The sequence below is a fragment of the Shimia sp. genome, from assembly GCF_022448905.1.
Taxonomy (GTDB): domain Bacteria; phylum Pseudomonadota; class Alphaproteobacteria; order Rhodobacterales; family Rhodobacteraceae; genus Shimia.
The window spans coordinates 54,855-109,819 of record NZ_JAKVCW010000015.1; the positions used below are offsets into that span (position 1 = coordinate 54,855).

General features: G+C 58.6%; 58 protein-coding genes (2 of these 58 cut by a window edge). 40 read left to right on the plus strand and 18 right to left on the minus strand.

Annotated elements, in window-relative coordinates:
• The 3 genes from MK208_RS17010 to MK208_RS17020 all read left to right on the plus strand — a co-directional run.
• Positions 1–239: the 3' portion of a hypothetical protein gene (locus MK208_RS17010; protein WP_294118597.1), read on the plus strand. 100 nt of this gene lie to the left of the window's left edge; 239 of the gene's 339 nt are visible here — the last part of the coding sequence; its start codon lies off the left edge, out of view; the stop codon is at positions 237–239.
• Positions 240–788: 549 nt separating this feature from the next.
• Entirely contained in the window at positions 789–1,700 is a 912-nt protein-coding gene (locus tag MK208_RS17015; RefSeq protein WP_294118598.1) for a transferrin-binding protein-like solute binding protein, read from the plus strand.
• Positions 1,701–1,785: 85 nt separating this feature from the next.
• Complete coding sequence (locus MK208_RS17020) at positions 1,786–3,072, plus strand: tetratricopeptide repeat protein (RefSeq protein ID WP_294118600.1); 1,287 nt, start codon at positions 1,786–1,788, stop codon at positions 3,070–3,072.
• Here the strand turns inward: MK208_RS17020 and MK208_RS17025 are convergent.
• Positions 3,023–3,898, minus strand: coding sequence for a DMT family transporter (locus MK208_RS17025; protein WP_294118601.1), 876 nt, complete (start codon positions 3,896–3,898; stop codon positions 3,023–3,025). The genes MK208_RS17020 and MK208_RS17025 overlap by 50 nt on opposite strands.
• A gap of 121 nt (positions 3,899–4,019) precedes the next feature.
• Here MK208_RS17025 and dacB point away from each other — a divergent pair, with 121 nt between their 5' ends.
• From dacB to MK208_RS17045, 4 genes are all read left to right on the plus strand, one after another.
• Positions 4,020–5,516, plus strand: coding sequence for a D-alanyl-D-alanine carboxypeptidase/D-alanyl-D-alanine-endopeptidase (gene dacB / locus MK208_RS17030; protein WP_294118603.1), 1,497 nt, complete (start codon positions 4,020–4,022; stop codon positions 5,514–5,516).
• A gap of 311 nt (positions 5,517–5,827) precedes the next feature.
• Complete coding sequence (locus tag MK208_RS17035) at positions 5,828–7,384, plus strand: ATP-binding protein (protein WP_294118605.1); 1,557 nt, start codon at positions 5,828–5,830, stop codon at positions 7,382–7,384.
• A gap of 239 nt (positions 7,385–7,623) precedes the next feature.
• Positions 7,624–9,237 (plus strand): ATP-binding protein, encoded by a 1,614-nt coding sequence (locus MK208_RS17040; protein WP_294118606.1) that lies wholly within the window; start codon positions 7,624–7,626, stop codon positions 9,235–9,237.
• 232 nt (positions 9,238–9,469) lie between these two features.
• Positions 9,470–11,116, plus strand: a complete 1,647-nt coding sequence (locus MK208_RS17045; RefSeq protein ID WP_294118607.1) for an ATP-binding protein — start codon at positions 9,470–9,472, stop codon at positions 11,114–11,116.
• A gap of 16 nt (positions 11,117–11,132) precedes the next feature.
• Here MK208_RS17045 and MK208_RS17050 read toward each other — a convergent pair whose 3' ends face one another.
• Positions 11,133–11,555 carry a tellurite resistance TerB family protein gene (locus MK208_RS17050; protein ID WP_294118608.1) on the minus strand — a complete coding sequence of 141 codons (423 nt, stop codon included), beginning with the start codon at positions 11,553–11,555 and terminating at the stop codon, positions 11,133–11,135.
• 143 nt (positions 11,556–11,698) lie between these two features.
• Between MK208_RS17050 and MK208_RS17055 the strand changes: the two genes are divergently transcribed.
• Complete coding sequence (locus tag MK208_RS17055; protein ID WP_294118609.1) at positions 11,699–13,351, plus strand: lysine--tRNA ligase; 1,653 nt, start codon at positions 11,699–11,701, stop codon at positions 13,349–13,351.
• A gap of 131 nt (positions 13,352–13,482) precedes the next feature.
• The gene (locus MK208_RS17060) at positions 13,483–13,902 is read left to right on the plus strand and encodes a DUF4864 domain-containing protein (RefSeq protein ID WP_294118610.1); all 420 of its coding nucleotides are present in this window, start codon (positions 13,483–13,485) and stop codon (positions 13,900–13,902) included.
• Here the strand turns inward: MK208_RS17060 and MK208_RS17065 are convergent.
• On the minus strand, positions 13,899–14,783 hold the full coding sequence (locus MK208_RS17065) for a DMT family transporter (RefSeq protein ID WP_294118611.1): 885 nt from the start codon (positions 14,781–14,783) through the stop codon (positions 13,899–13,901). The two genes, MK208_RS17060 and MK208_RS17065, sit on opposite strands and share 4 nt — an antisense overlap.
• Before the next feature lie 325 nt (positions 14,784–15,108).
• On the opposite strand from MK208_RS17065, the gene MK208_RS17070 reads away from it, so the two are divergent.
• The 3 genes from MK208_RS17070 (at position 15,109) to MK208_RS17080 (ending at position 18,403) form a co-directional block, all read left to right on the plus strand.
• Positions 15,109–16,290, plus strand: coding sequence for an aspartate aminotransferase family protein (locus tag MK208_RS17070; RefSeq protein ID WP_294118613.1), 1,182 nt, complete (start codon positions 15,109–15,111; stop codon positions 16,288–16,290).
• An 11-nt stretch (positions 16,291–16,301) separates the two neighbouring features.
• Positions 16,302–17,228, plus strand: coding sequence for an ornithine carbamoyltransferase (gene argF / locus MK208_RS17075; RefSeq protein WP_294118614.1), 927 nt, complete (start codon positions 16,302–16,304; stop codon positions 17,226–17,228).
• Positions 17,229–17,341: 113 nt separating this feature from the next.
• On the plus strand, positions 17,342–18,403 hold the full coding sequence (locus MK208_RS17080; RefSeq protein ID WP_294118615.1) for a 2-dehydropantoate 2-reductase: 1,062 nt from the start codon (positions 17,342–17,344) through the stop codon (positions 18,401–18,403).
• On the opposite strand, the gene MK208_RS17085 is transcribed toward MK208_RS17080, so the two are convergent.
• From MK208_RS17085 to MK208_RS17100, 4 genes are all read right to left on the minus strand, one after another.
• Positions 18,400–19,881 carry an inorganic phosphate transporter gene (locus MK208_RS17085; protein ID WP_294118616.1) on the minus strand — a complete coding sequence of 494 codons (1,482 nt, stop codon included), beginning with the start codon at positions 19,879–19,881 and terminating at the stop codon, positions 18,400–18,402. The two genes, MK208_RS17080 and MK208_RS17085, sit on opposite strands and share 4 nt — an antisense overlap.
• Before the next feature lie 91 nt (positions 19,882–19,972).
• On the minus strand, positions 19,973–20,431 hold the full coding sequence (locus MK208_RS17090) for an NUDIX hydrolase (RefSeq protein WP_294118617.1): 459 nt from the start codon (positions 20,429–20,431) through the stop codon (positions 19,973–19,975).
• A 106-nt stretch (positions 20,432–20,537) separates the two neighbouring features.
• Positions 20,538–22,982, minus strand: a complete 2,445-nt coding sequence (gene hrpB, locus MK208_RS17095) for an ATP-dependent helicase HrpB (protein ID WP_294118618.1) — start codon at positions 22,980–22,982, stop codon at positions 20,538–20,540.
• A 49-nt stretch (positions 22,983–23,031) separates the two neighbouring features.
• Positions 23,032–23,775 carry a DUF3108 domain-containing protein gene (locus MK208_RS17100; RefSeq protein WP_294118619.1) on the minus strand — a complete coding sequence of 248 codons (744 nt, stop codon included), beginning with the start codon at positions 23,773–23,775 and terminating at the stop codon, positions 23,032–23,034.
• A gap of 34 nt (positions 23,776–23,809) precedes the next feature.
• On the opposite strand from MK208_RS17100, the gene meaB reads away from it, so the two are divergent.
• The 6 genes from meaB to MK208_RS17130 all read left to right on the plus strand — a co-directional run bounded on the left by meaB (position 23,810) and on the right by MK208_RS17130 (position 27,832).
• A complete protein-coding gene (meaB, locus tag MK208_RS17105; RefSeq protein ID WP_294118620.1) occupies positions 23,810–24,781 on the plus strand; it encodes a methylmalonyl Co-A mutase-associated GTPase MeaB in 972 nt (323 codons plus the stop codon).
• Positions 24,782–24,868: 87 nt separating this feature from the next.
• Positions 24,869–25,540, plus strand: coding sequence for a hypothetical protein (locus MK208_RS17110; RefSeq protein WP_294118621.1), 672 nt, complete (start codon positions 24,869–24,871; stop codon positions 25,538–25,540).
• Positions 25,541–25,679: 139 nt separating this feature from the next.
• The gene (locus MK208_RS17115) at positions 25,680–26,378 is read left to right on the plus strand and encodes a hypothetical protein (protein ID WP_294118622.1); all 699 of its coding nucleotides are present in this window, start codon (positions 25,680–25,682) and stop codon (positions 26,376–26,378) included.
• Between the two features lie 155 nt (positions 26,379–26,533).
• Positions 26,534–26,824 (plus strand): 50S ribosomal protein L28, encoded by a 291-nt coding sequence (rpmB, locus tag MK208_RS17120; RefSeq protein ID WP_168591376.1) that lies wholly within the window; start codon positions 26,534–26,536, stop codon positions 26,822–26,824.
• Between the two features lie 100 nt (positions 26,825–26,924).
• On the plus strand, positions 26,925–27,278 hold the full coding sequence (locus MK208_RS17125; RefSeq protein WP_294118623.1) for a hypothetical protein: 354 nt from the start codon (positions 26,925–26,927) through the stop codon (positions 27,276–27,278).
• A 47-nt stretch (positions 27,279–27,325) separates the two neighbouring features.
• Positions 27,326–27,832, plus strand: coding sequence for a copper chaperone PCu(A)C (locus MK208_RS17130; protein ID WP_294118624.1), 507 nt, complete (start codon positions 27,326–27,328; stop codon positions 27,830–27,832).
• 56 nt (positions 27,833–27,888) lie between these two features.
• Here the strand turns inward: MK208_RS17130 and MK208_RS17135 are convergent, their stop codons facing one another.
• On the minus strand, positions 27,889–28,590 hold the full coding sequence (locus MK208_RS17135; protein WP_294118625.1) for an NAD-dependent deacylase: 702 nt from the start codon (positions 28,588–28,590) through the stop codon (positions 27,889–27,891).
• 113 nt (positions 28,591–28,703) lie between these two features.
• On the opposite strand from MK208_RS17135, the gene MK208_RS17140 reads away from it, so the two are divergent.
• On the plus strand, positions 28,704–29,144 hold the full coding sequence (locus MK208_RS17140; RefSeq protein WP_294118626.1) for a low molecular weight protein-tyrosine-phosphatase: 441 nt from the start codon (positions 28,704–28,706) through the stop codon (positions 29,142–29,144).
• A gap of 24 nt (positions 29,145–29,168) precedes the next feature.
• Here MK208_RS17140 and MK208_RS17145 read toward each other — a convergent pair whose 3' ends face one another.
• Positions 29,169–30,140, minus strand: coding sequence for a LysR family transcriptional regulator (locus MK208_RS17145; RefSeq protein WP_294118627.1), 972 nt, complete (start codon positions 30,138–30,140; stop codon positions 29,169–29,171).
• A 75-nt stretch (positions 30,141–30,215) separates the two neighbouring features.
• Positions 30,216–30,536, minus strand: coding sequence for a hypothetical protein (locus MK208_RS17150; RefSeq protein WP_294118628.1), 321 nt, complete (start codon positions 30,534–30,536; stop codon positions 30,216–30,218).
• 217 nt (positions 30,537–30,753) lie between these two features.
• On the opposite strand from MK208_RS17150, the gene MK208_RS17155 reads away from it, so the two are divergent.
• From MK208_RS17155 to MK208_RS17165, 3 genes are read left to right on the plus strand one after another with little or no spacing between them, the layout of a single operon-like run.
• Entirely contained in the window at positions 30,754–31,074 is a 321-nt protein-coding gene (locus tag MK208_RS17155) for an antibiotic biosynthesis monooxygenase family protein (protein ID WP_294118630.1), read from the plus strand.
• A 47-nt stretch (positions 31,075–31,121) separates the two neighbouring features.
• Positions 31,122–31,529, plus strand: coding sequence for a universal stress protein (locus tag MK208_RS17160; protein WP_294118631.1), 408 nt, complete (start codon positions 31,122–31,124; stop codon positions 31,527–31,529).
• Positions 31,530–31,550: 21 nt separating this feature from the next.
• Positions 31,551–32,051 carry a hypothetical protein gene (locus MK208_RS17165; RefSeq protein ID WP_294118632.1) on the plus strand — a complete coding sequence of 167 codons (501 nt, stop codon included), beginning with the start codon at positions 31,551–31,553 and terminating at the stop codon, positions 32,049–32,051.
• Between the two features lie 111 nt (positions 32,052–32,162).
• Here the strand turns inward: MK208_RS17165 and MK208_RS17170 are convergent, their stop codons facing one another.
• Positions 32,163–32,567 (minus strand): glyoxalase, encoded by a 405-nt coding sequence (locus MK208_RS17170; RefSeq protein WP_294118633.1) that lies wholly within the window; start codon positions 32,565–32,567, stop codon positions 32,163–32,165.
• A 32-nt stretch (positions 32,568–32,599) separates the two neighbouring features.
• On the minus strand, positions 32,600–33,103 hold the full coding sequence (locus tag MK208_RS17175; RefSeq protein WP_294118634.1) for a pyridoxamine 5'-phosphate oxidase family protein: 504 nt from the start codon (positions 33,101–33,103) through the stop codon (positions 32,600–32,602).
• A gap of 506 nt (positions 33,104–33,609) precedes the next feature.
• On the opposite strand from MK208_RS17175, the gene MK208_RS17180 reads away from it, so the two are divergent.
• Positions 33,610–33,909 (plus strand): zf-TFIIB domain-containing protein, encoded by a 300-nt coding sequence (locus MK208_RS17180; RefSeq protein WP_294118635.1) that lies wholly within the window; start codon positions 33,610–33,612, stop codon positions 33,907–33,909.
• A 22-nt stretch (positions 33,910–33,931) separates the two neighbouring features.
• Here MK208_RS17180 and MK208_RS17185 read toward each other — a convergent pair whose 3' ends face one another.
• Positions 33,932–34,318 (minus strand): hypothetical protein, encoded by a 387-nt coding sequence (locus MK208_RS17185; RefSeq protein WP_294118636.1) that lies wholly within the window; start codon positions 34,316–34,318, stop codon positions 33,932–33,934.
• Between the two features lie 194 nt (positions 34,319–34,512).
• On the opposite strand from MK208_RS17185, the gene MK208_RS17190 reads away from it, so the two are divergent.
• The 7 genes from MK208_RS17190 (at position 34,513) to MK208_RS17220 (ending at position 42,542) form a co-directional block, all read left to right on the plus strand.
• Positions 34,513–35,112: an XRE family transcriptional regulator gene (locus tag MK208_RS17190; RefSeq protein ID WP_294118637.1), complete on the plus strand. Its 600-nt coding sequence runs from the start codon at positions 34,513–34,515 to the stop codon at positions 35,110–35,112.
• A gap of 175 nt (positions 35,113–35,287) precedes the next feature.
• Complete coding sequence (locus MK208_RS17195; protein WP_294118638.1) at positions 35,288–36,874, plus strand: ABC transporter substrate-binding protein; 1,587 nt, start codon at positions 35,288–35,290, stop codon at positions 36,872–36,874.
• Between the two features lie 57 nt (positions 36,875–36,931).
• Positions 36,932–37,873: an ABC transporter permease gene (locus MK208_RS17200; RefSeq protein ID WP_294118639.1), complete on the plus strand. Its 942-nt coding sequence runs from the start codon at positions 36,932–36,934 to the stop codon at positions 37,871–37,873.
• Positions 37,870–38,736: an ABC transporter permease gene (locus MK208_RS17205; RefSeq protein ID WP_294118641.1), complete on the plus strand. Its 867-nt coding sequence runs from the start codon at positions 37,870–37,872 to the stop codon at positions 38,734–38,736. Before MK208_RS17200 ends, MK208_RS17205 begins: the two co-directional genes overlap by 4 nt.
• 11 nt (positions 38,737–38,747) lie before the next feature.
• The gene (locus MK208_RS17210) at positions 38,748–39,737 is read left to right on the plus strand and encodes an ABC transporter ATP-binding protein (protein ID WP_294118642.1); all 990 of its coding nucleotides are present in this window, start codon (positions 38,748–38,750) and stop codon (positions 39,735–39,737) included.
• Positions 39,734–40,732 carry an oligopeptide/dipeptide ABC transporter ATP-binding protein gene (locus tag MK208_RS17215; protein ID WP_294118644.1) on the plus strand — a complete coding sequence of 333 codons (999 nt, stop codon included), beginning with the start codon at positions 39,734–39,736 and terminating at the stop codon, positions 40,730–40,732. The genes MK208_RS17210 and MK208_RS17215 overlap by 4 nt, the downstream gene beginning before the upstream one ends.
• Entirely contained in the window at positions 40,725–42,542 is a 1,818-nt protein-coding gene (locus tag MK208_RS17220; protein WP_294118646.1) for an aminopeptidase P family protein, read from the plus strand. The genes MK208_RS17215 and MK208_RS17220 overlap by 8 nt, the downstream gene beginning before the upstream one ends.
• 24 nt (positions 42,543–42,566) lie before the next feature.
• Here the strand turns inward: MK208_RS17220 and MK208_RS17225 are convergent, their stop codons facing one another.
• Positions 42,567–43,019, minus strand: coding sequence for an Lrp/AsnC family transcriptional regulator (locus tag MK208_RS17225; protein ID WP_294118647.1), 453 nt, complete (start codon positions 43,017–43,019; stop codon positions 42,567–42,569).
• Positions 43,020–43,222: 203 nt separating this feature from the next.
• On the opposite strand from MK208_RS17225, the gene dctP reads away from it, so the two are divergent.
• From dctP to MK208_RS17245, 4 genes are all read left to right on the plus strand, one after another.
• Positions 43,223–44,218 (plus strand): TRAP transporter substrate-binding protein DctP, encoded by a 996-nt coding sequence (gene dctP / locus MK208_RS17230; RefSeq protein ID WP_294118648.1) that lies wholly within the window; start codon positions 43,223–43,225, stop codon positions 44,216–44,218.
• A 77-nt stretch (positions 44,219–44,295) separates the two neighbouring features.
• Positions 44,296–44,805, plus strand: coding sequence for a TRAP transporter small permease (locus tag MK208_RS17235; RefSeq protein WP_294118649.1), 510 nt, complete (start codon positions 44,296–44,298; stop codon positions 44,803–44,805).
• Positions 44,805–46,082, plus strand: a complete 1,278-nt coding sequence (locus tag MK208_RS17240; RefSeq protein WP_294118650.1) for a TRAP transporter large permease — start codon at positions 44,805–44,807, stop codon at positions 46,080–46,082. Before MK208_RS17235 ends, MK208_RS17240 begins: the two co-directional genes overlap by 1 nt.
• A gap of 17 nt (positions 46,083–46,099) precedes the next feature.
• Complete coding sequence (locus tag MK208_RS17245) at positions 46,100–46,993, plus strand: isocitrate lyase/PEP mutase family protein (protein WP_294118651.1); 894 nt, start codon at positions 46,100–46,102, stop codon at positions 46,991–46,993.
• A 47-nt stretch (positions 46,994–47,040) separates the two neighbouring features.
• Here the strand turns inward: MK208_RS17245 and MK208_RS17250 are convergent, their stop codons facing one another.
• Together MK208_RS17250 and MK208_RS17255 are read right to left on the minus strand one after the other, a co-directional pair.
• Positions 47,041–47,556 (minus strand): hypothetical protein, encoded by a 516-nt coding sequence (locus MK208_RS17250; RefSeq protein ID WP_294118652.1) that lies wholly within the window; start codon positions 47,554–47,556, stop codon positions 47,041–47,043.
• 96 nt (positions 47,557–47,652) lie between these two features.
• The gene (locus tag MK208_RS17255) at positions 47,653–48,081 is read right to left on the minus strand and encodes a hypothetical protein (RefSeq protein ID WP_294118653.1); all 429 of its coding nucleotides are present in this window, start codon (positions 48,079–48,081) and stop codon (positions 47,653–47,655) included.
• Between the two features lie 275 nt (positions 48,082–48,356).
• On the opposite strand from MK208_RS17255, the gene MK208_RS17260 reads away from it, so the two are divergent.
• Positions 48,357–48,785 (plus strand): hypothetical protein, encoded by a 429-nt coding sequence (locus MK208_RS17260; RefSeq protein WP_294118654.1) that lies wholly within the window; start codon positions 48,357–48,359, stop codon positions 48,783–48,785.
• 298 nt (positions 48,786–49,083) lie between these two features.
• On the opposite strand, the gene uvrB is transcribed toward MK208_RS17260, so the two are convergent.
• Positions 49,084–51,270: an excinuclease ABC subunit UvrB gene (uvrB, locus tag MK208_RS17265; protein WP_294118656.1), complete on the minus strand. Its 2,187-nt coding sequence runs from the start codon at positions 51,268–51,270 to the stop codon at positions 49,084–49,086.
• Between the two features lie 535 nt (positions 51,271–51,805).
• Between uvrB and MK208_RS17270 the strand changes: the two genes are divergently transcribed.
• Complete coding sequence (locus tag MK208_RS17270; RefSeq protein WP_294118657.1) at positions 51,806–52,117, plus strand: ETC complex I subunit; 312 nt, start codon at positions 51,806–51,808, stop codon at positions 52,115–52,117.
• Between the two features lie 65 nt (positions 52,118–52,182).
• Positions 52,183–52,824 (plus strand): alpha/beta family hydrolase, encoded by a 642-nt coding sequence (locus tag MK208_RS17275; protein WP_294118658.1) that lies wholly within the window; start codon positions 52,183–52,185, stop codon positions 52,822–52,824.
• Positions 52,825–52,873: 49 nt separating this feature from the next.
• Here the strand turns inward: MK208_RS17275 and MK208_RS17280 are convergent, their stop codons facing one another.
• Positions 52,874–53,773: an AraC family transcriptional regulator gene (locus tag MK208_RS17280; protein WP_294118659.1), complete on the minus strand. Its 900-nt coding sequence runs from the start codon at positions 53,771–53,773 to the stop codon at positions 52,874–52,876.
• Between the two features lie 159 nt (positions 53,774–53,932).
• Here MK208_RS17280 and MK208_RS17285 point away from each other — a divergent pair, with 159 nt between their 5' ends.
• The 3 genes from MK208_RS17285 to MK208_RS17295 form a co-directional block, all read left to right on the plus strand.
• The gene (locus tag MK208_RS17285) at positions 53,933–54,058 is read left to right on the plus strand and encodes an SDR family NAD(P)-dependent oxidoreductase (protein ID WP_294118660.1); all 126 of its coding nucleotides are present in this window, start codon (positions 53,933–53,935) and stop codon (positions 54,056–54,058) included.
• The gene (locus tag MK208_RS17290; RefSeq protein ID WP_294118661.1) at positions 54,055–54,753 is read left to right on the plus strand and encodes an SDR family NAD(P)-dependent oxidoreductase; all 699 of its coding nucleotides are present in this window, start codon (positions 54,055–54,057) and stop codon (positions 54,751–54,753) included. The genes MK208_RS17285 and MK208_RS17290 overlap by 4 nt, the downstream gene beginning before the upstream one ends.
• 187 nt (positions 54,754–54,940) lie before the next feature.
• Positions 54,941–54,965 carry the 5' end (the start) of a (2Fe-2S)-binding protein gene (locus tag MK208_RS17295; RefSeq protein WP_294118662.1) on the plus strand. 440 nt of this gene lie beyond the right edge of the window, so only the first 25 of its 465 coding nucleotides appear in the window; its start codon is at positions 54,941–54,943; its stop codon lies off the right edge, out of view.

Below are 54,965 nucleotides of genomic sequence, written 5' to 3' on the forward strand. Positions count from 1 at the left end.
TTGATCGGGATGCCACCTGGTATCTGGCCAAAATGACCGAAGAGTTGGGCGAATTGCAGTCAGCCTATCTGGCGACGCAGGGGGCACAGCGCGGCGCTTTACCTCAAGCAGACGCGCGCCAGAACCTGATCGATGAAACGGCGGACCTGTTTGGCTTCCTCATGGTCTTTGCGGACTGGCAGGGCATCGACCTGGCCGAAGCTTTTGCAGCCAAATGGGGGCGGTACCTTCCTGAATAGGTGGGTGAGGCGGGTTTTCCTTAGTGCAAATCGGGTAAGTCTTCAGCATCACCGGCCTCTTTATCGGGTGATTCCTTGGTTGGCATAGGGGCAATCACGGGGTCGGGCGCGGAAAATCCGTGTCCAGAATGTGCCGTTTCCGCTCAATTTTACTTTTCTGGGATTGGCTAAAATTCAAGCTATCAAGGCAAGTGTTGGCAAAGTCTAAACACGCGCGGCTTGAGCGGGTTTTTAGGCAAATTCTCTCGCCTACGGTTTTGCCGAAGGAACTCTTTGAAAATCCGTACCTTGATAGGATTTGTCGGAGAGACTGACGCGTTTAGGTCAAAGAAACGGATGTGACCTCTGTCTCGCATTTTGTCCACATTTAAGTCGGATAACGCTCAATTTTTATGGGCTTTGGGGCGGTTAATTCCCTGTAAGGAAAGCCGAAACCGCCCATTAAGGAAAACAGTTTTGGTTGAGGCTCAAGAGCGAGCCGGTGGGAACCAAATCTGAATCAGCGCTCATCTCTGACCAACGAACTGAACTTCATACGGGTAACAGAAAATGCTGAACACATCTATCAAAGCCATGATGGCAGTTGGCGCCTTGGTGTCTATTGCGGGCTGCAAAAGCACCATTGAATCTTATGTGGAAGACGAGGTGGGTGACCGCCTGAATGAAATGGCGGGTGATCGCCTTTACCTTGCGCATGGCGACACCACACTGAACGGCCGGGTCCGTACCGCGTCTATGTCTACAGATGGCGAAGGTAACGTAACCGGCGGCCGTCTTGGTGCCGCGCGCAACGGGTCCATCGAGGTTGGCACCAACATTGGTGAGCTGGAGACGTTGGAGATGACCAACGGTAGCACCACCACGCGTTTTGGCGCAGGCGGCGACCGCATTGATGACGGCATGGATTCCCTGTTGATCACCGCGCGCAATTCCAACGGGAAGAAGCGCAGCTGGATGGGCAACGCGGATGCGCTGGATTATGATCACCAAACCTTTGGCATGTGGGCGACGGGCGTCGGCACGTCCAATGGCAGTGTGAGCGTGGGCAGCTTCGGTCGCCGAACTGCCTCAGCTGATGTACCAACCAGTGGGTCCGCCACTTATTCCGGCCGCTCCGTCGGTATGGTTGTCACCACAGATGGTCGCGCGCTTGTGTCCGAATCCCAAGTTGGCGTGACCACTTCCGACTTCTCCAATGTGAGCGTTGCCAGCACCAACACCTATGTGCGCAACCTGTCCGGCGGCAACGCCTGGCGTGGTCAGCATCTGGATTTTGCAGGCACCGGCACCATTAGCGGTAATGAATTCACTGCGAACATCAACGGAGTGATACCGTTCAGCGCTGGCGACAGCGGCACGTTAAATGGGGCCTTTTATGGTGACAACGCGGAAGAAGTTGGTGGCACCTTTGAGATGAATGGTGCGATTGGTAACTATTCCGGCGCGTTTGGTGGCAATTAACACTGTCCTATAACGCGTATACAAAATTGTTCTCCGCTTTGGCGGGGAACTGCTCTGAAACGAGCAGTTTATTAGGGTAACCAGAATGGCCAAGGTAGTGACATCCAAACTGAAAATCGGTCTCGTGGCGATTGCCGTCTTTTGCGGGGCTTTGACAGCAGCGACAGGATTTGCCGAGGCCAACACCCCATCTCCTTCAGCATTGGAGATTGAGCGGTCTTTTGACACGGCGATGGCGGCCCTTGATGCTGGGCAACCCGAAGCAGCCATTCCGATCCTCCAAGGTATTCTGGCAACCGATCCCAAGCTTATTCGTGTGCGCCTTGAATTGGCCCGGGCCTATTTCATGGCGCAACAATGGGCACGGTCCCGGGAAGAGTTTTTTCGGGTGCTGTCTGGCGACCTGCCGGAACCAGTGCGTAAGACAGTTCTGTCTTTCATTCGTCAAATCGATGCGCGCCGCGGTTTTGATTGGGATCTGTCGATCGGTCTGACCACGGCCGGCAACAACCGGAACTATGACGCTGAACACCCGTTTCCTTTTGGTCTGGGGCCAGATGGTGAGGTGATTTATGTGTATTCCTCTCGTCCTGTGAAGCAGGTTCCGGCGCTGCGCGCCGAGGGATCGGCAAACTTTCGGTACAAACTCGAGGCCCTAAGCGGCCCCAAGAGCACTGTTCTTGGCTACGCCAGTCTCAGCGCGAGCATCCTGGAGGCGGAGGGTCGCGACTACGATGACCAATTGTTGCGCCTGCGTTTGGGGTTGCGGCATCTTTCCCAGAACACCACGCTGTCTTTTGGGCCGTTTGTGTCTGGGCGTCGGGTGCGCGGCGAACACTATGAGGATCAGTATGGTTTGGACGCAGCCTTTGAGCGCCGCGGCCTGATGGGGGGATCGGTGTATGGACGCTTGTCTTACGCCCATGTGGACAGCCAGTTCAGCAGTTCGTTGGATGGGTCTTTGGCAACGGCTTTTGTTGGCTTCCGGAGGTCTGTCGGCGGGTCAACTATTGTAGGTGGTGAGTTGAACTATGAGCGTCGTCGCCAGGACGGCTTAAACGGGTTTGGTGAAGGAGGGTATGAAACCCTTCAGCTTTCGGCCTATTCCAGTTTTGACATTCGTAATGGGTGGACAATAGAGCCGCGGGTGTTTGTGAAGCACCGACGCTTTCTGGAGGTCAACCCGTTGTACGGTGAAGCGCCGAGTTCAGTGTCACTGGGAGGGGCGCTGCGGGTGGAAAAATCTGACATGTTCTTGCCAGGGGGCTATACGCCATACTTCATGATCGATGCGGAGCGGGCCAGAAGCGACATTGCGGCCTTCAGTTTCCGCTCGGTTGGGGTGCAGATTGGCGTGGAGCGTCGGTTCTGATCCGCGACAGCAAAGCCGAAGCAATACCGGCGCCGATGATGAGGCTGAGGCCGATCCAGGTGTAGGTATCAGGCAGGTCTTCAAAGACCAGCCAGCCAAGGGCGACCGCGCTGACCAGTTGTAAATAGACAAACGGCGCAAGCACGGCGGCTTCAGCGCGGGCATAGGCAAACAGCAGTAGGAAATTTCCGCCCATCGACAGGATGGCGCTGGCGGTTGTGAGCCCAGCCAGCGTGGGTGTCATGGGAGGGATCTGGGTGAGACAGAAGGGTGTCATCATCACCGCTGCCAGAAACAGTTGGGTGAAGAGCAGGCTGGTGGGGCGCGCGATTGGCGCGAGCCAGCGCGACGCTGTGAGGAAAGCGCCGTAGAACAGGCCTGCACCCAGGGCCCAGAGCAGGCCGGCGGACATGTCAAAGCTGGGGCGGACCACAAGCATCACGCCCAGGAAGCCAAGCCCCATAAGCGCGCTGCGGGCGCGGGTGACTGTTTCGCCAAGCAGCAGCACGGACAGCAGGTAGGAAAACAGCGGGCCAATGAAGAAGGCGGCGAAAACGTCGGCCAGCGGTGCGGTTTGCAGGGCGGTCTGGATGCAGGTGATGCCCCCGGTGAGCAGGGCGGCGCGCAGCCAGATGCGCCAGTTGGTGAGCAGGCGCAGCGTGTCCGGGCGCAGCAGGGGTAGGGCGAGGAGGCTGCCGAGTACAAAGCGCGACCAGGCGACAAACAGCGGGCTGGTGCCAAAGCCCTGGGTCATGAGTTTGCCGGCGGTGTCCCCGGCGGGGATCATCGACATGGCGACAAACATCAGGACAAAGGTTTTCCACATGCAAGCGGCGTAACATGTTTGTTCTGGGACAAAAAGTCTGTGTATTGGTGCGCGATTGCAAACAGAGAATTGCGCATCGGCGGGTTGAACCGGCGGGGGGCAAAAGGGTAAAGTTTTACACATGACGAAGGTATTTTCCCGCCGTGCGTTTTTGAGTTTGAGTGCTGCGTCGCTTGGTACGTCTGTTTTGGCAGATGCACCAACCCGGTCGTTGCGGCCTGTGTTGCGGCCGTCGTCGGCGAGAGCCTTGCCCAAGACTGCACCGGCAGCGGACGCTTTGATCCGTGACAGCGGGCTGACAGGCAAGGTCAGCTTTGCCGTGGCGCGAATGGGGGATGGCGCCGTTTTGGAAGGGCATCAGGCCAGCAGTGGTTTGCCGCCGGCCAGTGTCACAAAAATCCTGACCGCGCTTTATGCCTTGGCCTACCTCGGTCCTAACCATCGGTTCCAGACCACTTTGGTGGCGGTCGGAAATATCTCCAACGGGGTGCTGCGCGGTGATCTGGTGTTGCGCGGGGGCGGTGATCCAACGCTCGACACCAATGGATTGGCGGATCTTGCCCGGACGCTGAAAGCGGCGGGCGTGCGGGAAGTCAGGGGGCAGTTTCTTGTCTGGGGCGGGGCCTTGCCTTCGGTCAAACGGATCGACAACAAACAGCCGGATCACGCGGGCTATAACCCTGCGGTGTCAGGCATCTCGTTGAATTACAATCGCGTGCATTTTGAATGGAAGCGCGGGGCCAACGGCTATTCCGTCGCCATGGATGGGCGCAGCGACAAATACCGCCCAGAGGTGGATGTGGCGCGTATGAAGATCGTGAAACGCAGTGTGCCGGTCTATACCTATAAGTCGCAAGGCGGGCGGGATCATTGGACCGTGGCCAGCGGGGCGCTGGGCAAGGGCGGGGCACGGTGGTTGCCGGTGCGCGAGCCGGAGATCTATGCGGGCGAGGTGTTTCGGACTTTGGCGCGGGCGCATGGGATTGCCCTAAAGGCACCAAAGAAAACGCAAAACCCACCACGCGGCGCGGTGCTGGCGCGAAAAAACAGCCCGGCACTGAAAGATATTCTGAAGGGCATGTTGAAGTATTCCACCAATCTCACCGCAGAGATGGTGGGGATGGCGGCAAGCCAGGCCCGCGGTGCGCAGCCTGGTTCGGTGAAGGCGTCTGCGGCGGCGATGAACGCTTGGGCCTCTCAAAGTCTGGGCATGGGCAGCGCGGCCCTAGTGGATCATTCGGGGCTTGGCGAGAAATCGCGGTTGCGGGCGGATGAGACGGCCCTGATGCTGGCACAGGCCGGGCAGCACGCGGTCCTACAGCCCATTTTGAAAACCATCGCGCTGCGGGATTCCAACGGCAAGGTCAACAAGGGCCATCCGTTAAAGGTGCTGGCCAAGACTGGCACGCTGCATTTTGTCAGTGCCTTAGCGGGTTATGTGACCACGCCGGAAGGACGAGACCTGGCGTTTGCGATTTTTGGCGCGGACCTTGGTGCGCGGGATCGGCTGATCGGGCCAGATCGCGAGCGGCCCCAAGGGGCGCGGACCTACAACGGCCGCTCAAAGAAGTTGCAGCAGAAGCTAATTGAGCGATGGGGCACGGTATACGGGGCTTGATATAATTTGGCGCGCGTTATGCGTGCAATTTTCCCACCCAATCCCTTCTCCTTCTTCAAATTTCTTGACGTGTCCCGATCTGGGCGTTGATAATTTTTTCAATGGGTTCGCGGATGTCTCACCTGAGGCATTGCGGGCTGAGAGACACTGTACTGCGCCCTGACCGGCGGGCTGCAAGGTTTCGGTAATAAGTTCGAATTAATTTAAATGTGAGTTTAATGGCCCAGTGCCAAATGGGCTGACAGGTTGCGGGAAGAGACGTGCGGAAACGCGATAGGCTAGATGAGTTTGCTTTCTTGGAAGAGGTCCAGATGGGCATCTTTGTGCTGGAAGTGGCCGAAGACGGTCTGCCGCGCTATTTGATGATGAACCGTCTTGCGCGTGAAACTGCGCAACTGGAGCCGGAGTTTGTTGTTGGCAAAACTGCCGCAGAGATTTTTGGCGGGATCACTGGTGAGAGGGCATTGGCAAAACATCTCAGCGTGGTCAAAAGCGGCGAGCCGGCGACCTATGAGATCACCTTTCCCTTTGCCAAAAACGTTATGGAAATTCGCACCACGTTGACGCCAATCTATTATGAAGACGGTTCGCTGTCCCACGTGTTGGGCTGCTCGGCGGATATAACGTCAGAGAAGCAGCGGGATGCGGCGCTGGCGCTGACCAAGATTGCCAAGGACAAGGCGGAGCAGGCCAATAAGGCCAAGGAGCAATTTCTGGCCAATATGAGCCACGAGATTCGCACCCCGATGAACGGCATTATTGGCATGTGCGAGTTGTTGCATGAGACGGTGCTGAACAACCGGCAGAAGCTTTACTCCGACACGATCTCCAGCTCGGCCAATGCGCTGTTGGACATCATCAATGATGTGCTGGATTTCTCCAAAATCCAGGCCGGCAAGCTGTCGATCCATGACGCGCCGTTTTCGCTTCGCGATTTGGTCGAAGAAATCGCCACGTTGCTGAGTATCCGAGCCGAAGCCAAGGAACTGAAAATTCACGTGTGTTATCCGGATGAGGCCCCGTCGAATTTTCTAGGAGATGCGACCCGTGTTCGCCAAGTGCTTTTGAACCTGATTGGCAATGCTATCAAGTTTACCGAAGTGGGGCAGGTAGATGTGGTTGTGTTCTATGACCCGGGCGCCACACGTTGGCCCCTTAAGCTGTCCGTCCGCGACACCGGGCCTGGGATCCCTGAAGCCGAGAAGGATGTGATTTTCTCAGCCTTTGAGCAGATCGACAATTTGGCGACGCGGCGGGAGGACGGCACTGGGCTGGGACTGACCATTTCACAGGCGCTGGTAGAGCGTATGCACGGCAAGATCGAGGTCGAGAGTGTGGTTGGCAAAGGCGCCACGTTTACGGTCTCTTTGGCGTTGCCTGTCACCGAAGAGGTCGTCGAGGTGCAGGAGGTGGAGGAACTGCTGATTGCGTCTTATCCGCCGATGGAGGTCCAAGCCGGGCGGTTGGAAGAGACACCACAACCGCCGCCGGGGGCGCAGCTGAAGGGTATGAAAATCCTGGTGGCGGAAGACAACCGCGTGAACCAGTTGGTGATCAGCAAGATGTTGGGCCCCACTGGGGCGGAGTTGCAGTTTGTGCCGGACGGCCAGCAGGCGGTGGATGCCTATATGGCCGGCGAATGTGATCTGATCCTGATGGATCTGTCGATGCCGGTCCTAGGCGGGCTGGAAGCCACGAGACAGATCCGGGCATATGAAAAAGACGCGGCACGACCAGCTTGCAAAATCATTGCGGTGACGGCCAATGCGCAGCCCAGTGATGCGGAAGCCTGTATGAAGGCTGGCATGGATGATTTCCTGAGTAAGCCTTTCCGCAAAGGGGAGCTGATCTCCATCATTGAGTGGTGATGTGGGAGGTTTCCGTTCTACCCTTCGGGTTGAGGGAGATATGTTCAAAACAACCCATTATGGATAGTGAGGGTCTTTCTGGAGTTTACGTGAGATTTTAGCTGCACAAATTGCCAAGTTCATGGCGTGCAAATTGTCGAGTTCGCCGCTATTGAAACAGTTTGGTAACACTTCTTTAGCTAAGAATCGTAGGACGCCCCCTTCCACCACAGGGTGGCGATGACGTGGCAGGACTAGGCGTGACGCAATTGGATTTCCCGGACTATCTCGCGCTTTTGGATGCGATGCCAACCCCGATTTTTGTCTTGAAAGTCGGTGAAGATGGGTTGCCGCGGTATGTCATGATGAACGCAACCTGTTGCAAAATGGTTGAGCGACGCCTTGAGGATATTGTTGGGAAGACGGCTTTCGAGATTTATGGCGGCTCCATGGGCGAGCGCGCGCTGGCACAGCAGCTTTCAGTCATGGAGGCCGCGGAGCCGACCACTTATTCAGTGTGTATTCCCTTTCCGCACCGGGTGCTTGATCTGCGGACAACCTTGACGCCGATTTTTGATGCCGCCGGTGCCATGACGTATTTGATTGGATTCTGCATTGACGTGACCTCGGAGAGGGAGCGTGACGAAGCGTTGGAATTGACCAAAATTGCCAAAGAAAAGGCCGAGGAGGCCAGTTCTGCAAAAGAGCGGTTTTTGGCCAACATGAGCCATGAAATCAGAACACCGATGAATGGTATTCTCGGGATGTCTGAGATGATGCTTGAGACAGGTCTTTCGCAGCAACAGAAGCTTTATGCGGATACCATTCACACCTCAGCAAATGCGCTTTTGGATATTGTGAATGATGTTTTGGACTTCTCCAAAATTCAGGCAGAGAAGATCTCTTTGGCGCGGGAGCCCTTTTCCCTGTTGCAGGTGATTATGGAGGTGACCACACTTTTGAGCACGCGGTCGGAGGCAAAGGGATTAGACCTGCAACTGGACTATGGTCCGATGGTGCCACACGGATTCATAGGAGACGCCAAGCGCATTCGGCAAATACTGCTGAACCTGATTGGCAATGCGATCAAGTTTACAGACGCGGGACATATCAACGTATCTGTGACCCATGACGCACGCGAGGGTGTGTATCCGCTAACCCTGACGGTTACAGATACTGGCGTAGGGATTCCGCAAGCAGCGCAGAAGGACATCTTTGCAGCCTTTGAGCAGGTGGAGAATCCTGCGGCGTATCGCGAAGACGGCACTGGCTTGGGGTTGGCCATTACGCAAGCTTTGGTGGAACGCATGGGCGGTGCCATTTCAGTGCAGAGCGTCGAGGGAGAGGGGGCGACTTTTACAGTTCGTTTGGGGTTGGCTGAAGCCAAAGGAGATGATCTGAGTACAGCGGACGGTTCAGGTTCTGCCAGGCAGGCAAAACAGTTTGCGGCGGATTTCCAAGTTGAGGCCGTGACGTCAGTGCCAGTTCCACTTGAGATGCCGTCTTTGGCGGGACGAAAGATCTTGATTGCAGAAGACAACCGCACCAACCAGTTGGTGGTACGCAAGATGCTGGACCCAACGGGCGCCGAGTTGCACTTTGTGCCGGATGGGCAGCAGGCGGTGGAGGCCTATAAAGCGGCTGGGTGTGACCTGATCCTTATGGACTTGTCCATGCCGGTGCTGGGCGGGTTGGAGGCCACGCGGCAAATCCGGGCGTTTGAGAAAGATGCCGCGCGTCCGGCGTGCAAGATCATCGCTTTGACCGCCAATGCGCAGCCCAGCGATGCAGAGGCCTGTATGGCTGCCGGGATGGACGATTTTTTAAGCAAGCCATTCCGAAAAGGCGAGTTGCTTTCCGCTGTCGCAAGTTAGGGATGTTGTTCTGTTTTTGGAGTTAAAACCGGCTTCAAGAAATTGGCCAAACGGTTACAACCAAAGTCGTAAATGCGCAGGTTTTCCTGCGCTTGATCCAATTCTGATTTCAGAATTTATTAACCAAACGCTGTGAATTTATGGCGGATTTTAAAGACGCCGCGCATACGGTTTGGTCCATCGCGATATGCCGGTTTGGGTGGAGGTGCGCGGAGGCACCAAGGGGATAGCTTTGAAAGACAGTGAACAGATCAATCCGTTTGCCTTATTGGACTCGATTGCGTTTGCTGTTTTTGTACTGGAAATTGGACAAGACGGTATGCCGCGTTATGTGGCAGCCAATGCGCCGGCGCTGGAGCATACGGAGTTTACTTGGCAAGAAATTGTCGGAAAGACCGCGCTTGAGGTGTTTGGCGGCGTTGTTGGGCAACGCGGGCTGGCGCATCATCTGAGCGTTGTGGCGCAGGCCGAAGAGGTGACCTATGAGGTGCCTTTTCCTCAGGGCAACCGTGTAGCCCTGATGCGCACAACCTTGAGTCCGTTGTTCGATCGGGCGGGCAAGCTGACCCATCTTGTGGGCTCGTCCATGGATGTGTCTGCCCATAAAGAACGGGACGACGCGCTGGAACTCACCCGGATCGCCAAAGACAAAGCTGAGCAGGCGGTGCGCGCCAAGGAGCGTTTTTTGGCCAATGTAAGCCATGAAATTCGCACGCCGATGAATGGCATCATGGGCATGTGCGAGCTGTTGCGAGACACTGTACTGGACGATCAGCAGCGGCTGTATTCCGAGACGATTTACAATTCTGCAAATGCGCTTCTGGAAATTGTGAACGACGTGTTGGATTTCTCAAAAATCCAATCCGAAAAGATTTCATTGCACGTCGAGGCGTTTTCCTTGCGAGACCTTATTTCGGAAACGGTGACCTTGTTGGGCCCGCGGGCGTTGAACAAAGGGCTCGCGCTGGTGGAGGACTACGCACAAGACGCGCCAGACGCTTTTGTGGGTGATGGCACCCGGGTGCGGCAGGTGGTGCTCCACCTGGTGGGCAATGCGATCAAGTTCACCGAAACCGGTCAGATCCGCGTGGGGGTCACCTACGAGGAAGGCGCGGTGCTGCCTTTGCGGATCGCGGTGTCAGATACCGGTGTTGGCATTGCGCCGGAAGATCAGGAGATGGTGTTTTCGGCGTTTGAACAGGTCGATCGGCCGGAAATGCAGAGAGAAGAAGGCACCGGCTTGGGGTTGGCGATCACCCGGGCGGTGGTGGAGCGCATGGGGGGGAAAGTGTCGGTGCAGAGCACCAGAGGTGAGGGCTCGACCTTTAAGGTCTGTTTGAACTTCCCGACCGCCACCTCGGCAGACGTGCGGGCGGCGCGGGATCGGGCAGAGGCGCTGGGCGACACCGATCACCCGCCGCGGCTGGACTTTGAATTTGTGTCCTCGCCAGAACGTGCGCCAGCGGACGCAAGTGCTCTGCCCAACCTTAAGGGGCTGAGAGTGCTTGTGGCGGAAGACAATAAGACCAACCAGTTGGTGGTGAAAAAGATGCTGGCGCCAACCGAGGCGGAGTTGACCTTTGTCGAAGACGGGCAAGAGGCTGTGGCGGCCTTTGAGGCGGGCGATTGGGATGTGGTTCTTATGGACCTGCTGATGCCGGTCATGGGAGGGCTGGAAGCCACGCGCCAAATTCGCGCGCTTGAGGCTGAGAGACATCTGAAGCCGTGTAAAATCATTGCGCTGACAGCCAACACGCAGACCAGTGATGTTGACGCCAGTCTGGAAGCGGGAATGGATGACTTTCTGAGCAAGCCATTCCGCAAGCGCGAGCTGCTGTCGATGGTTGCAAGCGCGGCGCGGTCATCAGGCGAGACCTGATAACCGCAGGTTTATGTCAGACCATGTGACGGGCGCGGGCGCCGCGCTCGATGCCGGCGGCGTGCAGGCGGTCGATTTCCAGCTCGTAGCGGATTTCTTCGAGGATGCGCAGTTCGGTTTCCGCCAGCGTGCCATCGGCGGCGGCGACATCGCAGGCCAGCGCATAGGCGGTTTCAAACAGGTGCGCAGGCAGGTCGTGACGCACCAGACCAAACAGCGCGGCGAGACCGTCCTCTTGCTCAAACAGTTCAAACACCAGTTGGCTGACGTGCTGCATGCGGTCGATGTCATATTCGGCAAAGACCGGCAGGTTGTTCACGGCGACCTGGATTTTGACCAGCTCTGCGGTGCGGATGTTTTCGTCAGAGGCCGACACGGCAATCATCACGGCGACAAGGCAGTCTTGTGGCGTGAGGGTGGTTGGGGTCTTATCCGGCACTGGGAATTCCTTTGAAATAGCCTTGTTGCGGTGCAGAATATTGACTGACCCCGCAAGGAGCAATAGGAAGCGGCGGATTGTCAGGTGCAATGAGGCGCTTGGCAGGAATTTGCTGAAACCAATCCCGACATCGGAGATGGACAATGTCTGACCTGCGCGACGCAGCCCTCGTATCCAAAGCCTGGCCCTTTGAAGAAGCGCGCAAGCTTCTCAAACGCTACGCAAAGGGTGCGCCGGAGAAGGGATACGTGCTGTTTGAGACAGGCTACGGTCCCTCCGGCCTGCCACATATCGGCACCTTTGGCGAAGTGGCGCGGACCACGATGATCAAGACCGCCTTTGAGGCGATCAGCGACATTCCCACCAAGTTGATCTGTTTCTCGGACGATCTGGACGGGATGCGCAAAGTGCCATCCAATGTGCCGAACCCAGAAATTCTGGAGCAGCATTTGCAGCGGCCGCTGACCTCGGTGCCGGATCCATTTGGCACACATGACAGCTTTGGGGAGCACAACAACGCCATGCTGCGGCGGTTCTTGGACACCTTTGGCTTTGAGTATGAGTTCTACTCCGCCAAAGAGTTTTATGAATCCGGTCAGTTTGACGAGATTCTGAAGCGTGCCGTGGAGCGCTATGACGAGGTTATGGCGATCATGCTGAAGTCCCTGCGTGAGGAGCGCGCGGCGACCTATTCGATCTTCTTGCCGCTGCACCCGGAAAGCGGTCGCGTCATGTATGTGCCGATGAAAAAGGTCTGTGCAGAGACCTATACGGTGACCTTTGACGATGAGACCGGCAAAGAGTGGACCGTGCCGGTGACCGGTGGCAACGTTAAGCTGCAGTGGAAGCCAGACTTTGGCGCGCGCTGGGCGGCGCTGGGGGTGGACTTTGAGATGTATGGCAAAGAGCACGCCACCAACGAGAAAATCTATGATGCGATCTGTCGTGTGTTGGGGGGGCGGGCGCCGAACCACTTCTCGTATGAGCTATTCCTTGATGAAAACGGCCAGAAGATTTCCAAGTCGTCTGGCAACGGTGTGTCGATTGACGAGTGGCTGACCTATGCCTCCACAGAAAGCCTCGCGTACTTCATGTACCAGAAGCCAAAGACCGCCAAACGCATGCATTTTGATGTGATTCCGAAGGCGGTAGACGAATATCACCAACAGCTGCGGGCGTATCATACGCAGGACATCAAGGCACAGCTGAACAACCCGGTGTGGCATATTCACGGTGGCGACGTGCCACAGTCTGATATGATGGTGCCGTATTCCATGCTGCTCAACATTGCGTCTGTGTCCAATGCCGAGGACAAAGACACGCTTTGGGGCTTCATCAACAAATATGCGCCTGAGGCGACCGCAGAGACCCATCCGGGAATGGATGCCGCCGCGGGCCATGCCGTGCGTTACTTCAACGACTTTGTGAAGCCAGCGAAAGTGTATCGTGCGCCAACCGAGCAAGAGCGCCGTGCGTTGGAAGATCTGGCTGGGGCGCTAAGCTCTGCAGAAACGGCTTTGGCGGTGATTGCGGCCAAGAATGCGCTGGTTGGCAATGACGATCCGCTGCCGGAGCCGGATTTTGGGGACGAAGAGTTCCTGCAGTCTATCGTGTTTGCCATCGGTAAAACGCATGGCTTTGAACCGCTGCGCGATTGGTTCAAGGCGATCTATGAGGTGCTGCTGGGCGCCAGCCAGGGCCCGCGTTTTGGTGGCTTCATTGCGCTGTACGGCGTGGAAGAAACCGTTGCGTTGATCCATAAGGCACTGGCCGGTGAGTTGACCGCGGCTGAGTAAAACCCGCATTATGGGCAACGTTTTGAAAGGCTCCGCTTTGGCGGGGCCTTTTGGTTTTGAGGCAGGCGCTAAAGGCGTGAAATGATCTGCGGGCCGATGGTGGGCGTAGTCTCTTGCAAGGGAGGTGCGCCATGAAACATGTTTTGCTCGCAATTGTGGTTGTGATGGAGTTTGCCCGAACGCAAGGCGCCAAAGCGCAGGAAGGCGGTGCCGCCACGGAAATCCAGACGGTGATCAACAGTCAGATGGCGGCATTTGCCAAAGACGATTTTGCCGATGCCTTCACTTTTGCTGCAGATAATATTCAGCGGATGTTTGGCACGCCGGAGAACTTTGGCGTGATGGTCAAACGCGGCTATCCGATGGTGCATCGCGCCGAGGATGTGCGGTTTGGCGAGCTGCGCGCCGAGGGCAATGCGTTGTGGCAGCGAGTGCTGGTGAAAGACGGTGCAGGCGTGGTGCATGCGCTGGAGTATCTGATGATTAGCGATGGTGACAGCTGGCGCATTGCGGCGGTGCAACTGCTGCAGCCAAAAGACGTGGGCGCCTAGCGGGTACGGGCCTCGCGCCAGACCAGAATGGCGGCGGCACAGAGGATGATGCCAGCTCCGAGCCAGCTGATCGCGTCTGGCAACACCGAAAACACCGCGGCGTCATAAAGCGCGGCAAATGCCAGCGACGTATAGAAAAACGGGCTGACGAAACTCGCGTCGGCCATGCGCATGGCGTTGATGAAACAGGTTTGTGCAGAGGCCATCAGCAGACCGATGCCCGCCAGTGCCGCCGATTGTTGCAAGGTAGGCATTTGCCAGACAAAAGCGGCCGCGACCGTGGCGATGGTCAGGCCAATGGCGTTGTTGATGAGCAGGATTTGGAAAGGGCGTTCGCGGCCTGTGAGCTTCTTGATGAAGATCAGCTCGCCGCCCATGGCGCAGGCCGCGCCCAAAGCCAGCAAAGCGCCGAACTCCAGAGCGCCGGCTCCCGGACGGGTGAGCACCATGGCACCGGTGAAGGCCAATGCGGCAGAGCCCCAACGCCACGGGCCGATCTTGTCACCGAGAAACGGGATCGCCAGCAGCATTCCGACCACCGGGTTCAGAAAGCTGATCGCGGTGGCGTCTGACAGCGGGATAAAGGCGGCGGCGGCAAACATCAGCGTCACGCCGCCCCAGCCCAAAGTTGAGCGGCCAATGTGCAGCCCCCAATGGGGGCGGGTGATTTGAGGGCGGACAATCATTGCAGCAGTGGCGAACCCCAAAAACGCAAAGAGGAAGCGCCCGTGGCTGATTTGCAGCGGATGCAGCTCCGGTCCCAAGGCACCAGTGCCCAATGCCTTGGCCAGCAAAGTGGTGCCCGCCGCAAAGGCGGAGGCCGCGAGGGTCAGCGCGGCTGCAAGGGCCGGATTGGTGCGGGGCAGGGACTGTTCGCTCATGAGGTGGTTATGCGCCTGCGGTTTCGGACTGACAAGTGGCGGTTTTGAGCGCTTTGTGTGGTGCGGGAGACTCTGCCGATTTGCGCAGATGTCACAAAATTTACGCGAAACGAAAGATAGGGGTTCCTATTTGTCGCTGATGCCTCTAGGCAGGGCGCATGATCAAACGCACAGATATCCTCTTTGTACGACGCCGACGCGCTATTGCGTGACCGGCCCTTGATCCCTTGCGCTGCAAAGTGGCGCACAACCTCTCAAAAACATTGACGCAAATGCCCCAAGTGATGCAGTCACAAAGGCTCATGATCTGAAAAGGAAGATCGACATGATCCCGTCCGTTTTGCCGACGTACAACCGCGCCGCCCTCACGTTTGAGAAGGGCGAAGGAAGCTGGATGATCGAGGCGGATGGCCGACGTTTTCTGGACTTAGGTGCGGGCATTGCTGTGAATGTGCTGGGCCACGCCAATCCGGTGTTGGTGGAGGCGCTGACCGAACAGGCCGGTAAGCTGTGGCATGTGTCCAACCTCTACAACATTTCGCAGCAAGAGGCGCTGGCGGACAAGCTGGTCGCCAACACCTTTGCGGATACGGTGTTCTTCACAAACTCCGGCACTGAGTGCTGTGAGTTGGCGGTGAAGATGGCGCGCAAGTATTGGCACGACAAGGGCCAGCCGGAGCGGGTGGAGATCATCGCCTTTGAAGGCGCGTTCCATGGTCGGAGTTCCGCCGGGATTGCCGCGGCGGGGGCGGAGAAGCTTGTGGCGGGCTTCGGACCACTGTTGCCGGGGTTCCATCAGGTGGCTTGGAGTGATCTGGAGGCGGCCAAGGCGCTGATTTCTGATCAGACCGCGGCCATCATTGTGGAACCTGTGCAGGGTGAAGGCGGTATTCGTCCAATGGCGGATGAGGACCTCAAGGCATTGCGGGCGATCTGTGATGAGGCGGGGATCCTGCTGATCATGGACGAGGTGCAATGTGGCGTGGGCCGGACCGGCAAATTGTTTGCCCATGAATGGGCCGGTGTGACGCCAGACATCATGATGGTTGCCAAAGGCATCGGCGGGGGCTTCCCGCTGGGCGCGGTGCTGGCCACGGAAGAGGCCGCGAGCGGCATGGTGGCGGGCACCCATGGCTCGACCTATGGCGGTAACCCGCTGGCCTGCGCCGTGGGTGGCGCGGTCATGGATGTGGTCGCGGATGAGGCGTTTTTGGCGGAGGTGAACCGCAAGGCGGGTCTGTTGCGGCAGAAACTGGAAGGGGTGGTTGCGAGCCATCCGGACGTCTTTGAAGCGGTGCGTGGCGCCGGGCTGATGTTGGGGCTCAAATGCTCCAAGGCGGCCTGTGGTGACGTTGTGGCGGCAGGTTATGACCATGAGGTTGTGACCGTGCCTGCGGCGGACAATGTGGTGCGTTTGTTGCCACCATTGAACATCACAGATGAAGAGATTGCCGAGGCCGTTGTGCGGCTGGAGAAGGCAGCAGCGCAAGTGGGCGCGGAAGGTTAAGGACTATAGAGATGAAGCATTTTCTGGATATCAATAAGACCAGCGTGGACGATCTGCGTAGCATGATCGACAGCGCGAAGGCGATCAAAAACGCCCGCAATGGTCGCCCGAAAGGCGCGCAGGATGATGACCTGCCGCTGAAAGATCACATGGTTGCGCTGATCTTTGAAAAGCCGTCGACGCGGACGCGGGTGAGTTTTGATGTCGGCGTGCGCCAGATGGGCGGGCAGACCATGGTTCTGTCTGGCTCTGAGATGCAGCTGGGACATGGCGAGACGGTGGCGGATACTGCCAAGGTGCTGAGCCGTTATGTCGACCTGATCATGATCCGGACCTTTGAAGAGGCCACGCTGCTCGAGATGGCGGAGAACGCCACCGTGCCGGTGATCAACGGGCTGACCAACCGCACACACCCGTGCCAGATCATGGCGGATATCCTGACCTTTGAAGAGAAGGTCGGGCCGATTGCGGGCAAGAAGGTTGTGTGGTCTGGTGACGGCAACAACGTGTTTGCCAGCTTTGCTCATGCGGCGGGGCAGTTTGGTTTTGATTTGACCTTCACTGGCCCGCAAACTCTGGACCCGGAGCAGGTGTTTATCGATGAAGCCCGTGCCAAAGGCGTGAAGGTGGAGATCGAACGTGATCCTGTGAAGGCGGTACAAGGCGCTGACCTTGTGGTGACGGACACCTGGGTGAGCATGCATGATGCGCCGTCCGCACGGGAGCGTCGCCACAACCAGCTGCGTCCATTCCAGGTGAACGAAGAGCTGATGAGCCATGCCAATGACGATGCGCTGTTCATGCATTGTCTGCCGGCGCACCGGAATGAAGAAGCCACCAATGCCGTCATGGATGGGCCGAACTCGGTGATCTTTGACGAAGCGGAAAACCGGCTGCATGCGCAGAAGGCGATCATGAAGTGGTGCCTTCAGAACTAAGGTTCGCGGCAATAAGTAACGTAAGGGCGTCAGCATAGTTGGCGCCCTTTTTGTTGTTTGGGGGCGCATCCTGCGCCTAAGCTTATCCCGCGAAAGGACAGAGGGAGCGCGTGATGGGGGAGACGCAAGGGCGTAGCGGTGCGCCCAGGATTGTGGTGGCTGGAGCCGGGAGTATTGGGTGTTTCGTTGGTGGCTTGTTTGCGCGGAGTGGTCAGGATGTGACGCTGCTGCTGCGGGCGGGAACGGCGGAGGAGATCACGCAGAATGGGTTGACGCTGACCGACTTTGGAGCGCTCGATGCAGCTTTGGCCCCGGATCGGTTTGCGATGAGCACGGACCCAGCCTGTTTGGCGGCGGCGGACATCGTGTTGGTCACGGTGAAAAGTGGCGCCACGGAGGAGATGGCGGCGCAGATTGCTGCGCATGCGCCAGCGGAGGCTGTGGTGGTGAGCCTGCAAAACGGTGTGGAGAATGCGGCACTGCTGCAGGAGATGTTGCCGGGTTGGGATGTGCGCGCAGGCATGGTGCCGTTCAATGTGGTCTGGGTCGGCGGAGGCCGGTTTCATCGCGGCACCAGTGGTGACATCATTATCGAGAGCGGCCAGGGGCATGTGGGTCGGCAGTTGAACGTGCCGGATTTGCATGTGCATGAGCATGGCGACATCGCAGCTGTGCAATGGGGCAAGCTGCTGATCAATCTCAACAACGCGTTGAATGCGCTGTCGGGGCTGCCGCTGAGGGAGCAGATTGGCGACCGGGACTGGCGGCGGTTGATGGCGGCGCAGATGGCGGAAGCTTTGGCGGTGCTGCAGGCGGCGGATGTCGCTTTTCAAAACCCTGTGGCAAAGGTGCCAATGGAGCTGGTGCCACGGATTTTGCGGCTGCCGACATGGGTATTTCGGCTGGTGGCGAAGACCATGCTGTTGATTGATCCCAACGCGCGCAGCTCCATGTGGGAGGACCTTGAGAAGGGGCGTGGGACCGAGATTGACGAGCTGCAGGGCAAGATTGTGCGATTGGCGCGTCAGGCCAATGTCGCGGCGCCGATCAATGCGGGCCTTGCAGAGATGATCCGAGAGGTTGAGGTACTTGGTGCGGGTGCGCCCAATCTCACAGCACAGGAGGTGCAAAGCCGTCTGCGGACACTAGATGCGCCCGCAGACGGGGAAGTTTAGCTGCTCAGCGTGTTGAGCGCGTAGAAGATTGCAGCCGACATCAATGCGGCGGCGGGCACGGTGATGACCCAGGCTGCGACGATGGTCATGAAGTGGCTGCGACGCACCAACTTGCGGCGGCGGCGTTCTTCTGGCGCGATGCGTTTTTCAGGCGGGCGTTGTACGGCGGTTTTGCGCAGGCGGCGCTCGGCGTGCCATTCGCGGTAGAAGCCAACGCCAAAGATGCCGCCCACGGCGATATGGGTGGAACTGACCGGCAGGCCCAACCAAGAGGCGACAATCACGGTGATCGCGGCGGACAGGGCCACACAATATGCGCGCATTGGGTTCAACTTGGTGATCTTCTCACCGACCATGCGGATCAGCTTGGGGCCAAACAGGAAGAGGCCAAAGGAGATCCCAAACGCGCCGATGATCATCACCCAGTTGGGGATGGAAACCTTGGCGGCAAATTCGCCAAACTCGGCGGCGTGCACGATGGCGGCCAGTGGGCCAACCGCGTTGGCCACGTCGTTGGCGCCATGGGCAAAAGACAAGAGCGCGGCGGAGAACACCAGCGGAATGCCAAACAGCACTTTGAGGGACTTGTTGCGGTTCTCTAGGCCTTCAGATTGTTTGCGGATGAGTGGTGCGGAGACCACGTAGAACAGGCCTCCCACGGCAACACCAATCAGCAGGGCAGTTTGCAGGTCAATCTTGATGATCTTTTTGAGACCTTTGAGGGCCAAGTAAGATGCAAACGCTGCGGCCATGATGCCGATCAACACTGGCACCCAGCGACGGGCGGCGGCGATTTTGTCGTCTTGATAGATGATTTTGACCTTGATGAAGGCCAGGAATGCGGCGGCGATTACACCGCCCAGCACTGGAGAAATCACCCAGGACGCGGCGATTTTGGCCATGGTGGGCCAGTTCACGGCCGCGAAACCTGCGGCGGCGATGCCTGCGCCCATCACACCCCCTACAACGGAGTGGGTGGTGGAGACCGGCGCGCCGACCCATGTGGCGAGGTTCACCCAGAGCGCGGAGGAGATCAGCGCGGCCATCATGGCCCAGATGAAGATGGTGGTGTTGGCCATGCCAGAAGGATCGATGATGCCTTTGGAAATGGTCGAAACCACGTCGCCCCCGGCCAGCAAAGCCCCGGCGCTTTCAAAAAAGGCGGCAATCACAATCGCGCCGCCCATGGTGAGCGCGTTGGCCCCCACAGCGGGGCCCATGTTGTTGGCCACATCATTGGCACCGATGTTGATCGCCATATAGGCGCCAATCCCGGCGGCGGCGATGATGATCATTGTGTTGGAGTCACTGCCAGACAGAAGACCTGCGGCAACACCTGCGAGCACAATGAAGGCAATCGCAATGCCAAACCCGACCATAGGGCGGGAGACATAGAGTGTGGCAGATTCCAAATGGGAGATGCGGTTGAGGTCACGGTCCAGAGTGGACCACTTCTTGCCTGAGTTTGGCGAGGTCATGACAAAGAATCCCGGCTTTACGTCGTACGGGGGGGCTACCCCCGTCGCCGGGTCATTGCAACGATTTCGTTACAAATGCGTTACGAAAGGATTACAATTCTCTCAGAAGGGCCTGAAGCTGTGGTTCGTTCACCATATCGGCGGCTTCCTGCGCAGGGACCCATTTGCGGGTGCGTTCGTCCGCCTCTGGGAAATCGTCGACCAGTTCTTTTACTTCGGTTTCAAACACAGTGACGTCCACCGGGATTTCCAAACCGCCATCGAGACGCTTGTCATAGCCATAGATGCCGACGGGTTCGCGATCGATGTTGGCCTTTTTCACGCCCGCTTCTTCCCAGGCTTCGCGCAGGGCGGCACCCGGTGCATCAAGGCCAGTGATGGGCCAGCCTTTGGGCAGCACCCAGCGGCCAGTGTCACGTGAAGTAATCAGGAGCACCTCGGTTGCGCCCTGTTTCTCACGCGTGCAGAGCGCGGCCACCTGAATGCGGCGTGGACGACGCCACAGGGGGGCAATCACGCTGTCAAAGGCGGTTTTCAGGGCGTTGGTCATGGACGGCTGCTCGGCTTTTTTCGGTTTTTGTATCGGGTCGTTTCTTTGTCGTTCTTTTGTATATACGTTTTGGTTAGCAAAACGTCAAGATGACTGGAAAATACACTTATTGTTTGCGCCGTTTTGCGCGCAAAGTTGGGTCTGCCTGAGTGGGGTCTTCGGGCCAGGGGTGCTTGGGATAGCGGCCGCGCATGTCCTTGCGCACGTCGGCGTAGGAGCTGGCCCAGAAGCCGGGGATGTCCATGGTGGTTTGCACTGGTTTTTGCCCCGGCGAGAGCAGGGTCACGCGCAGCGGGGTGTTGCCCACCATCGGGTGGGTGGTTTGGCCAAAGAGTTCTTGCAGGCGCAGGGTGATTTCTGGGTTTTCGCCGGAATAGTCGATGGGGATTTTGCGATCCAGCGGCGTGGTGAAATGCGCGGGGGCTAGTCGATCCACCAGTTGCATCTGGTTCCAGTCGAGGCGGGCGCGCAGGGAGTCCAGCAGGTCGAATTTCTTCCAGTGGTCGGCGGTTTTTACGCCGGAGAGATGTGGCAGAAGCCAGTCATCGATGGTGGACATAAGCGCATCGGGCGTCATGTCGGGCAGGTCGTGACCGGCGGCGCGGATCAGCTCGACACGGGCCACAAAGCGTTGCGCGGCAGGGGAGAGCGTGATGCCGAGGTCGCGCACCCCGTCGAGCATTGCGGCGGCGATGGCATCATCCGGGGCGTCTTTCCAGATGCGGTCGTCCAGCGCGACAGCGCCGAACATTTCCTGACGGCGGGCAATGACGCGGCGCTCGCGTTTGGACCAGTGGCAGTTGTCTTGCCAAGCGATCTGATCGGCAAACAGCTCGCGGATTGGGCCTTCGGAGATTTGGATGGCCTGACGGATGCGCGCCTCACGCGGGTTGCCGTCTGTGTCTGTCACCACAATCAGGCGGGTGGCGGCGAGCGGGTCTTCGTCGTCTAGAATGGCGCCTTTGCCGCCAGAAAGCACGAAACGCGGGGCGTCGCCTTTGCGGTGCAGGCCAATGCGGTCCGGGTAGGACAGCGCGGCGAGTTCTGCGGCGCTGCGCGGCTTAGGATCGCTGCCTTTGGCGGATTTTGCGAGGCGTTTGGCCTCGTCGCGGATGCTGTGCAGCGCGGCGCGGTTGACGCCGTAGGGGCGGCGATCGGTGAAGGACTTGAGATCGGTCAGGGCCTCGATGCGCAGAGCGAGATCCACGGGCGCGCCGCGGGTGAGGGGGTCGCGCGCGGCGAGCAGTGCGGCCATGGGCGCGGCTTGCGGGCCTGCGGTGGCCAGCATGTGGGCGAGGCGGGGATGCAGTGGCAGTTTGGCAAGGGCTTTGCCATGGGCGGTGATGCGATTGTCTCCGTCCAGCGCGCCCAGCATGTGCAGGACGGATTGCGCCTCGGCAAAGCTGCCGGGGTTGGGCTGCGTCAAAAGGGCGAGGTCGGTGGGGGCGGCGCCCCAGAGGGCGAGCTCCAGCGCGAGGCGGGTGAGGTCGGCGGCTTCGATTTCAGCGGGGGGGAAGGGCAGGAGCGCGCCTTCTTCGCCCTTGGTCCAGAGGCGGTAGCAGATACCCTCGGCGACACGACCGGCACGGCCCTGACGTTGTGTGGCTTCGGCACGGGTGACACGTTCGGTCACAAGGCGGGACATGCCGGAGCCGGGATCAAAGCGGGCGCGGCGGGCGCGGCCTGCGTCAACCACTACGCGCACGTCCTGAATGGTGAGGGAGGTTTCCGCGATGGAGGTGGCGAGGACCACTTTGCGGCCGGTTTTGTCGGGGCGGATGGCGGCTTGCTGATCCTTGAAGGGCATGGCGCCAAACAGTGGGTGCACGGTGCAGTCCGCTGGCAGTTTCAGCAGCGATTGCGTGCGGCGGATTTCGCCTTCACCAGGTAGGAAGACCAGCACGCCGCCGTCGGTCTCGTTGACAGCCTGGGTGATTAGGCGGGCGGTGGCCTCTTCCAAACGGGTGTTTTTGGGCAAAGGACTGTCAAGCCAGCGGGTTTCCACCGGGAAGGCGCGGCCCTCAGACGTGATCATCGGCGCGTTGCCCATGAGGGTGGCGACCGGCTCTGCGTCTAGTGTGGCGGACATGGCCAGCAGGATCAGGTCATCGCGCAGGGCGTCGCAGATTTCGAGGCAGAGCGCGAGGCCGAGATCGGCATTCAGGCTGCGCTCGTGGAATTCGTCAAAGATCACCGCGCCGACGCCAGAGAGTTCCGGATCAGATTGGATCATGCGGGTGAGAATGCCTTCGGTGACCACTTCGATGCGGGTGGATTTGGAGGTTTTGCTTTCACCACGCACGCGGTAACCCACAGTTTGGCCTGCGGTTTCCCCCAATGTCTGCGCCATGCGCTCGGCTGCGGCACGGGCGGCCAGACGGCGCGGCTCCAGCATCAGGATGCGGCCCTCGGTGAGGTTCGCCTCCAGCATAGCGAGTGGCACAACGGTGGTTTTACCCGCGCCGGGCGGGGCTTGCAGGACCGCGCGGCCGGTGGCGCGCAGAGCAGTGATAAGGGGATCGAGGGCGTCGTGGATGGGCAGTTGCGTCATAGGGCACCTTATCGGCCCGTGGGGACGGGGCGTCTAGGGGGGATGCGCGTTAGTCGCGGCGGAAGAGTTTGGCCTTGCCGTGGCGCGAGGTGAGATGCACCTCGGTTGCGCGCCAGAGGTCGCCTTCCGGTGTGTAAACGATGGAGAGCGGCGAGGTTTTGAGCTCGGCCAGTTCTTCGGCGGAATAGCCGCCAATGCGGTCGTAGGTGCCTGCGCAGGTGACTTTGCCGTCGCCGTTTTGGCGGGACGTGAGTGTGATGCGCACGAGGCGGGTGCCGTCATATTGCTTTTGGTCCAGCGTACAGAGCTGATCCGCGTCCTGATCGCGCAGGGTGAGCCACATCATGGTCATCGGGTCGACCGCACCGCGTTTGGCTTTGTCTGAGATCGGCGCGGCGGGTGTTTGAGCGCCAGCGGTTTTGCGCGGCAGGGTGCCTGTGAAGGTCAGGGTGGTTTCGCTGACCCGTTTGCCGGTGTCGATGAAGCCGTCATAGCGAGTCGGAGCGATGTTGCTGCCACGCACGGCGCCTTGACTTTGCACGGTGAAACGGATGCGACGCAGAGCACCGGCGAGGCCGGTTGTGGTGAAACTGCCTTTGCCGGCAAATGTGATTTGGGTTTGCTGCGCGGCGACATCCAATTCGCCGACCTTGAAGCCAAAGGCGTGCACTGACCACTTTTGGGTTTCAGTGTTGGCTTGCCCGGCATGTGGCAAGCCAACTGCGGCACAGAGCAGCAGTGAAGCGAGAAGGTGGGCGGGTCGGGGTAGACAAAATGGGGTCATGCGCGGCATGAAGACTCACAATCAAAAAGATACAGGCTTGTCCATGGATATCGCAGATCTGCGCGACAGAATACTGAAACAGGACCGTCGGGCGCTGGCCCGTGCCATCACTTTGGTGGAGAGCGCGCGGCCCGATCATCGGGTCCAGGCCACGGCCCTGTTGGATGAGCTGTCCAAGGCGGGCAAACAGTCGCTGCGGATTGGGTTGTCGGGCACGCCGGGGGTGGGGAAATCCACCTTTATCGAGAGTTTTGGCATGATGTTGACCGCGCAGGGCTTGCGTGTGGCGGTGCTGGCAGTGGATCCGTCTTCGGCGCGGTCGGGCGGATCTATTTTGGGGGATAAGACCCGCATGGAGCGGCTGAGCCGGGATCGCAATGCGTTTATCCGCCCTTCGCCCAGCCAGACCCATTTGGGCGGCGTGGCGCGGCGGACGCGGGAGGCCGTGGCGTTGTGTGAGGCTGCGGGTTTTGACGTGGTGCTGATCGAGACCGTGGGGGTTGGGCAATCTGAAACCGTTGTGGCGGAGATGTCGGACTTGTTCTTGTTGCTGCTGGCGCCTGCCGGGGGCGATGAGCTTCAAGGTGTGAAGCGTGGGATCATGGAGATGGCGGACGTTATCCTTGTGAACAAGGCCGATGGCGATCTGAAGGCCACGGCCCTGCGAACCTGTGCGGATTACGCGGGCGCGTTGCGATTGTTGCGCAAGCGGCCGCAGGACCCGGACGGGTTCCCAAAAGCGATGACGGTCTCCGCTCTGGAAGAAAACGGGCTGAGCGACGCTTGGGGCGAGATGACGACGCTTACGGAGTGGCGCAAGCAAGAGGGCCATTGGGCTTATCGGCGAGCGGCACAGGCGCAGTTCTGGTTTCACGAAGAAGTGCGGCAGGGGCTTTTGGCGCGGCTGCAGCAGGGCGAGGCGCCAAGGCAACTGTCTAAACTGGATGCCGAAGTGGCCTCTGGCGCCATGACCCCGGGCCAAGCGGCGAAAGAGATGCTTGATCACCTCGCCTGATCCGCGCAATCATCAGCTGATCCTGTTTGGGCCCTTTTAGGGTTTTCACCGTATTGGCCTATAGGGTTGGTTGATTGGGAGTGGGTGATGGAGCTGCCTCCGCCCGGAGCATTTGATTGGTCGTTGCGTGGACTGGAGGAAGCCGAAACGGTTTTCACCCAAAGCCGCGATGGGCGTATCATTATGGAAGTGCGTCATCCTGTTGTTGCCGGAGTCACCTGCGAAATGGTGCATTGGTGGTTCGGGGTGTATGCGCACCTTAAGCTGCAGATCGATGGTGACGTTTTTGATGCGTTTAAGGTTTGGCATCCGCGGGATCACAAGTACTTACGGCGGGCAGACGCTGAGTGGTCCGGGCCATTGCGGCCTGGGGATCGGGTTTCTCTGTCTGAGGCCTATGGGCCGAGCCAAGAGTATAGCAACACAGAAACCGTACAAATCGTGCGCCTGGATCAGCAGGGATTTGGTCTGCGGGCAATCCGCCTTGGTCTGACCGTTGCTGATTTGAGTTATGCGTTTGACGATACACCGGAGGGGCTAGAAGTATCCACACGGCTTTGTGTTGGTGTGGCCAATGGCTGGGCAAAAACGCTGATCAACCAGGTTTTTGTGCCGCTTCTGTTTGATGAAAAGAAAACGGAGGCCTGGATGCTGCACAATGTCGAAGAGGTGAGTTCTTGGGCAAGTTTTCTACCTGAGGTATTTGCGCGGCGTGAACAAGGCGACTTTATTGTCTGGGACCGAGATACTGAGGGCTAACCGCCCTGTTTGTCGCGACGTATCTTGTGAATTTTTCTTGCTATGAGGTGCATCACCCCACAGTCTGAAAGCGGCTGTTTTGGCATGTGCGACAGATGCCAATGCAAGCTCTTGAGTTGCGCAAGCGCAGGAGAAGTACGTGCAGTTACCGGAACCGCGAGAATTTGGCTGGGAGCTTAAGAGCTTTGACAATGCCCATTCCACAGTGACGCATTTGCCGGACGGGCGGACGTTGTTTGAAGTGGACCACCCACCGGTGCGGGACGTGACAGCGGAGATGCTGACCTGGTGGTATGGTGTTTATGCCGACCTGACTCTGGTGATTGATGGGGACACATATCCGGCGTTTCTGGTGAGCCACCCGCTGGATCACATTTCGTTGGACAGTGAAAAAGCCGCGCCAGACGAGCCACTCAAGGCAGGGGATTTTCTGAACATTCAAGAGGCCTATCAGCGCAATCCGAAGTTTGCCCTCGATGAACGGCTGGAGGTTGTGGCGCTGGATGCGCAGCGCTTTGCGCTTAAGGCAACGCGGCGAGGCGTGACCGTGGCGGATCTGGAGTTCCGCTTTGAGGATGGGCCAGAGGGCGCGAAGTTCACCAATCACCTAACGGTTGGGGTGGAAAGCGGCTGGCTTAAGCCGTTGGTCAATCGCGTGATGATTCCCTGGATCTACTATGAGGATAAGAACTACGCCTGGGTGCTGCATTCGGTGGAAGAGGTTGGCAATTTTGAGAATTTCCTGCCGGAAATCTTTGCGCGCCGGGATCAGGGCATGACAATCCGGTGGAACCGCAACTGCCTTGCGGATAATGAAGATCTGGCGCCGGAAGGTTAGCGGGCAAAATGCAGCCAAAGCGCGGCTGAATCACTTGACGCCCCCGCGAAATGGGCCTAATGACGCCAGACAAATTTCCGGGCGCAGCCTAGGCGGCGCCCATTTGCTTTGACGGGGTCGATCTCCCCGTAGACCGATAAAACGAGGATGAACCCATGTCGCGCCGTTGCGAACTGACCGGAAAAGGCCCGATGACGGGCAACAACGTAAGCCACGCCAAAAACCGCACCCGTCGTCGGTTTCTGCCAAACCTGAATGACGTGACCCTGCAGTCTGAGACTCTGGGCCGTGGTTTCAAATTCCGTATCTCCGCGGCTGCGCTGCGCACTGTGGACCACCGCGGTGGGCTGGACGGCTTCATGGCGAAAGCAAAAGACACCGAGCTGTCTGAGAACGCTCTGAAAGTCAAAAAAGAGATCGCCAAAGCACAGGCCGCAAACGCCTGATCGTGCTGATCTTTTGAAGATTTTGACAGCCTCGCAGTTTTGCGGGGCTGTTTCTTTTTGTCGCCTTCACATTCCTGAGAGGGCGTGCCTATATGCGGCCATGACGCTTCGTTTGCGCAGATATGTGGCCGCCGTTATGGCGCTGGTGCTGGTTCTGACCGGGCACAGCATGGCCATTGCGCGTGGCATGACCGGCCCTGAGGGGTTTGCGGAATACTGCATTGGCGAAAGCGCGGTGATGGTGCCAGTGGATGCCGAGGGCAAGCCCACCGGACCGGCGCATTTTTGTCCCGAAGTGAGTTTCACCCTGCTCAACTGGGTGGCCTTGGACCAAGCCGATGTCGGTAAGGTGCTGGGTCGGAGCGAGGCGCTGCAGCTGCCTCAGGTGGCTGTCGAGGGCGTGATTCGTCTGATTGCGGAAAGTGCGCGGGCGCCGCCGCTGGGTTTTCTCTGATCCAAACACACAAACCACAGAGAAAACCTTCCGGACAGGAGATCAATATGTCCTTCAAAACTCTTTCCCTCGCAGCGGCCGCTGCCGTTGCTTTTGCCCTGCCTGCTTTTGCGGAAAGCATCATCGCCGTAAATGACGCCTATGCACGTGTGTCTTCCAAGATGGCCAAGGCGGGCGCCGCCTTTATGGTGATCGAAAACACCGGTGCGGAGGACGACCATTTGATTGGTGTGAGCTCCGATGTGGCCAAGCGTACCGAGCTGCATACACACATGGATGATGGAAACGGCAACATGAAAATGATGCACGTGAAAGAGGGCTTTGCCGTGCCTGCGGGTGGTGAACATGCGCTGGCGCGCGGTGGCGATCACGTGATGTTCATGGGCCTGACCCGTGGTCTGGAGCATGGCGATGTGGTGACCATCACCCTGACCTTCGAGAAGGCCGGGGATGTGACGCTGGAGGTGCCTGTGGATCTGGAGCGCAAGCCGGATCATGGGGCCATGAAGCATGGCGACCATTCTGGTCATGGCATGAAGAAGGCCGACGGTTAAGCGGCGTGCTTCTTTGCTGAAATTCAGTGGGGCCGGTCCTTATGGATCGGCTTTTGCTATTTGGCGCGGGCGAGTTCCGAGGCGACCCACTCCGGCACAACCTGTGTGGCGGGGCCAAAATGGGTTTCGGCAAAGCGTGACACACCGGAAGAGGGCTCCAGGTTCAACTCCACCGTATGGGCGCCGAACATGTCGGCCTCGTTGACAAAATTGGCCGCCGGGTAGACCTCGCCGGAGGTGCCGATCGAGACAAACACATCGGCCTGCGCCAAAGCGTTGGAAATGCGCTCCATACCGTAGGGCATTTCGCCAAACCAGACCACGTCTGGGCGGGTGGCAGGCGCGCCGCAGGTCGGGCAGGGATCATCTGGCGACATGGTGGGCGGGGCAGGCCAGCGGTGATCGCAGGCGTGACACAGGCCGCCGTGCAGGGTGCCGTGCATGTGCAAGACGTTCTGGCTACCAGCTTTCTCGTGCAGCCCGTCCACATTCTGGGTCACGATCAACACGGCGCCGGGAAACTTGGCCTCCAGCTCTGCCAGCGCAAAATGGGCCGCATTGGGCTCAGCCTCTGCAGATTGCTCGCGGCGGGCGTTGTAGAAGTCATGCACCAGCTTGGGATTGCGGGCGAAACCCTCCGGTGTGGCGACATCTTCGATGCGGTGCTGCGCCCAGAGGCCGTCCTCGTCGCGAAAGGTGCCTAGGCCACTTTCGGCGCTGATCCCGGCGCCGGTGAGGATGACGAAAGACTGTGACATTAGGGCTCCTGATGTTGGCTGTAGGCAGTGTTGCAAGTGGCACAGAGAGAGGCAAGTGCTTGACCTATATGCCAGTTGCGGCGATGGCTAGGGCACCACAAGGGAGAGAGAATATGCGGGTTCTGTTTGTATGTCTGGGCAATATTTGTCGGTCGCCTTCGGCAGAAGGCGTGTTTCGCGCCATGGTGCCAGAGGTGGAAACCGACAGCGCAGGCACGGCGGGGTGGCACGTGGGCAAGCCGCCTTATGGACCGATGCAGGCGGCCGCGCTGGCGCGGGATGTGGACCTGTCTGATTTGCGGGCCCGGCAGTTTGTGGCGCGCGATTTTGAGCGGTTTGATCTGATCGTTGGGATGGATGCAGAGAACATCGCCAATATCGAGGTGCTGCGCCCGGATGGGAGCGACACCGAAGTGCGGCTGTTCACCGATTATGCGCCGGAGAGCGGCATGTCCGAGGTTCCAGATCCGTATTACACGCGGGATTTTGACGGGGCGCTGGACCTGATCGAAGACTGCGCGCGCGGGCTGAAAGCGGCCTTAGAGGCAGGCTGAAGTTTTGGAAGTTTGGAAACTGGGCTAGTTGTCTGTGTCCAGGGTCTTGAAGGTTCCGTCGAGCCAAGGGAAGCGCTCAAGAGCGGGGCTGACCATATGGGCGTGGATCAGGCCGCGCATGGTTTGGGCCACATCCCGCGGCACCGTGTCGGCCCAGTCGCCGCTGGCGAGCAGCGAGATTTGGCGGCTGAACGGTGCAAACGGCAGCGGGTGAGCGTCAACCTGATCGTGGAAACGGGCAGCTCGCAGATAGCCCAGCGGTGTGGTGATTGCCCAGCCAATACCGCGTGACACCATAGCCATAAGGGACGGGTTGGAGCCAATTTCGAAACGGTGCGGCACTTCAAACTGGGCGCGGGTCAGCGCGGCCTCGATTTGGCGGCCAATGAGCTGTTCCTGACCGTAGCGCAGCATGGGGAGCTCTTGCAGCGCGGTTGTGATATCGCCTTTCGGAGGCAGGTAACCTGAGGGTGCGACGAGGATGAACGGATCCTGTGCAAGCGGGTATTCTGTTATGCCATCAAGTGCTTCCGGAGCCACGGCGGTGATGGCCAGGTGTAGGTCGCCGTTGCGAATGGCGTCTGTGATCTCATGGCTTGGCGCGGTCACAAGGCGAAAGCGGCAGCGGGTCATGGACTCGGCCAGTTTGGTGACCAGCCGCGGGGTCAGATCGTTGTCAAAGTCATCAATGATGCCCATCGACAGTTGCGTCAGGTGGGTGAGGTCCATCACGGTGAGTTCGGATTGCGCCAACCGCAGTTGTGAGAGGACCTCCCGCGCCCGGACCAGATAAGCGCGGCCTGCTGCGGTGAGTTGCATCGGGCGTTTGCTGTGATCTATCAGGTCGGTGCCAAGCGCGGTTTGCAGGTTGCGGATCTGCTGTGACACCGCGGGTTGGGACAGGCCTGTGATCTCGGATGCACGCGCCACAGAGCCGTGCTCGGCGAGTGCCTCAAAAACTTCGAGGCCGCGCAATGTGACGCCTTTGTTGAGCATAGGTCCCTCCACCAGCTTTGGCTTTTGTGAATAGGGAGCGACCTTGGGTCAAGCGCTTTTGCCCGCGCAATAGCCTCAGCGCAGATGTTTGCAGCTGGACACAACGCTGGTTTCAAACTTCTTGTAGCGCTTCCAGAAGATCTCATGGCTGCGTTGGTTCGACTGGCGGATTTCCTGCGCCTTGTGCGGGTCTTTGATGAAGCTTGCGGCCAGGCGTTGATCGGCGCGTGACAGGCTTTTGTTCGCGGTTTTCTGAATACAACGGCACATTTGGCGGGTCGCACCGTCGCGGTCCGAGCGCAAGCAAGCGCGGTTCAGCGTGTTGGCGTCTACGGGCTGCGGGAGTGCGGGAACAAGCATCAGCGCCAGAAGCGGCGCGGCAAAAAATCTGGTCATGGGTGCCTCATCTCTCTGCGTCGGGCCACGTGGCGTGTTTTGTGCCATCTGGTTCGCCCGACAGAAAACCAAAGCCAATATGGCCCAAAATCACTTCTGGTGCAATCACATGCGCGTGTCTGGCGCTGGATGTGGTGCTTGGGCATGGGGGGGAGGGAAAATCATTAGTCAATTTGCAGGGGCGTGGACTAAGCTGAGGAAAAGCAAGGAGGAACCTATGCCGAATATTTCTAAGGAGGCGGAGCTTCAAACCGTCATCACCACCTTCGAAATGACGCCAGGCACCTGTCAGGATTTGCTGGATGCGCTGACCGATGCTTATGACCAATTCATCTCCAAACAGCCCGGTTTTATTGCCGCTGGCTTGCATGTGAATGACGCGCAGACGCGGATTGCCAATTATTCGCAGTGGCGGCGGCGGGAGGATTTTCAGGCGATGCTGCGCAGTGAAGAGATGCGGGAGCGCAATCGCAAGATCAATCAACTTTGCCGCAGTTTTGAACCGGTGATGTATGACGTTTTGCAGGCCTATGATTGACGTTTGACCCTGTACCTGTTGTTGTCGTGCTTGGTTAGGAGTTTGAAATGTATAAGCATATTCTTGTGCCGGTTGCCTTTGACGAGGCCCATGATCCAAGTGAGGCGGTGGCGGTGGCGCGTCGGTTGATTGATGAGGACGGGCAGGTGAGCCTGTTGCATGTGATGGCCAATGTGCCGAGTTACGTGATCAACTATGTGCCCGAAGGGTTTCAGGCGGAGGCGCAGACGGCGATTGTGGCCAGTCTGGAGGCTATGGGCGGCGACCTTCCCAACGTAAAAGGCGTTGTAGAAGAAGGACATGCGGGCAAGACCATTGTGAAATGGGGGGCGGCAAACGCGGTGGATTGCATTGTGATCGCATCCCACAAACCCGGCGTACAAGACATTGTGTTGGGTAGTACGGCGGCACAGGTTGTGCGTCATGCCAAATGCGCGGTACATGTGACCCGGTAGGCAGGGAGAAAGGCTCAGAATATGCGCGTAGTCAAAGTGTTGCAGGCGGCGGCAGTGGCCTTGATGGGGATCGTGGCACAGCCGGCGATGGCTGAGGATGACATCGGGTTTTCCGATCAGCAGACCAAGCGGACGGTAGATATTTTCACCTACGGTGTGAGCGAATGCGCCAAGGTCGATCTGGTGTATCGCATTGACTGTCTGCGTCAAACCTACAGCCAGACTGTGCGTGTGATTTCAAAGGCTTCGGTCTATTGGGAGGCGGAAGTGGCACTGACCCGCGTGAACCGTGGCTTGTACTCTTTTGTGCGTGCAAACACCGATTCCAATCTCGGGCGCGAGCGTGTGAATGGCGGGCGGATCAAGGCGGTGACGCAGGAGTCTATGCCGCAGGCGATCCAGCTGTATATGGCGGGCGCAGATAAGGCGGCGGAAGTGATGCGCAGCGGGTCGTCGATTGAAGTGCGGTATTTCTCGCCAATTGCAGATGCGGTGGAAGCGTCCAAAGCGCTGCTGCAGTAAAGGTTAACAGCGGGGATCTCGGTGGGGATTTTGACGTCGGTATTGCGTCGGTATTGTGGCTGTTTCACGGAGGTGCGGTTTTGACCGCGCCTCCGTTAACGTTTTGGCGGTTTAAGTCGCGGGACGCAGCTCTTTGGGCAGCTCGTCGATGTGGAAATCCACGTGCAGGTGGTTGCCGTCCGGGTCGTGGATGTTGACCTGCACAATTGGGAAGCCGGGCGGGAAGCCGAGGTAATAGTCCAGATCGTGCGCTTTGAGCACTTCGAGGAAGCCGGGCATGTCAGTGGCGGCAAAAGCGGCGTGCTCCAGGGCGATCTCATGGCCACCCGCAATCAGCGGTTTTGTTGAGCCCACCAGATGCACCACCGCCTTGTCGCCAAGGTACATCCAAGCGCCAGGAAAACCGAAGTCGGGTCGGGGGCCATTGGTCATGCCCAGATCCTCTTCGTAGAAGCGGATCATAACGTCGAGATTTTGGGTGCCGATGTTGGCGTGATCTAAGCTGTGTAATGGCATGACGTGACGGTAGGGCGCGCCATTGCCTTGCGTCAAGCGAAAGATGTTGGCGCTAACACATCTTCAGATGTCAGGTGAAAGGCTTTGCCAAAACCGCCATTCAAAAGGCCGCCAGACAGGTCAAAACGCACAAAAGAGAAATCGGGGAAGTCGACGTAGAGTTTGGCCTTGGGCCGCAGTGACAGGAAGTGGTCTCGGGTTTGAGTGTGTGCCTCACTGTCTTTTGCCAGAAATGATGCCTTTGCGTGAAGGGTCATCCGCGGGTGTGTGAGCGCGTCGCCTTTGTCGCCAGGCTCCCCCACCAACAGAGCGCAGTTCGCATCGGCGCGCAGCGCGCCAGTGTGGCTGGACAGATCGGAGATCAATGTTATCGGGGCGCCGTCCGGCGCGGTGGCGAGGGCCACTCGGGTCACGGATGGGGTGCCAGTGGCGGGATCGGTGACGGCAAGCGCGGCGTAAGTGGCAGAGGACAGAAGGTCGCGGGCCAAGGTGCGGGCGTCAGCATCGGTTGGACGAATGGGGTCGGATTTGGTCATGGTGCGAGGTTGCCAGTTTTTCAGAAGAGCCAAAAGGGTGCAGACCAACAAAAACGGCGCCTGGGATCAACCTGGGCGCCGTTATTGTGTAGCTAGCTGGACCGTGTCTGCTTGCGTGCGTGGCTTGCTGTCTGGCTGGACCTGGCGGTGGGCTGGGCCTTGCTTGATTGCTTGCTTCGTACGTGAGTGGCCGGTCTGGCTCGCTCTCTGTTGACTCCTATTTAGGATGAGTCGGTGGCAGGTTCAAGGAAAAAGTGTTTAAAAACAAAAGGTTGACTAGTTTACTCAGGTAATGCGTTTCAAGTATTTTTGTCAGGAATTCTGGGTTGGTGGTCTCTTAGAGGCAAGGCGCTGGAGACATTGACAATTTTTTCTGCTCGCGTGTTGTGCGCTGTGAATGCCGTTCTGCAGATCGATTGGTTGTGGAGGGAAACGCGGTGGCGAAGACTGGAATTTTGCGAAGTGGACCCTAGATTTTTAGCAATCAAACAAGAGGAGCGTGCTTGATGAAATGTCCAGTGGACGGCGAAACCCTGGTGATTGCGGACCGCAACGGGGTGGAGATTGATTATTGTCCCAGCTGTCGCGGCGTGTGGCTTGATCGTGGGGAGCTGGATAAAATTATCGAGCGGGCAAGTGCCTATGCCGCGCCGCCGCCCCCGCCCCCATCCGAGAACGTGCAGCCTGCGCCGCAGCGGGGCTATGACGGGCGTGGCTATGACGAAGGCCATGTGCGCCGCTATGAGGGCAAGCCGCGCAAGAAGAAAAAGATGAGCAGCTTCCTCGACGATATTTTTGACTTCTAAGATCTCTTAGTACGCGGTTTTGTTATCCGGTTGGTGGATGCAGGGCCGTGCAATGCTGTGCCTGCATGCGGGCGCGGTCTTCGGCGGCGGGCAGGTCCCGCCGCAGGGCTTTCAGGCGTTGGCGTTGTTGCGCCACGTCGATCTCGACCGGGGTTTCTACCGTGCGGTAGCGGGTTTCCGGGCAGCTGTAGGGGCGGTCTTTTTTGTCATAGCAGGTGTCATAATAAGTATAGCTTTCGGAACTGCGGTGGATGGCGTAGCCGAGGGTGATATTGTCTTCGGCGGTTGTGATGGCGCGGCGTAGGGTGGCGACCTCGGATTGCGCGGTGGAGATGCAGCGCTCCAGTGGGGTGGCACAGGCGGTCAAAAGGGTGAGGCCGAGCAGGGCGGCAGGGCAGGCAAATTGCATGAAGGGCTCCTTTGATCGGAGCAGGGTGTGGCGGGTATCGCGCGTCAGGCAAAAGCAGGGGGATGTTATCGGATATCCAGCGTGCAGCGCCGCCTTCCTTTTGCAGTTTTGCTAAATTTCATTTTAGTATACATATCTTTTTTCGCTGATATGGTGTGGCCGCAGTTTTCCCAGAATATTCAATGGAGATCGTGATGGCGGCGTCCCCGACAACAAAAAAGAAAAAACAGAAGGGTCAGCCGGAGAAGCTGGGGCAGGCGATCCGGTTGCGGCGCAAGGCGCTGGGCAAGACGTTGAATGCGGTTGCGGAGGAGGCGGATCTGACCACTGGGTTCATCTCGCAGGTGGAGCGTGGGATCAGCTCTCCGTCGCTGTCTTCGCTGATGTCAATTGCGGCGGCGTTGCAGACCAGCGTGGAGCAGTTGTTGAGCGTGCCGGAGACCTACTCCGAGTTTATCCAGAAAGACCGTCGACAATCCTATGCGCTTGGCACAGCGGGCCGTTTTTATGAGAAACTGGGACCTGGCTTCCTTGGCGCGCTGATGCATTCGCAGATCATTCACCGTCCGCCGGGGCATGAATCCGAGAAAATGTGCCACGATGGAGAGGTGTTTTGCTACCTGCTGTCAGGTGAGGTTGAGTACCATTTGGAGGGTGCAGTGTTTGTCATGGGGCCGGGAGATGTGATTCACCACAACACCGCAAAGCCGCATTTTTCGCGTGTCGTGAGCGACGTGGAATCCGTGGAGTTGTGGGTCAGCACCACGCCAATGAGCACAGCGGCAGAAAATTAAGTTTGCGGATGGCGGAAAGAAGGGTAGTGTTTTCAGTATATTGTATCCAATTTTTGGATTTAAGCTGAAATTCCCGCTTCAAAAATTTATCTTTGCTAAAAAAAGTTTTAGCAAAATGTCAAAACTGCCTATTCTCCCGGTCACCGAAGAGATTCGACCAGGGAGGAAAATAGACATGACACGCAGCACCCTTATGGCGGCGGCTTTGGCGGCAACGACCGCGCTTGTGACGCCGGTGGCGGCGCAGGAACGCGGCGGCACAATGAACTTTGCCCGCTACGACGGCTCGCGCCTGATTGATCCGATTTACGCGGACCGCAACCCGGACATCTGGATGGTGGGCAGCCTGTTTGACACGCTGTTACGTTCGTCTGATGACGGGAAGTCGATTGTGGGCGGATTGGCGGAGAGTTTTGAAGTCTCAGAGGATGGCAAGACCGTCACGCTGATGCTGCAGTCGGGCCTGAAGTTTGCCGATGGCTCGGCGCTGGAGGCGGACGACGTGCTGTTCTCATTGGACCGGGCGCGCAATGGTGACTTGGGGCCGTGGTCCGGCATGTTGGGCAGCGTGTCAGACGTGACCGCGGACGGCAACACAATCACCGTGAGCCTGAGCCAGCCGGATCCAACCATTCTGTCGATGCTGGCAACGTTCAACACCGCGATTGTGAACAAAGACGTGTTTGAGGCAGCAGAAGGCGCAACGGATCAAGAGAAATCCGCCGCCATCTTTGCCGCCGGTGGTGCCGGCGTGGGGTCCGGGGCTTTCTATATGTGTGGCTTTGAGCAGGGCGCCTCGATGGACTTCTGCGCCAACGAGCACCACTGGGAGATGGGCGCCGACGGCAAGCCGCTGCCTTATCTGGACAAGGTGCATTTCGAGATCATCCCGGATGATGCGACCCGTATCCTGAAGTTGCAGGCGGGCGAAGTTGACGCGGTGGAGTTTGTACCGTTCAGCCGTGTGGCGGAACTGGACGCCGATCCGGCGATCAATATGAACCTCTACCCGTCCACGCGGATCATCTATTCGCCAATCAACACCCGCGAGACTCGTGCGGATGGTTCGGCCAACCCGCTCAACGATGTGCGTGTGCGTCAGGCGATCAACTACGCCACCAACAAAGACGCGTTGATTGGTCTGGTGCTGCAAGGCGCAGGTCAGCCGATGACTGCGCCGCTGATGTCGTCTTCCACGCGTCTGGCGTCCAAACTGGATCTTTATTCCTACGACATGGACAAAGCCATGGCGCTGGTGAAAGAGGCCGGGATCGAGCCGGGCACCAAGGTGACGCTGACCACGCTGGCAGGCTCAGCGGACGACTCAACCATCTTTGCTGCGCTTCAGCAGATGTGGGCGCCGCTGGGCATTGAGCTGGTTGTGGAGCAGGTCGACGGGCCGACCCGCAGCGCGAAGAACCGCTCCGGTGAGTTTGACATCCACACCTATGGCTGGGTGGATGATGTGAACGATCCGAGCCAGGTCACCGGTTGGTTGGGCTATTCCCCGATCCGCAGCGCGGTGGGCACCGGTTGGGAAAGCGACAAGTTCAACGCGTTGTTTGAAGCCTCCGGCAAAGAGATGGATCAGGCCGCGCGTGCGCAGCAATATGCGGACATGCAGACGATCTACACCGATGCTGCGCCGTTGCTGTTCATGTACGAGACGCCTTTTGCGGTGGCGGTGTCCACAGCGGTTGACGGCTACGTGCAAACCCCGCTCGGCGCCAACATCTTCTCGCGCGCAACTGTGAGCAAGTAAGACCTCAGCGCGCCGCGGGCGAGGGCCTGCGGCGCGTGTTTCAATTGGAAAATACCCATGGCCGGACTGCAATACGTTCTGAAGCGCCTCGCGCTGATGGTCCCCACATTTGTGCTTGTGATGATCATCATTTTTCTTCTGGTCCGGCTGTTGCCGGGCGACCCAGCCATCGCAATTGCGGGCGACAAAGCCTCGGACGCTGATTTGGCGGCCATCCGGGAAAAGCTTGGCTTAAATGACCCGCTGCTGGTGCAGTTCTGGCTGTTTTTCACCAACACTTTGCAAGGTGACCTTGGGCGGTCGATCATGATGCGCACCTCTGTGTCCAGTGTGATCCTTGAGCGGTTGCCAACCACAGGGTTCCTTGCGCTTTTTGCGGTGTCTTTGTCGCTGCTGATTGCCGGGCCGTTGGCTTTTGTGGCCGCACTCAACCGTGGCAAATGGCCAGACACAGTAATCCGCACGGTGTTTCAGGTGGGACTGTCGATGCCGGTGTTTTACATTGGGTTGATCCTACTGACCTTCCTTGCGGCGCAGCTGCGCTGGTTCCCGGTGGGGGGTAGCGGCGACGGCTTCTTTGGTCAGCTCTACTACCTGTTCCTGCCGTCGATGACCGTGGCGCTCTACACCTCCGCAATCATCATGCGCAATTTGCGGGCCTCGATCATCGAAGTGCTGGACGCGGAATATGTGCAGTTTGCCCGCGCCAAAGGGCTGCCCAATCGGCTGATCCTGGGGCGGCATGTGCTGCGCAACGCGCTGATTTCCACCATCACACTTTTGGGCCTGTCGATTGGCAACCTGATGAGCGGCACGTTGGTGACCGAGACCGTATTTGCCGTGCCCGGATTGGGGCGGCTAATGCTGGAAGCGATTTTTGCGCGGGACTATCCGCTTATTCAGGGGCTGACGCTAACCTTTGCCATTCTGGTGTCGATTGTCTTCCTGCTGACCGATCTGTTCCAAAGCCTGCTTGATCCAAGGATGCGTCTGACATGAGCGATGCTGTTGTGACTTCTGCAAAATCCTCCGATGCGCCGCTGTCGCGGCTACAGCTGGCGCTGCGCAAGCCGGGGTTTCTGATCGGGGCTGTGATCATCGGGTTTTCCACCCTGTTGGCGCTTTTTCCAAGCTTCTTTGCGCCCTATGATCCAAACTTCATTGATTATCTGGCGGTGCGGCAACCCCCAAGCTGGGCGCATCCGTTTGGCACCGACATGCTGGGACGGGACGCGCTGTCGCGGGTGATCCACGCCTATACGGTGAACATGCAGATGGCGATTTTGGCGACGGTCTTTGCCCTGACCATTGGCGTCACTATCGGGGCCTTGGTGGGCTATTATCGCGGTGTGGCCGACATGATTTTTGGCCGCGTGGTGGATGCGATCATCACCTTCCCGTTTCTGGTGCTGGTCATTGCAGTGGTGGCCGTGTTGGGGCCGGGGCTTATCAAAATGTACATCGCGATCACGCTGGTGGGCTGGGTCTATTACGCGCGGCTGATGCGGGCTGAGGTGATTGCGCAGATGGGCAATGACTACGCCAGCGCCGGGATTGTCATGGGCTATTCCGACCGGCGCATCATTTTCCGCCATTTGCTGCCCAATGCGATCACGCCGGTGATTGTATATTGGATGACCGACATGGCGCTGGCGATCCTGCTGGGGTCGTCGCTCGGCTATCTTGGATTGGGGGCGCAGCCGCCGCATGCCGAGTGGGGCGTGCTGATTGCTGAGGGGCGCAACTTTATCACCACGGCCTGGTGGCTGAGCCTGATGCCGGGGATTGCGATTGTGATCACGGGACTTGGATTCTCGTTGATTGGCGACGGTCTTGCGGACCTGTTGCGGCCACGCGGGTGAGGGGAAAGACAATGACAGATCACCCGATTTTGGAAGTAGAGAACCTCTGCACCACCTTTAGCCGGGGCGGCACCGACCTCCCTGCGGTGCGCGATGTGAGCTTTGCGCTGTGCAAAGGTCAGGTGCAGGGGCTTGTGGGAGAAAGTGGCTCCGGCAAGAGCGTGACTTTGCGCTCGATCCTGGGATTGGCGCGGCACTATGGAGAGGTGCGCGGGTCCGTGCGCTGGCAGGGGCAAGAGCTGACCACGATGTCAGAACGGCAGCTGCGCAAGATCCGCGGCCGCGAGATTGCGATGATTTTTCAGGAGCCGATGACCTCGCTCAATCCGCTGCTGACGGTGGGCACACAGTTGACGGAGACCTTGAAGGCGCACACCGATCTGGGGCGGCGGGCGCGGCGTGATCGGGCAATTGAGATGCTCGATCACGTGGGCATTCCCGCAGCGGCCTCTCGGCTTGGCGAGTACCCACACCAGTTTTCCGGTGGGATGCGCCAACGGGTGATGATTGCGATTGCCTTGGCGGCGAGCCCGAAGCTGTTGCTGGCGGATGAGCCAACCACAGCGCTGGATGTGACCATTCAGGCACAGATTTTGGACCTGATCCTGAAGCTGGCGGATGAGATGTCGATGGGAGTGGTGCTGGTGACGCACGATCTTGGCGTTGTGGCGCAGACCTGTGACACGGTGTCGGTGATGTATGCCGGACGGGTGGTGGAGCAGGGCGATGTGCGGCAGGTGTTGCAAACCCCGCGCCATCCCTACACCGAGGGCCTGATGCGGTCAGTGCCGCAGGATGTGCCGCCGCGCACGCAGCTCTATTCGGTGCCGGGAACGCCGCCGAGCCTGTTTTCATTGCCGGAAGGCTGTGCCTTTGCGCCGCGCTGTCAGGCGGCTGGACCAGCCTGTCAGACCGCGCGGCCCACGTTGCAGGACATTGCGCCGGGGCGGCAGACCGCCTGTTTCCATCCACTGCCCGCGACACAGGAAGACGCCGCATGACCCAGACTGTGATGAAAATCGACGACCTGCATTTGTCGTTTCCGGTGTCGCGCAGCCTTTTGGATGTGGTGCAGCGCAGGCCGGGGAAATCGGTGAATGCGCTCAATGGTGTGAGCCTTGAGTTGCAGCAGGGGGAGACCCTTGGTGTGGTAGGGGAGTCCGGTTGTGGCAAGTCGACTTTGGCGCGTTGTATTGTGCGGTTGTACGAGCCAACCAGCGGGCAGATCCACTTTGATGAACAGAACATCTTTGGCGCGGCGGCGCGCAAGGATCGCAGCTACAACCGGCGCGTTCAGATGATGTTTCAGGACCCGTATTCGTCGCTGAACCCACGTATGACAACCGGCGATATTCTGGCCGAAGCACTGCGGGTGCACCAGATGCGGCCCGAGGCGGAGATTGCGCCGCGGGTGGCAGAGTTGTTGGATTTGGTGCGGTTGCCGCAAGATGCAGCGGAGAAACTGCCGCATGAGTTCTCTGGCGGACAGCGGCAGAGGATTGCGATTGCGCGGGCCTTGGCAGTGGAGCCGGAGGTGCTGATCGCGGATGAACTGGTCTCGGCTTTGGATGTGTCGGTGCAGGCGCAGGTGGTGAACCTATTGCTGGAGCTGCAGCAGCGGTTGCATCTGACCATTCTGTTTGTCGCGCATGATCTGAGATTGGTGCGGCATGTATCCAACCGTGTGGCGGTGATTTATCTGGGGCGGATTGTGGAGATTGGCGACAGTGAGACGTTGTTTTCTGCGCCGTCACATCCCTATTCGCAGGCCTTGCTGAGCGCGGCGCCGTCGCTGGACCCGGATGACAAAGGCGCGGCGATCCAATTGGAGGGCGAGCTGCCGTCGCCTCTCAATGTGCCGCCGGGCTGTCCGTTCCACGTGCGCTGTCGCCATGTGACAGCCCAATGCCGGACGGTGATCCCGGCATTGCGGGCCTTGGAGGGACGCGGCGAAGTGGCCTGTCATCATGCGGAGGAGATCAATCAACATGCCTGATTGTGGGATCGAGACTGTGCCGCCGCAGGTGTCGGCGTTGCGCGCAGAAATGCGTCTGCGTGGGTTGGATGCGTTTATCCTGCCAAGATATGACGCGCACCAAGGCGAGTATGTCGCGCCGCATGATGAGCGGTTGCGGTATGTGACCGGGTTTTCCGGGTCGGCGGGCATGGCGATCGTGACCATGGATGAGGTCGCGATGTTTGTGGATGGGCGCTACAGCGTGCAGGTGCGGGAAGAGTGCTTGGGTGCGGTGTTTTCATTCCACCACTTGTTTGAAGAAGCGCCGGAGGCGTGGTTGTCGGAGAAGGCCGGGGATTGGTGGTGCGTGGGGTTTGATCCGATGCATTTGCCGCCCAGTTGGCATGATCGTTTTGCCGGGGCGCTTGCGGAGATCGGCGTGCAGCTGGCGGCGCAGAATGACAATCCGGTGGATTTCATTTGGGATGCGCAGCCGCCATCGCCAATGGGGCAGGTCAGCGCGATGCCGTTGCAGTTTGCCGGGAAAACCGCCAGCGAGAAGGTGGCGGATCTGACAGCGTTCATGGCGCAGCAAGGGGCGCAGTTTCATGTGGAGACGCAGCCGGACAACATTGCCTGGTGCCTGAATGTGCGCGGGGACGATGTGCCGTTTTTGCCAATTCCACAGTCCTTTATGTTGGTGGCAGATACGGGTGCGGTGACCTGGTTTGTGGAACCGGAGAAGCTGCCGGATGATTTGGTGGCCAGCCTGCCGGAGAGCATCTCGGTGGTGCCTCCACATGGGTTTTTGCCATCGATCCGCGCCTCGGTGAAAACCGGGCAGCGGGTTCTGGTAGACCCGGAGTTCTCACCAGTCGCGGTGTGTCTGGCGCTGGAGAAGATTGGCGCCAAGATTGAACGGCGGACCAGTTATCTGACCCATCTCAAAGCGTTGAAGAATGCGGTGGAGCTGGAAGGCATGCGCGCCTGTCACCTTCAGGACGGTGTGGCGGTGACTGAGTTTTCGGCCTGGTTGGCGGAAACAGTGCCTGTGCGGGTGGCCAACGGTGATCCTTTGCGGGAGAGTGAGGCAGAGGCGCAGGTGAATGCGTTTCGCGAGGCCAGTGGCAGTTACCTGAGCGAGAGTTTCAATACGATCTCGGCGGCAGGGGGCAATGCCGCGATGTGCCACTACGCCACTACCGAGACGCGCGATGCGGCGATTTTGCCGGAGGCGCCGTACCTGCTGGACAGTGGCGGGCAGTATGAGACCGGGACCACCGATATCACTCGCAGTTTTGCCTTTGGGCAGCGGCCTGAAGGGTACGACCAAGCCTACACCGCAGTGTTCAAGGCGTTTTATGCGCTGGCCACGTTGAAGTTTCCGCGCGGTACGCAAGGGCATCATATTGATGCGATTTGCCGGCGACCGCTGTGGGATTTGGGGTTGGATTATGACCACGGCACGGGCCACGGGATTGGGCATCGGCTGTCGGTGCACGAGCATCCGCAGCGAATTGGCAAGCCAGTCAGTGCGGTGGATTTGATGCCAGGCATGGTGATGTCGATTGAGCCGGGACACTATGTGGCCGGGCTCTATGGCATCCGGATTGAGAACTTGTTTGAGATTGTCGAAGAGGACAACGGCTTCTTTGGGTTCCGCAATCTGACCTGGGCACCGATCATGACGGAGATGTTAGCGTTTGAGGCGCTGACGGCGGCGGAAGTCGCCTGGTTGGACAGCTATCACCAAGAGGTGGAAGCGAAGCTGGGGCCGTTTCTGAGCGACCGTGCCTTGGCGTGGTGTCGGGGCAATGTGGCGCGTGGCCAGGGTGCAGCGATAGGTTGAGCATCGCGTGGGCGTGCTGGTGGGTCAGACTGGCACGTCCGGCGTGTTCTTGATCTCGTTTAACGCGAGGCTGGTGCGGATGGATCCAATGTGCGGCAGTTTCAGGAGCCGCTGTTTGATGGTTTCTTCGTAGTCCCGCACGCTGAGCGCGAGCACCTTGAGGATGTAGTCCTGATCGCCGGTGGCGGAGTAACACTCTACCACCTCCGGGAGAAATTCGATGGCGGCCTCAAATTCTTCCAGCGACTCCTGTGTGTGTTCTTGCAGCTTCACAAGACAAAAGGCGACGATGTCAAAGCCAAGCTTCTGGGCATCCAAAACGTACCGTTTATCAGTGATGTAGCCTTCTTCGCGCAGCCGTTTCAGACGGCGCCAACAGGGTGTGTGGCTCAATCCGGTAACCTCGCCAAGCTCTCGCATTGTAAGCTCTGGTTGTTCCTGAATGGCCCGCAAAATGCGTTTGTCGGCGTCGTCCAAAACTGTCCCCTTCCTCCGTTGTAACTGTATACAACGAAAGCAAATTTCCTTGCAGCATAAAATTTGACCGTTTGGTCCTACTTTTTGCGCGCAAAATGAAACGCTGTTGCGCGTTAGCGGAAACAGGACTTCAAAATCGTGACCCGGTTTCCGGAAGCCGCCCTAGGGTTGAACGCTCATAAGTACGATTTTGGGAGGACGTCATGAAACATTGGATTGCAGCCGCCGCGACAGCCGCGCTTGTGAGCGTTGCGCCAGTTGCCAGCTTTGCAGAGACCATCCGGGTGACTTTGCAGCTGCCGGAAACACATTCCTTGGGCAAAAACTGGTTGGATTTCGCTAGCATCGTGGAGGAGAAGTCCGGCGGCGATCTGAAGGTGCAGCTGTTCCCGTCAGCACAGTTGTTCAAGGACAAAGAAGTGCCAGGTGCCGTGGGTAGCGGTGCGGTGGAAGCGGGCTCTGCTTTTATCGGTCGTTTTGCAGGGTCCGTTCCTGCGGTGGACGTTGTATCGATCCCGTTTATCTTTAGCGACGAGGCGCACATTCGTGCCGCCGTGGCACCGGGCTCCGACATGCGCGCGACTTTGGACGCGGCGATCCTCAAAGAGACCAACAACCGCATTCTGTGGTGGCAGGCTTTTGGTCGCAACGTATACCTGACAAACGGCGAAGCGATCGTGGAACCGGCTGATATTGCGGACAAAAAAGTCCGTACCTACGGTAAGGTCCATGGCTGGACCGTGCAGGAACTTGGCGGTGCGCCAACCCTGATGTCCGGCTCCAAACAGTTCCTTGCGTATCAGCAGGGTGCTGTTGATGTGGGCATGACCGGCGCGTCTGCGGTAAAATCCCGCAAGCTGTTTGAAGTGATGGATCAGATGACCCTGACCTTTGACAGCGCGATCGAGTTTGTCGCGGTGATCAACAATGACGTCTACGAAGGTCTGTCTGATGAGCACAAAGCCATCATCGACGCGGCCGCTGCGGAAGTGGAGCAGAAGTTGCGCGACCAGATCTATGCTGAAGAGGCAGCCACCGTGGACGAGATGAAGGCCAACATGACCGTGACTGAGCTGTCCGATGAGCAGCGCGCGGCTTGGGTTGCGGCGACGGCGAGCGTTGTGGACCGCTTTGTTGAAGAAACTGGCGACACCGGTGCGGCGGCGGTTGCGGCTGTGAAAGGCGCAATGACCAACTAAGCCTTTTGGGGGGACGCTGTCCTATTGGATGGTGTCCCTTTTTTCTTACCCGCGAAAATCACAGCAAGGAGTGGCCAATGATCATCCGGATCATTGATGGCATCACTGAATTCACAGGCAAGCTTTGTGCCTGGACCCTGTTTGCCATCGGCTTTTTCATCACGTTTGAAGTGCTTATGCGTTACGTTTTTAACGCGCCCACCATTTGGGTGGATGAGATCAGCCGAGTGTTGCAGGTCTGGGTGGTGTACCTGGGCGCGGCCTATGTGCTGAAGCACCGTGAGATGGTCACGATTGATGTGCTGTTGAGCAATCCAAACACAATTTGGCGTCGGCTGGCGGAGACTTTGGCGATTGTTGTGTTGTTCATTTTTGCGGGCACGGCGTGTTATTTCGGGTTCCAGATTTGGCTGAAAGCCACTATGGCGGGGCACACCACGGACACCTATCTGGCACCACCAAAGATGATCACCCATGCACCGGTTTGGGTGGGCAGCGCGTTGTTGATGCTACAGGGCGGGGTGCAGCTTTATCGCGTGTGGGCCGAGCCTTTGCCCGGCGAAGACGTGATGGGGGGCGCACACTGATGGAAGCGGTTCTCATTCTTGTGGCGCTGATGGCGCTGTTGTTGTTGCGCACGCCGGTGGCCTTTGCTTTGGGCGGGCTGGGCGTGATCCTGTTGGGGCTTAAGGGGCTGCCGCTGGTGGCGGTGCCGCAGCGGTTGCACGGATCGATGGACAGCTTTGAGCTGCTTGCCGTGCCGATGTTTTTGTTGATGTCCAATGTCTTGCTCAAAGGCGGCGTGGGGCGAGACCTTTATGCGGCGGTGCAAAGCTGGGTGGGGCATTGGCCCGGCGGGCTGGGTGTGGCGACGATCCTGTCCTGCACGTTGTTCTCCGCCATTTCCGGCTCTTCGGTGGCGACGGCGGCGACGATTGGCACCGTGGCGATCCCCGAAATGTCCAAGCGGGGCTACGACAAACCATTTGTTTACGGCATGTTGGCGGCGGGCGGCACCTTGGGGATTTTGATCCCGCCGTCGATCCCGCTGATCATTTACGGCGTGGTGACGGAAAGCTCGATCCCGACGCTGTTCCTTGCAGGGATTGGGCCGGGGTTGTTCCTGGCGTCCGCCTTTATCGTCTATGGCATGTTGTTTTCGCGCTTTTCCGGCGCCTACCAGCCGATTGCCAAAGCTGATTGGGGCACACGTGCGCGGACCTCGGCGATGGCATTGCCAACCGTGGCGCTGGCAGTGGCCATCGTAGGCTCGATCTACACGGGCATTGCAACGCCATCGGAAAGCGCAGGGCTGGGCTTTGTGATCGCTTTGGTCATGACCTTCGCCATGGGGCGGATGGATTTTGCCAAGTTGCGTGAGGCCGTCGAGGGCTCTTTGCGGACGTCGGTGATGGTGTTGATCATCGTGGCGGGGGCCAAGGTGTTTTCCTACGCGATCACGCTCTATCTGATCCCGCAGTCGATCAGCGCGTTTTTGACAGAGAACATCTCCAACCCAAGCCTGTTTATTCTCGCAGTCGGTCTGGTGCTTCTGTTCATGGGGTTCTTCCTGGAAAGCCTGTCGATGCTGCTCATTATGGTGCCGGTGCTGCTGCCAGCGGTGCTCAACATCGGGATTGATCCGATCTGGTTTGGCATCTTCTTTGTGGTGCTGATTGAGACTGCGCTGATCACCCCGCCGGTGGGGATGAACCTGTTTGTCATTCAGGCGGTGGCCAATGCGCGGTTGCAGGAGGTCGCGAAAGGCGCGCTGCCGTTTGCGGGTATCATGCTGGCGGTGGCGGTGCTGTTGTGGTTCTGGCCCGATCTGGCGCTCTACATCCCCTATGAATTGGCGCGCTAAGTAGGAGGGCGAAGGTGATGAAAAACACGGTGCGGATTGCCCCCAATGAGGGGCGGAACCTACGGGCGGCGCGGTTGCGCTCCCTGCTGGAACAGAAAGAGCTGGTGGTGGCGCCTTGTTGCTATGATGCGCTGTCGGCCAAGCTGATCGAGCAGGCGGGGTTTGACATGACCTTCATGTCGGGCTTTGCCGCCTCGGCCTCGCGCATTGGTATGCCGGATCTGGGGCTAATGAGCTATGGCGAGGTGGTGGACCATGTGCGCAACATATCTGAGGCGACCAGCCTGCCGTTTGTGGCCGATGGCGACACGGGCTACGGCAACGCGATGAATGTGATCCGCACCGTTAAAGGCCTTGCGCGGGCCGGGGCGGCGGCGGTGATGATTGAAGATCAGGTGGCGCCAAAACGCTGTGGCCACACACCGGGCAAGGCGGTGGTGGCGCGCGAGGTGGCGTTTGATCGCATCAAGGCGGCGGTGGACGCGCGGGAGGAAGAAGACGTGCTGATCCTGGCCCGCACAGACGCGCGCAAGGCCCATGGGCTGGGCGAGGCGATAGAGCGGGCGCAGCGGTTCTTTGAGCTCGGTGCGGACATCATCTTTATCGAGGCACCGCAGAGCGTGGAGGAAATGCGCCAGATTTGTGAGGAAACGCCAGGGCTGTTGATGGCCAATATGCTGGAGGGCGGCGACACGCCGATCCTGTCCCATGCGGAGCTGGCGGACATGGGGTTCAACCTTGCGGCCTATCCGCTGACGCTGTTGTCGGCGGTGATGCAGCAGATGGTGGAAACCCTGGCGGCGATGAAGGCCGACACGGTGCAGACGTCCGGGTTGATGTCGTTTGAAGAGGTGCGCGAGCGGGTAGGGTTCAACGCGTATTATGCGGCCTCGGAAGGGTATAAGGCCTAGGGCTAGCTGAGTTGCGCGGGCGTCTCTGGATGGCCCGCGCAAGACCGCTACTTTTTGAAGGCCAGCCGCAGATCATCAATGGCGTTGATCTGGCCTTGTGATAGCTCGCCCAGAACCAGCGGTTGCAGAACATCTTGAAGCGTGTCCCAAGCGCGACCGTCATCCAACTTGTAAAGCCGCTTTCCGAGTCGAGGAATGGCGTAGATCGGCCCGTCGCATTGTGTCATCAGCCAGCGTCCAAGCACCTCCATCTCATGGGCTTCTTCCTCGGAACAGCGAAGCTTTTTGCGAAGAAGCACATGCAGTTGGTCGCGGGTTTCCTGTGTCGGCAGGCCGTCGACCTCCAGAAAGGCTTGCGCGATGGCGCAGATGGCGATGCGCGGGTCGTCAATGCCTTCCACAGGGTGCTGTCCGGTTTTGCGGCGGAATGCAATGCGACGCGGGGCGTTGATGGCCGTGGTGGCCAAATCAGATGCGGTGTCGATGGCTTCGCGCGGGTTCATACGCGCCCACCACCAGATGGCGCCGCCGACAGCTGTGAGAATGGCAATGAGAATGTGCATAGTGAAAGGCTCGACAGGTTATGGTGTAATCTGTCGGGAGATTAGACATCTTTGGTTGTGTTGAGAAGCAGCAAATGCGCCGGTTGTGCGCAGATGTCAGCTGAGTTGCGCGGCGGTGCAGGCGCGGAACTTTTGCACCTCTGGGGCTGCGCCTTCGAGGGGAATGGTCACGGTTTGGGCTTCGGTGAAGGCCAGCGCCGTGGCGTTGAATTGTAACCCGTCGAGCACATTGCCAAAGCCGCTGTCCGCCACATTGAGCGTCTGGTTGCTGTCTGACAGTGCGTGCTGAGGCGTGGAGATCACGGTTTCATTGGGACCGATGAAGCGCATGGCGAACCATGGGGTGGGGTGCCATGGTGCGGACTTTTGGGTGATCGCGAGGGTGTAGAGCGGTTTGCCTGGGTCGTAAGTGAGGTGGATGTGGGCCTCTGCGGTTTCGTGCGTGAGGGTGCAGATGGGAGAGCTTGTGGCTTCCCAAGCGGCGGCTGGGGAGGCGAGGAAGAGGGCTGTTAGGAATGCGCGCATGGGGAGAGGGTAGGGCGTTAGGTGGGCGGTCGTCGACACCCTCGAGATCACAAAAGCATGATGCTTTGCATCATGCTGTGCCCGACCTCCCCGTCGCACCGTAGGTGCGCCGCTTTTTTGATCGGCACGCCTCTGGCGTGACGGGAGGGCGCGTTCGCTTCCTCCCAAGGTCGGGCGCGGCGTTTCATAACGGGGCGAAATTCGCGGAAATAGTTTGGATTGAAGTTGGGAAATCCTCCGTTCCCTTTCTGAGCGTTACGAGAGATAAGTGCAGTATGAATATTGCGATCAAATTGGTTTCTGCTTGCGTCGTGGTCATCGCTACTTTTGGTACGGTCGCAGAGGCGCAAGTTTTTCCGTCTCGTGCGGTGCTCAGTGTAACAAATGGGTACACCGGCGCCGACGGAGAGGAACTTAGGAATTTCTTGCAAGCTCAGGGGTTTACGGTTGCGAAGCAGAAAGAAAATGATTGGCATTACGGCGTGTCAATTTACTCTTCTCCCTCCAAAACTCTAAGGGATCATTTAGGTGCTCATCCTGCCTGTGTTGAGCTGGATTGCCAGTGGTACTGGGCTGTTCGAAATCAGACCCCTCCAGTCTTTTCGCTCCTTTTTGCGCATACCTATCGGTTTCTTTGGGTAGAAAACGCCGGCGTTGTTGATGTGATTTTCGAAGACCATTCTTTGTGGCGCGGCAACAAATAGACATCCACGTCAGGATGATGTGTCTTGTTCGCTGCCTAGGCAAATAGATGGCCGGTGTCACTTTCACATAATTCTTTTCCAATTGGCCCGGAACAAGGCGCTTTGCGCCGCCGGGCCAGCGCCGGACCGGCCCCATGGGCCGGCGCATTTGCAAGCGTCGAGCTCGCTAGACAGGGCGGGAGACACGTGGCGGACATAAAGTGCCAACTTGGGGCGTTGTTTGCGCCAGCCCCCGGTCCGGCGCTGGCCCTACAGTTTCACGCTTGGTACGAGGCCCCGGATCAGGTCCGGGGCGGGGTTAGCGGTTGCGTTTGCTTCTGGTGTTCCCACCACGTTGCCCAGCACGTCCAGCCGTTGACCGGCCTTTGCTCTTGGTGGCTTTCTCCTCGGCGGCCTTAATCGCGTACTGCCGCGCCATGGGGTCGTCGGCGACGGCCAGGTCCACCGCTTCCAGACGTTTGACCTCGTCGCGCAGGCGGGCGGCTTCTTCGAATTCGAGGTTCTCGGCGGCTTTGCGCATGTCTTCGCGCAGCCCGTTGAGCACAGCCTCCAAGTTGCCCCCCGCAAGCGGGTTGTCGATTTTGGCGGTGACGCGGGATTGGTCTGTGTCGCCTTGATAAAGCCCAGCCAAAACGTCCTCGACGTTCTTTTTGACCGTGGCGGGTGTGATGCCGTGTTCTTCGTTGTAGGCGATCTGTTTGGCGCGGCGGCGGTTGGTTTCGCCAATGGCGCGCTCCATGGAGCCGGTCATGCGGTCGGCGTACATGATCACGCGGCCTTCGGCGTTTCGTGCCGCACGGCCGATGGTTTGTACGAGCGAGGTTTCGGAGCGCAGGAAGCCCTCTTTGTCGGCGTCCAGAATGGCGACCAGACCACATTCCGGAATGTCGAGACCCTCGCGCAGGAGGTTGATGCCGACCAGCACGTCAAAGGCGCCAAGGCGCAGGTCGCGCAGGATTTCGATGCGCTCCAGCGTGTCGATGTCGCTGTGCATGTAGCGGATTTTGATGCCCTGTTCGTGCAGGTATTCGGTGAGGTCCTCGGCCATGCGTTTGGTCAATGTCGTGACCAGCGTGCGGAAGCCCTCTGCTGTGACTTTGCGGATTTCATCCAGCAGGTCGTCGACTTGCATCTCTACCGGGCGGATTTCGACCTCGGGATCAAGCAGGCCTGTGGGACGGATGACCTGTTCGGCAAAGACGCCGCCGGATTGCTCGATCTCCCACGCCGCCGGGGTGGCGGAGACAAAGACCGACTGGGGGCGCATGGCGTCCCATTCCTCGAATTTCAGCGGGCGGTTGTCCATGCACGACGGCAGGCGGAAGCCGTGTTCGGCCAGCGTGAACTTGCGGCGGTAGTCGCCGCGATACATGCCGCCGATTTGCGGCACGGAGACGTGGCTTTCATCGGCAAAGACAATGGCGTTGTCGGGGATGAATTCAAACAGGGTGGGGGGCGGCTCGCCCGGCGCGCGGCCGGTGAGATAGCGCGAATAGTTTTCGATGCCGTTGCAGAAGCCTTGCGCTTCGAGCATTTCGATGTCGAAGTTGGTGCGCTGCTCCAAGCGCTGGGCTTCGAGAAGCTTGCCTTCGTCCACCAGTTGGTCAAGCCGCGTGCGCAGCTCCTTTTTGATGTTGATGATGGCTTGGTTCAGGGTTGGCTTGGGTGTCACATAGTGGCTGTTGGCGTAAACGCGGATGTGCTCAAAGGTGTCGGTCTTCTCACCGGTGAGCGGGTCAAACTCGGTGATGCTTTCGAGTTCCTCGCCAAAGAAGGAGAGCTTCCACGCGCGGTCTTCGAGGTGGGCGGGGAAGATTTCCAGACTGTCGCCGCGCACCCTGAAGGACCCACGTTGGAAGGCGGCGTCGTTGCGGCGGTATTGTTGGGCGACAAGATCGGCGATCACCTGGCGCTGGTCGTATTCGCCACCTGCTTTCAGGTCGAGCGTCATGGCAGAGTAGGTTTCCACCGAGCCGATGCCGTAGATGCAAGACACAGACGCCACAATGATCACGTCGTCGCGTTCCAGCAAAGCCCGAGTGGCGGAGTGGCGCATGCGGTCGATCTGTTCGTTGATCTGGCTTTCCTTCTCAATGAAGGTGTCAGAGCGCGGGACGTATGCTTCTGGTTGGTAGTAGTCATAGAAGCTGACGAAGTATTCGACGGCGTTTTCCGGGAAGAAGCCTTTCATCTCGCCGTAGAGCTGGGCCGCGAGGGTCTTGTTGGGGGCGAGAATGATGGCCGGGCGTTGGGTCTCCTCAATCACCTTGGCCATGGTGAAGGTTTTGCCGGTGCCGGTAGCGCCCAGCAGCACCTGATTGCGCTCGCCGTCGGTCACGCCTGAGGAGAGTTCGGCGATGGCGGTGGGCTGGTCGCCTGCGGGTTCAAACTCGGTGTGCATGACGATGCGCTTGCCGCCTTCCAGCTTGGGACGGCGTTTGGCCTCACGATCGACCATCTGGGGCAGGTTACTGGCATCACTCATCGTGGCGTCCCGTGTTGAAAGAGTCGTTTGCGCGATTTTGGTCTCTTTTTGTTCTTATGCAAGGGCGAAAGCGCAGATGGGGTCCGGGGATTTGGGTGAGAGGATGCTGCGCCGCGCCAAGAAATACTTCGCAAGTGCAGAAATTTCTGGCTGCTTGGTCCAAGAAAATACGCGTGTTGCGGGCAAACTTACCCTTGGTAAGGTATCGGTACGCCGCTTTTGGTAAGAAATTGTGGGTGCTTTGGTAATTTTAGAACAAAATTCCTGCTATTTGGGAAATTAAATATATGTTGCACTTGCCAAATGATTGGCATCCTCGCTATGGTCAATTCAGCAAGCAGCCCGCTGAGGTCGCCAGTCCAAACTGCACCTACACCCCTCGCTCCCCGCGGCTTGGTCCGGAACCTGGGCTGCTTGCAAGCTTACTCCCCCTTTGATTGGTGATTTGCCGCGCTTTTGCGGCGGTTTGTCCGTGTTTGGCCTCTTGCCCGAACGGTGAGAATCCGAGATAAAGCGGCAAGCCAAGGAGTGCCCCATGATTGCGCGTATCTATCAGCCAGCCCGCACGGCGATGTCGTCGGGAACCGCCAAAACCCACCAGTGGGTGTTGGAATATGGTCCGTCGGAAGCCAAGGATATTGATCCGCTGATGGGCTGGACCGGCTCGGGGGACACGCAAAGCCAGGTGCGCCTGAAGTTTGACAGCAAAGAAGCGGCTGTGACCTACGCACGGGAAAACGACATCGAAGTGCAGGTTTTGGAGCCACACAAGCGCAAGGCCAACATTCGTCAGGGCGGCTATGGCGAGAACTTTGCCACCAACCGACGCGGGGCCTGGACCCACTGAGTGCCGGGACACAAAGTTGATTAAGAAAGGCGCCGTGGGGCGCCTTTTGTGTTTTTGGAGCGGCAATGGCTGAGATTGAATTTCTGATAGATGAGGCTGGCCCGTTAGCGCCGACGTTTCTGTTTGGGCATGGGGCGGGTGCCACCATGGAGGCGCCTTTCATGGCGACGGTTGCGACCGGGTTGGCGCGACGGGGCGTTCGGGTGGCGCGGTTTGAATTTGCCTATATGGCGGCGCGGCGCCGCGGCGGCCCCAAGCGGCCGCCGCCGAAAGTTGATCTGTTGCAGGATGAGTTCCGTGCGGTCGTTCAGGCGCTGCCTTGTGCAGGTCCATTGTTCATTGGCGGCAAGTCTATGGGCGGTCGGGTTGCCAGCCTTGTCGCTGACGCGTTGTTTGAAGCTGGTGATATTTGCGGTCTCCTATGCCTTGGCTATCCATTTCATCCTCAAGGAAAGCCGGAAAAGCTACGCACCGCACATCTGGCGGAGCTGCAAACGCCGTCACTGATCTGCCAAGGCACACGCGATCCATTTGGAACCGATGCGGAGGTGGCGAGCTATGCGTTATCAGAGCAAATTGAAATGGCTTGGGTGCAAGATGGCGACCATGATCTGAAACCGCGTAAGCGGGTGACCGGTCTGAGCCACGAAGAACAGCTGGAACAGGTTTGTGATGGGGCTGCCGCGTGGATCAAGGCGCGTTGCTGAGCATTAGGGCGGATTGCAGCTGACCGCACAAGGACCTGGTGGTGCCCCTTCAGGAAGCGGTTGCGGCGATTGGCGTTTGGACCGGCTTTTGCATGCTGGGTGGACTGCCAAATTTGCGGGAAAACTCGCGGCTGAATTGGGTTGGGCTTTCATAGCCCACTTCATAAGCGGCGGATGCCACTGACAGGTTTTCGGACACCAGCAGTCGGCGTGCCTCAAGAAGGCGGAGATCTTTTTGATACTGCAATGGGGTTGTGGCTGTTACAGAGCGAAAGTGTTCGTGGAAGGCAGACAGGCTCATGCCGCAGTCGGAGGCGAGGTCAGCCACCGGCAGGCTTGATTTGAAGTTTGCCCGCATGGTCGCGATGACCTGGGCAATGCGGCTGGCGGGGCTGTCTTGGTTGAGCAATTGCCGCAGCATGCCGCCATGTTGGGCACGCAGCAGGCGGAAGTGGATTTCACGCAGCACCAGGGGCGCGAGAGTGCGGGCTTCGACCGGATCTTTGGATAGGTTGAACAAGCGGTGTATGGCATCAATCAAGGCGTCGTCGGAGGCGGCTACGTTGAGGGAATGGGCGCTGTCGGAGCTTTCGAAATCGGCCAATTCGTCTTGCATGCTGCGCGCCATCGCGAGGTCCAAACGCAATGCCAGCGCTGTATAAGGCGCATCGGGGCTGGCTTGCATGATCGCGGAGTCAACGGGGATAGCGTGGCTAACGATGAGCGTGTCCCCAGCGCTGTAGCGGACAACGCGCCCGTTTAAGTGAGCTTCTTTGGCGCCCTGCAGCACGAGACACATGATGGGTTCGTAAAACGAGGCGGCGCATGCGGTGGTTTCGGTTTGGGCAAAGGCGAACAGACCGTCCACACCCGTGGCGCATCCTGTGCCCACCGTTCCGGTTTTTTTGACCAGATCAAACACGTCAGCGATCAGATTTTTAGGTATCATGCAGCGGCCTCCCTTGCCTTGAGAATATAGTGGTTTGGTGTCGGGCTGGCATTCACAAAGATGTCAGTCTGGAGAATTGGGCAGATCATTTGGAGGATCAGGCACGGCGGTTGGGCACCGGCGGGTTAGGTTGAGGTAGGACAAACAAGGAGTCCTAACATGCCTCAGACAATTCTCATTACCGGAGCGTCTTCCGGGATCGGCAAAGAAACTGCGAAGCTTTTTGCGGCGCGTGGGTGGAATGTGGTTGCGACCATGCGCGCACCAAAAAAGAAGAAGAGTTGACGTCGCTTGATAACACGTTGGTGACGCGGCTGGATGTGACCGACGCAACATCCATCGAAGCGGCAGTGGCTGCTGGCGTGACGCGATTTGGCAGAATTGATGTGCTGTTGAACAATGCCGGTTATGGCGCCTATGGGCCCTTGGAGGCGTTTCCAATGGAGCGCGTTCGGCGTCAATTTGATACCAATGTGATTGGTTTGATTGAGACCACCAAGGGGGTGTTGCCACATATGCGGAGCAATGGGGCGGGCACCATTGTCAATGTGTCTTCAATTGGGGGGCAAATAACATTTCCACTTGGCGCACTGTATCACGGCACAAAATTTGCGGTGGAAGGGATTTCCGAAGCTCTGCATTTTGAACTCGAGGCGGCAGGCATCAAAGTCAAAATTGTCGAGCCAGGAATGATTGCTACTGATTTTGGCGGCCGGTCGTTTGACTTTGTGAATGATGAGAGCATGGCCGAATATCAACCGGTTGTGCAGGCGTTGTTCAGCACGTGGGGTAGTGAAGAAATGACGGCCAATGCCTCGCAACCTAATGTGGTGGCTGAGGTGATTTGGGATGCCGTGACGGATGGGACCGATACGTTGCGATACCGGGCTGGTGCAGATGCGGTTGAGTTGCTCAACAACCGTAAAGCGCTTGACGATGCGACCTTCATTGGCGGGTTGAAAGCGCAGCTTGGACTTTGAGCCCAATGGGTGGGCTGGCCGCTGGTCCAAAAGTGGCCTTCCAACGTAATTGATACCATTGGATCGCAACTAAAACTTTGGCTCGAGACCATCAATTTTTGGATCGGGCCGACCTCACCCTAGAAGCAATGCCGCTTAGTAGGGGAGACAAAAACAACTTTTGTAGCGAACAGGGAGACCTATAGCCATGGCAATTTCACTAAAGTTGAACG

Excerpts from the sequence above, each read along its gene's own strand:
- MK208_RS17015 (WP_294118598.1), top strand. The coding sequence starts at position 789 with ATGCTGAACACATCTATCAAAGCCATGATGGCAGTTGGCGCCTTGGTG.
- MK208_RS17020 (WP_294118600.1), top strand. The coding sequence starts at position 1,786 with ATGGCCAAGGTAGTGACATCCAAACTGAAAATCGGTCTCGTGGCGATT.
- MK208_RS17025 (WP_294118601.1), bottom strand. The coding sequence starts at position 3,898 with ATGTGGAAAACCTTTGTCCTGATGTTTGTCGCCATGTCGATGATCCCC.
- dacB (WP_294118603.1), top strand. The coding sequence starts at position 4,020 with ATGACGAAGGTATTTTCCCGCCGTGCGTTTTTGAGTTTGAGTGCTGCG.
- MK208_RS17035 (WP_294118605.1), top strand. The coding sequence starts at position 5,828 with ATGGGCATCTTTGTGCTGGAAGTGGCCGAAGACGGTCTGCCGCGCTAT.
- MK208_RS17055 (WP_294118609.1), top strand. The coding sequence starts at position 11,699 with ATGTCTGACCTGCGCGACGCAGCCCTCGTATCCAAAGCCTGGCCCTTT.
- MK208_RS17060 (WP_294118610.1), top strand. The coding sequence starts at position 13,483 with ATGAAACATGTTTTGCTCGCAATTGTGGTTGTGATGGAGTTTGCCCGA.
- MK208_RS17065 (WP_294118611.1), bottom strand. The coding sequence starts at position 14,783 with ATGAGCGAACAGTCCCTGCCCCGCACCAATCCGGCCCTTGCAGCCGCG.
- MK208_RS17070 (WP_294118613.1), top strand. The coding sequence starts at position 15,109 with ATGATCCCGTCCGTTTTGCCGACGTACAACCGCGCCGCCCTCACGTTT.
- argF (WP_294118614.1), top strand. The coding sequence starts at position 16,302 with ATGAAGCATTTTCTGGATATCAATAAGACCAGCGTGGACGATCTGCGT.
- MK208_RS17080 (WP_294118615.1), top strand. The coding sequence starts at position 17,342 with ATGGGGGAGACGCAAGGGCGTAGCGGTGCGCCCAGGATTGTGGTGGCT.
- MK208_RS17085 (WP_294118616.1), bottom strand. The coding sequence starts at position 19,881 with ATGACCTCGCCAAACTCAGGCAAGAAGTGGTCCACTCTGGACCGTGAC.
- MK208_RS17090 (WP_294118617.1), bottom strand. The coding sequence starts at position 20,431 with ATGACCAACGCCCTGAAAACCGCCTTTGACAGCGTGATTGCCCCCCTG.
- hrpB (WP_294118618.1), bottom strand. The coding sequence starts at position 22,982 with ATGACGCAACTGCCCATCCACGACGCCCTCGATCCCCTTATCACTGCT.
- MK208_RS17100 (WP_294118619.1), bottom strand. The coding sequence starts at position 23,775 with ATGCCGCGCATGACCCCATTTTGTCTACCCCGACCCGCCCACCTTCTC.
- meaB (WP_294118620.1), top strand. The coding sequence starts at position 23,810 with ATGGATATCGCAGATCTGCGCGACAGAATACTGAAACAGGACCGTCGG.
- MK208_RS17110 (WP_294118621.1), top strand. The coding sequence starts at position 24,869 with ATGGAGCTGCCTCCGCCCGGAGCATTTGATTGGTCGTTGCGTGGACTG.
- rpmB (WP_168591376.1), top strand. The coding sequence starts at position 26,534 with ATGTCGCGCCGTTGCGAACTGACCGGAAAAGGCCCGATGACGGGCAAC.
- MK208_RS17125 (WP_294118623.1), top strand. The coding sequence starts at position 26,925 with ATGACGCTTCGTTTGCGCAGATATGTGGCCGCCGTTATGGCGCTGGTG.
- MK208_RS17130 (WP_294118624.1), top strand. The coding sequence starts at position 27,326 with ATGTCCTTCAAAACTCTTTCCCTCGCAGCGGCCGCTGCCGTTGCTTTT.
- MK208_RS17135 (WP_294118625.1), bottom strand. The coding sequence starts at position 28,590 with ATGTCACAGTCTTTCGTCATCCTCACCGGCGCCGGGATCAGCGCCGAA.
- MK208_RS17140 (WP_294118626.1), top strand. The coding sequence starts at position 28,704 with ATGCGGGTTCTGTTTGTATGTCTGGGCAATATTTGTCGGTCGCCTTCG.
- MK208_RS17145 (WP_294118627.1), bottom strand. The coding sequence starts at position 30,140 with ATGCTCAACAAAGGCGTCACATTGCGCGGCCTCGAAGTTTTTGAGGCA.
- MK208_RS17150 (WP_294118628.1), bottom strand. The coding sequence starts at position 30,536 with ATGACCAGATTTTTTGCCGCGCCGCTTCTGGCGCTGATGCTTGTTCCC.
- MK208_RS17155 (WP_294118630.1), top strand. The coding sequence starts at position 30,754 with ATGCCGAATATTTCTAAGGAGGCGGAGCTTCAAACCGTCATCACCACC.
- MK208_RS17160 (WP_294118631.1), top strand. The coding sequence starts at position 31,122 with ATGTATAAGCATATTCTTGTGCCGGTTGCCTTTGACGAGGCCCATGAT.
- MK208_RS17165 (WP_294118632.1), top strand. The coding sequence starts at position 31,551 with ATGCGCGTAGTCAAAGTGTTGCAGGCGGCGGCAGTGGCCTTGATGGGG.
- MK208_RS17170 (WP_294118633.1), bottom strand. The coding sequence starts at position 32,567 with ATGCCATTACACAGCTTAGATCACGCCAACATCGGCACCCAAAATCTC.
- MK208_RS17175 (WP_294118634.1), bottom strand. The coding sequence starts at position 33,103 with ATGACCAAATCCGACCCCATTCGTCCAACCGATGCTGACGCCCGCACC.
- MK208_RS17180 (WP_294118635.1), top strand. The coding sequence starts at position 33,610 with ATGAAATGTCCAGTGGACGGCGAAACCCTGGTGATTGCGGACCGCAAC.
- MK208_RS17185 (WP_294118636.1), bottom strand. The coding sequence starts at position 34,318 with ATGCAATTTGCCTGCCCTGCCGCCCTGCTCGGCCTCACCCTTTTGACC.
- MK208_RS17190 (WP_294118637.1), top strand. The coding sequence starts at position 34,513 with ATGGCGGCGTCCCCGACAACAAAAAAGAAAAAACAGAAGGGTCAGCCG.
- MK208_RS17195 (WP_294118638.1), top strand. The coding sequence starts at position 35,288 with ATGACACGCAGCACCCTTATGGCGGCGGCTTTGGCGGCAACGACCGCG.
- MK208_RS17200 (WP_294118639.1), top strand. The coding sequence starts at position 36,932 with ATGGCCGGACTGCAATACGTTCTGAAGCGCCTCGCGCTGATGGTCCCC.
- MK208_RS17205 (WP_294118641.1), top strand. The coding sequence starts at position 37,870 with ATGAGCGATGCTGTTGTGACTTCTGCAAAATCCTCCGATGCGCCGCTG.
- MK208_RS17210 (WP_294118642.1), top strand. The coding sequence starts at position 38,748 with ATGACAGATCACCCGATTTTGGAAGTAGAGAACCTCTGCACCACCTTT.
- MK208_RS17215 (WP_294118644.1), top strand. The coding sequence starts at position 39,734 with ATGACCCAGACTGTGATGAAAATCGACGACCTGCATTTGTCGTTTCCG.
- MK208_RS17220 (WP_294118646.1), top strand. The coding sequence starts at position 40,725 with ATGCCTGATTGTGGGATCGAGACTGTGCCGCCGCAGGTGTCGGCGTTG.
- dctP (WP_294118648.1), top strand. The coding sequence starts at position 43,223 with ATGAAACATTGGATTGCAGCCGCCGCGACAGCCGCGCTTGTGAGCGTT.
- MK208_RS17235 (WP_294118649.1), top strand. The coding sequence starts at position 44,296 with ATGATCATCCGGATCATTGATGGCATCACTGAATTCACAGGCAAGCTT.
- MK208_RS17240 (WP_294118650.1), top strand. The coding sequence starts at position 44,805 with ATGGAAGCGGTTCTCATTCTTGTGGCGCTGATGGCGCTGTTGTTGTTG.
- MK208_RS17245 (WP_294118651.1), top strand. The coding sequence starts at position 46,100 with ATGAAAAACACGGTGCGGATTGCCCCCAATGAGGGGCGGAACCTACGG.
- MK208_RS17250 (WP_294118652.1), bottom strand. The coding sequence starts at position 47,556 with ATGCACATTCTCATTGCCATTCTCACAGCTGTCGGCGGCGCCATCTGG.
- MK208_RS17255 (WP_294118653.1), bottom strand. The coding sequence starts at position 48,081 with ATGCGCGCATTCCTAACAGCCCTCTTCCTCGCCTCCCCAGCCGCCGCT.
- MK208_RS17260 (WP_294118654.1), top strand. The coding sequence starts at position 48,357 with ATGAATATTGCGATCAAATTGGTTTCTGCTTGCGTCGTGGTCATCGCT.
- uvrB (WP_294118656.1), bottom strand. The coding sequence starts at position 51,270 with ATGAGTGATGCCAGTAACCTGCCCCAGATGGTCGATCGTGAGGCCAAA.
- MK208_RS17270 (WP_294118657.1), top strand. The coding sequence starts at position 51,806 with ATGATTGCGCGTATCTATCAGCCAGCCCGCACGGCGATGTCGTCGGGA.
- MK208_RS17275 (WP_294118658.1), top strand. The coding sequence starts at position 52,183 with ATGGCTGAGATTGAATTTCTGATAGATGAGGCTGGCCCGTTAGCGCCG.
- MK208_RS17280 (WP_294118659.1), bottom strand. The coding sequence starts at position 53,773 with ATGATACCTAAAAATCTGATCGCTGACGTGTTTGATCTGGTCAAAAAA.
- MK208_RS17285 (WP_294118660.1), top strand. The coding sequence starts at position 53,933 with ATGCCTCAGACAATTCTCATTACCGGAGCGTCTTCCGGGATCGGCAAA.